Source organism: Paenarthrobacter sp. GQ52 (assembly GCF_059759005.1).
The window spans coordinates 1-55,745 of sequence record NZ_JCAXEJ010000007.1 but is presented as its reverse complement, the minus strand read 5'-3'; the positions used below and the strand labels follow the sequence as shown (position 1 = coordinate 55,745).

Annotated in this window: 55 protein-coding genes and 2 pseudogenes; 34 read left to right on the top strand and 23 right to left on the bottom strand. The window is 62.5% G+C overall.

Features of this window, described 5'->3' with window-relative positions; all coding sequences use genetic code 11:
* The first annotated feature begins 324 nt into the window (after positions 1-324).
* The 3 genes from AC6CH8_RS11480 to AC6CH8_RS11470 all read left to right on the top strand — a co-directional run bounded on the left by AC6CH8_RS11480 (position 325) and on the right by AC6CH8_RS11470 (position 3,855).
* Positions 325-1,683: an MFS transporter gene (locus AC6CH8_RS11480; protein ID WP_498190604.1), complete on the top strand. Its 1,359-nt coding sequence runs from the start codon at positions 325-327 to the stop codon at positions 1,681-1,683.
* A gap of 28 nt (positions 1,684-1,711) precedes the next feature.
* Positions 1,712-2,968, top strand: coding sequence for an aminopeptidase P family protein (locus AC6CH8_RS11475; protein WP_498190603.1), 1,257 nt, complete (start codon positions 1,712-1,714; stop codon positions 2,966-2,968).
* Between the two features lie 71 nt (positions 2,969-3,039).
* Positions 3,040-3,855, top strand: coding sequence for an IclR family transcriptional regulator (locus AC6CH8_RS11470; RefSeq protein WP_498190601.1), 816 nt, complete (start codon positions 3,040-3,042; stop codon positions 3,853-3,855).
* A gap of 164 nt (positions 3,856-4,019) precedes the next feature.
* Here the strand turns inward: AC6CH8_RS11470 and AC6CH8_RS11465 are convergent, their stop codons facing one another.
* Complete coding sequence (locus AC6CH8_RS11465) at positions 4,020-4,499, bottom strand: DUF4383 domain-containing protein (protein WP_091463589.1); 480 nt, start codon at positions 4,497-4,499, stop codon at positions 4,020-4,022.
* A 156-nt stretch (positions 4,500-4,655) separates the two neighbouring features.
* On the opposite strand from AC6CH8_RS11465, the gene AC6CH8_RS11460 reads away from it, so the two are divergent.
* The 3 genes from AC6CH8_RS11460 (at position 4,656) to AC6CH8_RS11450 (ending at position 6,584) form a co-directional block, all read left to right on the top strand.
* Positions 4,656-5,627 (top strand): hypothetical protein, encoded by a 972-nt coding sequence (locus tag AC6CH8_RS11460; RefSeq protein WP_498190599.1) that lies wholly within the window; start codon positions 4,656-4,658, stop codon positions 5,625-5,627.
* A gap of 106 nt (positions 5,628-5,733) precedes the next feature.
* On the top strand, positions 5,734-6,120 hold the full coding sequence (locus tag AC6CH8_RS11455) for an ArsR/SmtB family transcription factor (protein ID WP_498190597.1): 387 nt from the start codon (positions 5,734-5,736) through the stop codon (positions 6,118-6,120).
* A complete protein-coding gene (locus tag AC6CH8_RS11450) occupies positions 6,117-6,584 on the top strand; it encodes an SRPBCC family protein (RefSeq protein WP_498190596.1) in 468 nt (155 codons plus the stop codon). Before AC6CH8_RS11455 ends, AC6CH8_RS11450 begins: the two co-directional genes overlap by 4 nt.
* Positions 6,585-6,595: 11 nt before the next feature.
* Here the strand turns inward: AC6CH8_RS11450 and AC6CH8_RS11445 are convergent, their stop codons facing one another.
* The gene (locus AC6CH8_RS11445) at positions 6,596-7,252 is read right to left on the bottom strand and encodes a LysE family translocator (protein WP_420179266.1); all 657 of its coding nucleotides are present in this window, start codon (positions 7,250-7,252) and stop codon (positions 6,596-6,598) included.
* A 103-nt stretch (positions 7,253-7,355) separates the two neighbouring features.
* Between AC6CH8_RS11445 and AC6CH8_RS11440 the strand changes: the two genes are divergently transcribed.
* Complete coding sequence (locus AC6CH8_RS11440; RefSeq protein WP_091463568.1) at positions 7,356-7,811, top strand: Lrp/AsnC family transcriptional regulator; 456 nt, start codon at positions 7,356-7,358, stop codon at positions 7,809-7,811.
* Positions 7,812-7,817: 6 nt separating this feature from the next.
* Here the strand turns inward: AC6CH8_RS11440 and AC6CH8_RS11435 are convergent, their stop codons facing one another.
* Positions 7,818-8,276, bottom strand: a complete 459-nt coding sequence (locus AC6CH8_RS11435; RefSeq protein ID WP_024818488.1) for an Lrp/AsnC family transcriptional regulator — start codon at positions 8,274-8,276, stop codon at positions 7,818-7,820.
* A 360-nt stretch (positions 8,277-8,636) separates the two neighbouring features.
* Here AC6CH8_RS11435 and gluQRS point away from each other — a divergent pair, with 360 nt between their 5' ends.
* The gene (gene gluQRS / locus AC6CH8_RS11430) at positions 8,637-9,524 is read left to right on the top strand and encodes a tRNA glutamyl-Q(34) synthetase GluQRS (RefSeq protein WP_498190593.1); all 888 of its coding nucleotides are present in this window, start codon (positions 8,637-8,639) and stop codon (positions 9,522-9,524) included.
* 28 nt (positions 9,525-9,552) lie between these two features.
* On the opposite strand, the gene AC6CH8_RS11425 is transcribed toward gluQRS, so the two are convergent.
* Positions 9,553-10,164, bottom strand: coding sequence for a TetR/AcrR family transcriptional regulator (locus AC6CH8_RS11425; RefSeq protein WP_498190591.1), 612 nt, complete (start codon positions 10,162-10,164; stop codon positions 9,553-9,555).
* 103 nt (positions 10,165-10,267) lie between these two features.
* Here AC6CH8_RS11425 and AC6CH8_RS11420 point away from each other — a divergent pair, with 103 nt between their 5' ends.
* Positions 10,268-11,059, top strand: a complete 792-nt coding sequence (locus AC6CH8_RS11420; RefSeq protein WP_498190590.1) for an SDR family NAD(P)-dependent oxidoreductase — start codon at positions 10,268-10,270, stop codon at positions 11,057-11,059.
* Positions 11,060-11,187: 128 nt separating this feature from the next.
* Entirely contained in the window at positions 11,188-11,724 is a 537-nt protein-coding gene (locus tag AC6CH8_RS11415; RefSeq protein ID WP_498190589.1) for an HD domain-containing protein, read from the top strand.
* Between the two features lie 81 nt (positions 11,725-11,805).
* On the opposite strand, the gene AC6CH8_RS11410 is transcribed toward AC6CH8_RS11415, so the two are convergent.
* The 4 genes from AC6CH8_RS11410 to AC6CH8_RS11395 all read right to left on the bottom strand — a co-directional run bounded on the left by AC6CH8_RS11410 (position 11,806) and on the right by AC6CH8_RS11395 (position 16,284).
* Positions 11,806-13,050, bottom strand: a complete 1,245-nt coding sequence (locus AC6CH8_RS11410; RefSeq protein ID WP_498190587.1) for a low temperature requirement protein A — start codon at positions 13,048-13,050, stop codon at positions 11,806-11,808.
* Positions 13,051-13,167: 117 nt separating this feature from the next.
* Positions 13,168-14,466, bottom strand: a complete 1,299-nt coding sequence (locus AC6CH8_RS11405) for an ATP-binding protein (RefSeq protein WP_498190585.1) — start codon at positions 14,464-14,466, stop codon at positions 13,168-13,170.
* Positions 14,467-14,603: 137 nt separating this feature from the next.
* On the bottom strand, positions 14,604-15,365 hold the full coding sequence (locus AC6CH8_RS11400) for an SDR family NAD(P)-dependent oxidoreductase (protein ID WP_498190583.1): 762 nt from the start codon (positions 15,363-15,365) through the stop codon (positions 14,604-14,606).
* 4 nt (positions 15,366-15,369) lie between these two features.
* Positions 15,370-16,284 (bottom strand): fumarylacetoacetate hydrolase family protein, encoded by a 915-nt coding sequence (locus AC6CH8_RS11395; protein WP_498190581.1) that lies wholly within the window; start codon positions 16,282-16,284, stop codon positions 15,370-15,372.
* A 140-nt stretch (positions 16,285-16,424) separates the two neighbouring features.
* On the opposite strand from AC6CH8_RS11395, the gene AC6CH8_RS11390 reads away from it, so the two are divergent.
* The 4 genes from AC6CH8_RS11390 (at position 16,425) to AC6CH8_RS11375 (ending at position 20,922) form a co-directional block, all read left to right on the top strand.
* Complete coding sequence (locus tag AC6CH8_RS11390; protein WP_498190580.1) at positions 16,425-17,729, top strand: L-fuconate dehydratase; 1,305 nt, start codon at positions 16,425-16,427, stop codon at positions 17,727-17,729.
* Complete coding sequence (locus tag AC6CH8_RS11385; protein WP_498190579.1) at positions 17,726-19,018, top strand: alpha-L-fucosidase; 1,293 nt, start codon at positions 17,726-17,728, stop codon at positions 19,016-19,018. Before AC6CH8_RS11390 ends, AC6CH8_RS11385 begins: the two co-directional genes overlap by 4 nt.
* A gap of 103 nt (positions 19,019-19,121) precedes the next feature.
* A complete protein-coding gene (locus AC6CH8_RS11380; protein WP_498190577.1) occupies positions 19,122-20,060 on the top strand; it encodes an aldo/keto reductase in 939 nt (312 codons plus the stop codon).
* Positions 20,053-20,922, top strand: coding sequence for an amidohydrolase family protein (locus AC6CH8_RS11375; RefSeq protein WP_498190575.1), 870 nt, complete (start codon positions 20,053-20,055; stop codon positions 20,920-20,922). Before AC6CH8_RS11380 ends, AC6CH8_RS11375 begins: the two co-directional genes overlap by 8 nt.
* On the opposite strand, the gene AC6CH8_RS11370 is transcribed toward AC6CH8_RS11375, so the two are convergent.
* The 5 genes from AC6CH8_RS11370 to AC6CH8_RS11350 all read right to left on the bottom strand — a co-directional run bounded on the left by AC6CH8_RS11370 (position 20,919) and on the right by AC6CH8_RS11350 (position 26,613).
* A complete protein-coding gene (locus AC6CH8_RS11370) occupies positions 20,919-21,590 on the bottom strand; it encodes a FadR/GntR family transcriptional regulator (RefSeq protein ID WP_420179254.1) in 672 nt (223 codons plus the stop codon). The two genes, AC6CH8_RS11375 and AC6CH8_RS11370, sit on opposite strands and share 4 nt — an antisense overlap.
* Positions 21,591-21,796: 206 nt before the next feature.
* A complete protein-coding gene (locus AC6CH8_RS11365; RefSeq protein ID WP_091463511.1) occupies positions 21,797-23,305 on the bottom strand; it encodes an amino acid permease in 1,509 nt (502 codons plus the stop codon).
* A gap of 137 nt (positions 23,306-23,442) precedes the next feature.
* Positions 23,443-24,858 carry an aspartate ammonia-lyase gene (gene aspA / locus AC6CH8_RS11360; protein WP_498190573.1) on the bottom strand — a complete coding sequence of 472 codons (1,416 nt, stop codon included), beginning with the start codon at positions 24,856-24,858 and terminating at the stop codon, positions 23,443-23,445.
* 13 nt (positions 24,859-24,871) lie between these two features.
* Entirely contained in the window at positions 24,872-25,897 is a 1,026-nt protein-coding gene (locus AC6CH8_RS11355) for an asparaginase (RefSeq protein ID WP_498190572.1), read from the bottom strand.
* Positions 25,894-26,613 (bottom strand): FadR/GntR family transcriptional regulator, encoded by a 720-nt coding sequence (locus tag AC6CH8_RS11350; protein ID WP_014923019.1) that lies wholly within the window; start codon positions 26,611-26,613, stop codon positions 25,894-25,896. Before AC6CH8_RS11350 ends, AC6CH8_RS11355 begins: the two co-directional genes overlap by 4 nt.
* A gap of 102 nt (positions 26,614-26,715) precedes the next feature.
* On the opposite strand from AC6CH8_RS11350, the gene AC6CH8_RS11345 reads away from it, so the two are divergent.
* The 3 genes from AC6CH8_RS11345 (at position 26,716) to AC6CH8_RS11335 (ending at position 28,454) form a co-directional block, all read left to right on the top strand.
* Positions 26,716-27,222: a hypothetical protein gene (locus tag AC6CH8_RS11345; protein ID WP_498190570.1), complete on the top strand. Its 507-nt coding sequence runs from the start codon at positions 26,716-26,718 to the stop codon at positions 27,220-27,222.
* 78 nt (positions 27,223-27,300) lie between these two features.
* A complete protein-coding gene (locus AC6CH8_RS11340) occupies positions 27,301-27,909 on the top strand; it encodes a hypothetical protein (protein ID WP_498190568.1) in 609 nt (202 codons plus the stop codon).
* 83 nt (positions 27,910-27,992) lie between these two features.
* Positions 27,993-28,454, top strand: a complete 462-nt coding sequence (locus AC6CH8_RS11335; protein ID WP_454812077.1) for a DUF3817 domain-containing protein — start codon at positions 27,993-27,995, stop codon at positions 28,452-28,454.
* A gap of 189 nt (positions 28,455-28,643) precedes the next feature.
* Here AC6CH8_RS11335 and AC6CH8_RS11330 read toward each other — a convergent pair whose 3' ends face one another.
* The 5 genes and pseudogenes from AC6CH8_RS11330 to AC6CH8_RS11310 all read right to left on the bottom strand — a co-directional run bounded on the left by AC6CH8_RS11330 (position 28,644) and on the right by AC6CH8_RS11310 (position 33,279).
* Entirely contained in the window at positions 28,644-29,540 is an 897-nt protein-coding gene (locus AC6CH8_RS11330) for a PKD domain-containing protein (RefSeq protein ID WP_498190566.1), read from the bottom strand.
* 57 nt (positions 29,541-29,597) lie between these two features.
* Positions 29,598-30,266 carry a DUF6318 family protein gene (locus AC6CH8_RS11325; protein ID WP_498190565.1) on the bottom strand — a complete coding sequence of 223 codons (669 nt, stop codon included), beginning with the start codon at positions 30,264-30,266 and terminating at the stop codon, positions 29,598-29,600.
* A 120-nt stretch (positions 30,267-30,386) separates the two neighbouring features.
* Complete coding sequence (locus tag AC6CH8_RS11320) at positions 30,387-30,764, bottom strand: RNA-binding S4 domain-containing protein (RefSeq protein WP_018779945.1); 378 nt, start codon at positions 30,762-30,764, stop codon at positions 30,387-30,389.
* A gap of 213 nt (positions 30,765-30,977) precedes the next feature.
* Entirely contained in the window at positions 30,978-32,081 is a 1,104-nt protein-coding gene (locus AC6CH8_RS11315; protein ID WP_498190563.1) for a sulfite oxidase, read from the bottom strand.
* Positions 32,082-32,244: 163 nt separating this feature from the next.
* Positions 32,245-33,279 (bottom strand): annotated as a pseudogene (locus tag AC6CH8_RS11310) (aldo/keto reductase).
* A gap of 251 nt (positions 33,280-33,530) precedes the next feature.
* On the opposite strand from AC6CH8_RS11310, the gene AC6CH8_RS11305 reads away from it, so the two are divergent.
* Positions 33,531-34,022 (top strand): flavin reductase family protein, encoded by a 492-nt coding sequence (locus AC6CH8_RS11305; protein ID WP_091463493.1) that lies wholly within the window; start codon positions 33,531-33,533, stop codon positions 34,020-34,022.
* Between the two features lie 7 nt (positions 34,023-34,029).
* Here AC6CH8_RS11305 and AC6CH8_RS11300 read toward each other — a convergent pair whose 3' ends face one another.
* Positions 34,030-34,866 (bottom strand): hypothetical protein, encoded by an 837-nt coding sequence (locus AC6CH8_RS11300; protein ID WP_498190562.1) that lies wholly within the window; start codon positions 34,864-34,866, stop codon positions 34,030-34,032.
* A gap of 188 nt (positions 34,867-35,054) precedes the next feature.
* Between AC6CH8_RS11300 and AC6CH8_RS11295 the strand changes: the two genes are divergently transcribed.
* A complete protein-coding gene (locus tag AC6CH8_RS11295) occupies positions 35,055-35,459 on the top strand; it encodes a YchJ family protein (protein WP_243836606.1) in 405 nt (134 codons plus the stop codon).
* 4 nt (positions 35,460-35,463) lie between these two features.
* On the opposite strand, the gene AC6CH8_RS11290 is transcribed toward AC6CH8_RS11295, so the two are convergent.
* Both AC6CH8_RS11290 and AC6CH8_RS11285 read right to left on the bottom strand, forming a co-directional pair.
* The gene (locus AC6CH8_RS11290; protein WP_498190559.1) at positions 35,464-37,428 is read right to left on the bottom strand and encodes an acyl-CoA dehydrogenase family protein; all 1,965 of its coding nucleotides are present in this window, start codon (positions 37,426-37,428) and stop codon (positions 35,464-35,466) included.
* A 62-nt stretch (positions 37,429-37,490) separates the two neighbouring features.
* Positions 37,491-37,793, bottom strand: a complete 303-nt coding sequence (locus tag AC6CH8_RS11285) for a hypothetical protein (RefSeq protein WP_091463474.1) — start codon at positions 37,791-37,793, stop codon at positions 37,491-37,493.
* Between the two features lie 373 nt (positions 37,794-38,166).
* Between AC6CH8_RS11285 and AC6CH8_RS11280 the strand changes: the two genes are divergently transcribed.
* From AC6CH8_RS11280 to AC6CH8_RS11270, 3 genes and pseudogenes are all read left to right on the top strand, one after another.
* Positions 38,167-39,624, top strand: coding sequence for a DUF3375 family protein (locus AC6CH8_RS11280; protein WP_498190558.1), 1,458 nt, complete (start codon positions 38,167-38,169; stop codon positions 39,622-39,624).
* Positions 39,617-40,432, top strand: a pseudogene (locus AC6CH8_RS11275) (DUF4194 domain-containing protein); the annotation flags it as partial. The gene AC6CH8_RS11280 and the pseudogene AC6CH8_RS11275, both read left to right, overlap by 8 nt.
* A 314-nt stretch (positions 40,433-40,746) precedes the next feature.
* On the top strand, positions 40,747-44,223 hold the full coding sequence (locus tag AC6CH8_RS11270; RefSeq protein WP_498190556.1) for an ATP-binding protein: 3,477 nt from the start codon (positions 40,747-40,749) through the stop codon (positions 44,221-44,223).
* A gap of 100 nt (positions 44,224-44,323) precedes the next feature.
* On the opposite strand, the gene AC6CH8_RS11265 is transcribed toward AC6CH8_RS11270, so the two are convergent.
* Positions 44,324-44,818: an FBP domain-containing protein gene (locus AC6CH8_RS11265; RefSeq protein ID WP_091463466.1), complete on the bottom strand. Its 495-nt coding sequence runs from the start codon at positions 44,816-44,818 to the stop codon at positions 44,324-44,326.
* A gap of 489 nt (positions 44,819-45,307) precedes the next feature.
* Here AC6CH8_RS11265 and AC6CH8_RS11260 point away from each other — a divergent pair, with 489 nt between their 5' ends.
* From AC6CH8_RS11260 to AC6CH8_RS11230, 7 genes are all read left to right on the top strand, one after another.
* Positions 45,308-46,378 (top strand): iron-siderophore ABC transporter substrate-binding protein, encoded by a 1,071-nt coding sequence (locus AC6CH8_RS11260; RefSeq protein WP_420179239.1) that lies wholly within the window; start codon positions 45,308-45,310, stop codon positions 46,376-46,378.
* Between the two features lie 5 nt (positions 46,379-46,383).
* Positions 46,384-47,499 carry a FecCD family ABC transporter permease gene (locus AC6CH8_RS11255; protein ID WP_498190554.1) on the top strand — a complete coding sequence of 372 codons (1,116 nt, stop codon included), beginning with the start codon at positions 46,384-46,386 and terminating at the stop codon, positions 47,497-47,499.
* Entirely contained in the window at positions 47,496-48,605 is a 1,110-nt protein-coding gene (locus tag AC6CH8_RS11250; RefSeq protein ID WP_498190552.1) for a FecCD family ABC transporter permease, read from the top strand. Before AC6CH8_RS11255 ends, AC6CH8_RS11250 begins: the two co-directional genes overlap by 4 nt.
* 1 nt (position 48,606) lies before the next feature.
* Positions 48,607-49,431: an ABC transporter ATP-binding protein gene (locus tag AC6CH8_RS11245; RefSeq protein ID WP_091463454.1), complete on the top strand. Its 825-nt coding sequence runs from the start codon at positions 48,607-48,609 to the stop codon at positions 49,429-49,431.
* Positions 49,428-50,483 (top strand): siderophore-interacting protein, encoded by a 1,056-nt coding sequence (locus AC6CH8_RS11240; protein ID WP_091463451.1) that lies wholly within the window; start codon positions 49,428-49,430, stop codon positions 50,481-50,483. Before AC6CH8_RS11245 ends, AC6CH8_RS11240 begins: the two co-directional genes overlap by 4 nt.
* Before the next feature lie 298 nt (positions 50,484-50,781).
* Positions 50,782-51,618, top strand: coding sequence for an SGNH/GDSL hydrolase family protein (locus AC6CH8_RS11235; protein WP_498190550.1), 837 nt, complete (start codon positions 50,782-50,784; stop codon positions 51,616-51,618).
* On the top strand, positions 51,615-52,436 hold the full coding sequence (locus AC6CH8_RS11230; protein ID WP_498190548.1) for an SGNH/GDSL hydrolase family protein: 822 nt from the start codon (positions 51,615-51,617) through the stop codon (positions 52,434-52,436). The genes AC6CH8_RS11235 and AC6CH8_RS11230 overlap by 4 nt, the downstream gene beginning before the upstream one ends.
* On the opposite strand, the gene AC6CH8_RS11225 is transcribed toward AC6CH8_RS11230, so the two are convergent.
* A complete protein-coding gene (locus AC6CH8_RS11225) occupies positions 52,412-52,699 on the bottom strand; it encodes a YciI family protein (RefSeq protein WP_091463445.1) in 288 nt (95 codons plus the stop codon). The genes AC6CH8_RS11230 and AC6CH8_RS11225 overlap by 25 nt on opposite strands.
* A 68-nt stretch (positions 52,700-52,767) precedes the next feature.
* Between AC6CH8_RS11225 and AC6CH8_RS11220 the strand changes: the two genes are divergently transcribed.
* The 5 genes from AC6CH8_RS11220 (at position 52,768) to rpsN (ending at position 55,181) form a co-directional block, all read left to right on the top strand.
* Complete coding sequence (locus AC6CH8_RS11220; protein WP_091463442.1) at positions 52,768-53,247, top strand: MarR family winged helix-turn-helix transcriptional regulator; 480 nt, start codon at positions 52,768-52,770, stop codon at positions 53,245-53,247.
* Between the two features lie 53 nt (positions 53,248-53,300).
* Positions 53,301-54,065 carry an SGNH/GDSL hydrolase family protein gene (locus tag AC6CH8_RS11215; RefSeq protein WP_091463440.1) on the top strand — a complete coding sequence of 255 codons (765 nt, stop codon included), beginning with the start codon at positions 53,301-53,303 and terminating at the stop codon, positions 54,063-54,065.
* Positions 54,066-54,467: 402 nt separating this feature from the next.
* On the top strand, positions 54,468-54,704 hold the full coding sequence (rpmB, locus tag AC6CH8_RS11210; RefSeq protein ID WP_011776361.1) for a 50S ribosomal protein L28: 237 nt from the start codon (positions 54,468-54,470) through the stop codon (positions 54,702-54,704).
* A complete protein-coding gene (gene rpmG / locus AC6CH8_RS11205) occupies positions 54,704-54,871 on the top strand; it encodes a 50S ribosomal protein L33 (protein WP_003798558.1) in 168 nt (55 codons plus the stop codon). The genes rpmB and rpmG overlap by 1 nt, the downstream gene beginning before the upstream one ends.
* Positions 54,872-54,875: 4 nt before the next feature.
* Positions 54,876-55,181: a 30S ribosomal protein S14 gene (rpsN, locus tag AC6CH8_RS11200; protein WP_011776360.1), complete on the top strand. Its 306-nt coding sequence runs from the start codon at positions 54,876-54,878 to the stop codon at positions 55,179-55,181.
* The last annotated feature ends 564 nt before the right edge of the window (positions 55,182-55,745 follow it).

The window sequence follows — 55,745 nt, the reverse complement described above, 5'->3', positions numbered from 1 at the left end:
GGTGCTGCCGCAATCGCCCGCGGGCGCACTTGGGCTGTGGCGTCGATGCTGCTGTTGCCCACCGACGGCGAACTTTCTTCAAGAGAGTGAGAGGGCAATTGGTTGAAGGGGTAGGGATGTGAGAGAGCGTCGGGCAGGTTAATGATGCTTTGAGTGCAACTTCCGTGCGATGAGCGCAACAGCCGCATCGCGCATCAAAATGACCGGTCCCGCACTATCAACCTCAAAAATCTCTACAAACACCCCTTGACCGTGGCGTCGCTCACACATACTCTGGTGCAACAGCGTTGCGTTGAATGCAACCCCAATGATTTTGGTGGACACATGAGCAATGAATCCTCTGTGGCAGCCGAGCAAGGTGTTTCACCCGCCTCCGGCTCCAACCACGCCCTCAGCCCCAACAACACAGTCAGCAAAGACACTCGACGGCGAGTGGTCACCGCCAGCTTCATCGGCAACTTTGTTGAGTGGTTCGACTACGCCGTTTACGGCTACCTGGCCGGCATCATCTCAACAGTTTTCTTCCCGGAGTCAGACCGGCAGACAGCCCTCCTGGCAACTTTCGGCGTCTTCGCCATCAGCTTCTTCGTGCGGCCGCTTGGTGGTTTCATCTGGGGCCATATTGGCGATCGACTCGGCCGAAAGCAGGCGCTCTCGCTCTCGATCGTGTTGATGTCAGTGGCCACGTTCTGCATCGCACTGATCCCGGGCTACGCCACCATCGGTGTAATGGCGCCGATTCTGCTCCTGCTCGTAAGAGTTGTCCAAGGATTCTCCGCGGCCGGCGAGTACGCAGGGGCGTCCGCCTTCCTGGTGGAATATGCGCCGGCGAATCGCCGCGGACTGTATGCCGCCGTCGTGCCTGCCAGTACCGCAGCGGGACTGCTGCTCGGATCACTCCTGGCCGCCCTACTGACGTCAGTACTTAGCGCGGAGCAGCTCAACGAGTGGGGTTGGCGGTTGCCGTTCCTGCTCGCAGCGCCCATGGGGCTCATCGGCAGGTACATCCGGACCAAACTGGAGGACACTCCGGCGTTCCGTGAACTGGCCGAGAAGGACGACGGCGTCAAGGCTCCCGCGTTGGCCATGTTCAAGACGTACCGGAAGCAACTCGTTATCGCCACTGGCGCGGTGCTGCTCAACGCGGTGGGCTTCTACGTGATCCTCAGCTATATGCCCACGTATTTGTCGGAGGAGCTGGGCTTCGGCGCCACGGAGTCGTTCCTCGCCACCACCATTGCCCTGGCCAGCTACATCGGCTTCATCTTCCTCACTGGCATCGCCTCGGACAAGTTCGGCCGCAAGCGCATGCTGATCACCGCGTCGGTCCTGTTCATCCTGCTCACGGTGCCGGCGTTCATGCTCCTGGACACCCGCAACTTCCTGGTGATCGTCCTGGTTCAAATCCTTCTGGGCGGCATGCTCACCCTCAACGACGGCACCCTGCCCAGTTTCCTGGCCGAACTCTTCCCCACGAAGGTCCGGTACACGGGCTTCGCCGTCAGCTTTAACCTCTCCAACGCCTTGTTCGGTGGCACTGCGCCGTTCATGGCCACCCTCCTGATCGGCATGACGGCCAGCAAGCTGGCACCCGGCTGGTACCTCGTGGCCGCCGCCATAGTTTCCCTCACCGCAGTCCTGTTCGCCACGGAGACTTCCAAGAAGCCCCTGCTGCAGGACTAGTTCAACCCACCCATTGAAAGGAACCACCATGACCATCACCCAGAACGAGGCCGTCAACGATGTCGCCAAGCTTGAGCGCACCAAGGTCCTCAACAACGGAGAAAAGGTTTCGCTGACTTTCTCCGACGCGGAGTTTGAGCGCCGCCTCAGCGGCCTCCGCAGCATCATGGCCGAGAAGGACCTCGACGCCGTCATCCTCACCAGCTACCACTCCATCAAGTACTACTCGGACTTCCTCTTCACCTACTTCGGCCGCTCCTACGGCATGGTGGTCACCAAGGAAGACACCGTCACCATTACGGCGAATATCGACGCCGGGATGCCTTGGCGCCGCAGCTACGGCGACAACCTTGTGTACACGGACTGGCGCCGGGACAACTACATCCACGCCATCCAGGAAGTGCTGCGCACTCGCGGTATCAACCCGCGCCGCATCGGCGTCGAAGATGACTCGCTGCCGCTGGACAACCGCAACAAGATCCAGGCAGCCTTCTCAGGAGCCACGCTGGTGGACGTCGCGCAGGCTGCGATGCGTCAGCGCATGATCAAGTCTGACGAGGAGATTGCGGTCATCAAGCATGGTGCCCGCATTGGTGACCTCGGCGGCGAGGCCATCCGCAACGCCATCACAGCCGGGATCACCGAGTACGAGGTTGCCTTGATCGGCACTGAAGCCATGGTCCACGAGATCGCCCGAACGTTCCCGGACTCTGAAATCCGTGACACGTGGGTTTGGTTCCAGTCCGGCATCAACACCGACGGCGCCCACAACTGGGCCACCACGCGCAAGATTCAGGAACACGACATCCTGTCCCTGAATTGCTTCCCCATGACCAGTGGCTACTACACCGCCCTGGAGCGCACCCTGTTTTACGGCGAACCGGATGCCCGCTCCCTGGAGCTGTGGAACATCAATGTAAAGGTCCACAAGCGCGGCCTGGAACTCATCAAGCCCGGCGCGGTCTGCAAAGACATCGCCGCCGAGCTGAACGAGATCTACGTCAGCCACGGACTGCTGGCCAACCGCACCTTCGGCTACGGCCACTCGTTCGGCGTGCTGAGCCACTACTACGGACGCGAAGCGGGCCTGGAGCTGCGCGAGGACATCGACACCGTTCTGGAACCGGGCATGGTGGTATCCATGGAACCGATGATCACGGTCCTGGACGGCCAGCCGGGCGCCGGCGGCTACCGCGAGCACGACATCCTGGTGGTTGGAGATGACGGGGCAGAGAACATCACCAAGTTCCCGTTCGGCCCCGAGTACAACATCATCGGAGCCTAGTGACCCGGCCGGTGAGCACAGCGTGGTGTCCACCGGCCGGTGCGCCTGCCCAAGCGAAATATAGTGAACCCATGACTCCCTCGGAATCCAACGACGCTCCAGAAAACAGCAACGGCAGTGGCGATAGCAAAAGTACCTCCGTCATCGTCAACGCCATCGCCGTGTTGAGGAGCTTCAGCGCCGACGAGCCGCTCCTGGGAGTCACCGAAATCGCGGGTCGCGTTGGCCTGCACAAGAGCACGGTCTCCCGAATCCTCGCGACGCTGGAACAGGAAAACCTTGTAGAGCGCGACGTCGATTCGCGCAGGTTCCGCTTGGGGCTGGGAATGATCGCCATGGCGGGTCCACTCCTGGCGGAACTCGAAGAACGCCGCGTCGCCTACCCCGTGCTGCGCGAACTTACTGAGCGCACGGGGGAGACGAGTGCGCTCATGGTGTGGAACGGTAACGAATCCATGTGCGTGGAACAGATCCCCAGCCGGCATCAGGTCAAACACCTCACTCCGCTGGGGGCGCGATACAACGAGGCCCTCAGTTCCTCGGTGCAGGTGTTCCTTGGCACGGAGAACGAAGATCGGGTGCGTCAACTGTTGCGCAGCGGCTCGATTACCCTCCCTGGTCTGGACGAGGACGCAATTGAGGGGTACCTCGAGCGGATCGGGGAGTCCTTGAAGCGCGGCTGGGCAGTGAACTTCGGGGAGACCTCTATTGAAGAAGTGGGTGTGGCCTCGCCCGTTTATGACCATCGTGGCGACATTGTGGCGTCCGTCCTGATCCCCGCACCGAAATTCCGCGTTTCGCAGGACACCCTGGACAGCCTCGGTGAAGCCTGTGCCGCAGCCGCGGCCAAAGTAACCACGCGCCTGGGTGGCCGCGCCCCGCGGTAGCCGGGCAGCCCGTCGTCGAGCCCCGGAAGCCTCCGCCGAGATGGCAGTAGATGACGATCAAGAGCAAGAACATTGTCCTTAAATGGCATCTCGGCGGAAACAAAACGGCGGCCGTTCCCGCATGGGGACAGCCGCCGTCGTTGATTACAAGCCGTGCGGAAGGTCTACATCTTCCGTCGTGCTGTGGTTGTTTCGTCCATGGCATCCCTGCCCAGCCAGGCGCCCAGCCCGATCATGGCAATGCCGAGGATCAGGTGCAGCCAGTTGTCAGCCGTATTGAACGGGACGAAGTTGGCAGCTGTTTCCTGGTTGATGACCAGGCCGTAGATCCAAAGAACGATGTACACGGCGCCGCCGCCCAGGAGGAACAGGCGAGCCATGCGTGCGTTCCTTGCCATGGCCAAGCCGGCCACGCCAAACAGCAGGTGAACGATGTTGTGGAGTATGGATACTTGGAAGATTCCAAGCAGCATGGCGCCGGATTCATGTCCCGCAAAGGTCATGGCGCCGAAATTGGTGGTGATTCCCGGGATGAAGCCCAGGATGCCTACCAGCAGAAATACAATGCCAACGCCCATGGCGGTGTTGCGAAGCGTCAACCCCATCATGTGGTGGTGTTCGGCGGGGTGCGAAGCGGTGGTCATCAAGTCCTCCCTTTCACGCTGTTACCCGGCTCTTCTCATGGAGAGCCGACCTGCGGCAAGGGGTGTCGCAAAACCTTGCCGACGCCGCCATAATACTCCTGAAATGCCTCCGATAGCAGGGGATGAGCCCAGTTCAGCGGCGGTTAGCATGGATTTATGAGCCAAGCTCCAGACGGACGTGTGCATACGATCTTCCATGACACCCGCGATCTCACGCCTTTCCGCGAGGGCTACGTCCGCACGCCGGTCCGTGGCCTGGCCGACGGCGTCAATGACGTGCTTTCCGGGGTCCTCAGCGGTCGCGACCATGCGAGGTTGTCCGTGGTGGGGAATGTCCCGAGGCTCAGGATGCTGTCTTCCAAGACGGCGAAGGCCATGCATGAGGCCGTGTTCACTTCCACGGAGCCCGATCGGCTCCTTGCTTTCGGCCGCACATATCCGGGCTGGGCCGGCTTATGCCACGTGATGGCGGGGCTGCTCACGTACAAGCATGGCGGATTCCTGAGGGCGTCCGAGCTGTTGCAGCGCGGTTTAACAACAAGGATCGACGACGACGCCAGCCAGTTCTCGGCTACGTACCTTGGGCAGGTGGTCACCAAAGTCGAGGTAGCCGAACGCATCGAAGTTCCGGTCCTGTTCAGTGAGGAAGCCGTGTTTCTGACGTTGTCCCATTGTCTCCGGGAAATGGGGATGACCGAGGCGGCATTGGAAGCGGTGGTGACTTTGCCGCCGTCGTTGCCTTCTGCATTGGCGCGGTGCACGGCGGCGTATTCGCTGGAGCGCCACCGCGACGTGGTGCTGTGGACAGAAGGTTTGCTGAACACGGATGACCTGTCGGCCGCGCTGTTGTTGATGCGGGCGCGGTCGCAGCGGGCAAGGGGCGACTTCGAATCGGCCCAGGTTGCCTTGAAGGAAGTCCTCCGGCGTCGGAAAACCAACCTGGCCTTGAAGAATGATGCCTTGACCGACAGGGCGTTGCTCGCGCTCGACCAAGGCCGCCGCACCCTCACTCCGCGATCCAAGCGGCCAGCCCCGCCCGCCGAGCTTGAGACTTTGGAAGTCATCCGCAAGGACGCCGAGATGCGGCGTCTCTGGGAGAACGACTTCAGGCAGCTGGGCGGCGAATAAAACACCCTTGTGCCGTACTCAGGAGAGGCGTATTCTCTTAATCAACCAATCAGTTGATCAACGAGTAAGTTGATCAACGTTGGTTGAAGAAAGGGTTGAAGCGGAAATGGAACAAGATGCCCTGGGGTCGGAATCCCTGGATAAGGCCTTCATGGCGTTGGCTGATCCGGTGAGACGGGCCATGGTAGCCCGTCTGTCGCGGGGAGACGCCACTGTCAATGAGCTGGCCGAACCCTTCGCCATCACCAAACAGGCGGTTTCGAAACACATTCAAGTCTTGGAGCATGCCGGCTTGGTCACCCGTTCCCGCGACGCCCAGCGCCGGCCGGTTCATTTGGATGCGGCAGCCCTGGAGCGACTGACGGCTTGGATTGACCAGTACAGACTGATCGCCGAGTCACGCTTCCGCCAGTTGGACGAGTTGCTGGGTGTCGGCATCTCCCACCATGAACAAGAGAACACGACAGCAAAGAAGAAAGAGGAACTGAAATGAGCAATCCAACAACAATCACCGCTGATAGTGGCGTCCCGTTCGTTGATACAGTCCGCGAATTCGATGCCCCGGTCAGTGCAGTTTTCAAAGCCCACGTTGACCCGGACCTCTTGGCCAAATGGCTGGGCCCGCGCAGCACGGTCACGAAGATAACCGAATACAACGCCACCACCGGCGGAAGCTGGCGCTACGAAAGCGGCGACGATAGCGGGATGTACGGATTCCGCGGCGTGTTCCACACGGTCGAGGCCGACGCGTTGATCATCCAGACAACCGAGTTCGAAGGAGCGCCGAATCAGGTGGTCATCAGCACCACCACGTTCGAGGAAATCGACGGCAGGACCAGGATGTCGGCGCACGAGGTCTACCCCTCGGTTGAAGCACGCGACATGGCCCTGGCTACAGGGATGGATTACGGCGTGATCGAAGGATACGAGCGGCTGGACGAACTGCTCGCAGCCTAGCCGCTTATCGCTTAGCTGCTTGCAGCCTGGAACTGCGGCAGAAGCGACAGGAGTTGCTCTGACAGCAGCACTGTCCCAAGTCCGATCATGATGACTCCGCTGACCAGGGTCACTACCCGGGCGGCGCCGGGCCGGGAGGCCAGCAGCTTCCTGGAAGTCAATGCGACGGCGGTGTAAACCAACCCGGCGAGGATTACGAAGGTCAGGCCCAGCAAGCCCGATTGGACCGGAACAGGCAGTGCTGCCTCGGGGCTGACGAACTGCGGCACCAGCGCCACAAAGAAGAGCAGGCCCTTGGGGTTGATGCCGCTGGTGCCCATGCCCTGAAGGAAGGTGCGGAGCTGGTTTCCGGACTGCACGACGCCGCCTTCCGCACTAAAGCTGGCAGCTCGCCACGTGCGGAGGGTAGCAATGCCGAGCCAGAGCAGGTAGGCGGCCCCCGCGATGGTCAGCCATCCCAATAGTCCTGGAACTCCGGCCAAGAGGGCGGCCAGTCCTGCAGCCATCAGCAAAGTGTGGATGACGTAACCACTGCATAAGCCGGCGACGGCAGGGACGAAGCTGCGCTGACGGAGGCCCGCCGAAATCGAGTACGCCCAGTCGACGCCCGGTGTGCACGCCAAGCTGACGGCGACGAGCATGAAGGCGAGGAACAGCTGCGGATTCAAGTTTTCTCTCCCAGGCTAGGTGGTAGGAAAACTCTAGGGAAAGTCGGCCCGTAAGTGTTCCCGTTTTTAGCCCGGGCGGAGCCATTTTCGGTAAGATAATTGCGTGATCGACGGGATTGATAGAACTATTTTGCGCCACCTCAAAGAGGACGGCCGGATGACTGCCACAGCCCTTGCTTCCAAGGTGGGTTTGACCGTGGCTCCATGTCATCGGAGGCTCCGCGATTTGGAGTCCTCAGGGGTGATCCGCGGCTACCGTGCAGACATCGATCCTGCCGCGGTGGGCCTGGGCTTTGAAGCGATTGTTTTTGTCACGCTCAAGCAGGTGGAGCGCACCATCATGGCGGAGTTCGAAGAGCGTGTGACTGCCAGTCCCAACATTGTGGAGGCACAGCGGCTCTTCGGATCCCCTGATTACCTGCTCAAGGTCATTGCCGCGGACCTGCCCGCGTATCAGCGCTTCTACGACGACGAACTCGCGGCACTTCCCGCGGTGGAGCGCCTCACGTCAACCCTGGTGATGAAGAATCTGAAAACCAACATAGGACCGCCGGTCTGAGGAGACCTACTCCGCCAGTAGTCCAGTGGTCCGATAGGGAATCACTTCGCGGAGGAACATGCTGGTGGACGTGCGCACGATCCCCGGGCACAGCCGGATTTCCTCGGATACCCGATACAGGTCGTCCGGGCTTTTGGCTACCACCCTGATGATGAGGTCGGTATCGCCGGCGGGAGCATGGCATTCGAGAACTTCGGGGATCTCCCGCAGGGCAGCAATAGCTTCGTTGAGGTGGCTTTGGTCGAGCTCGGCACTGACGGCGGCAGCCACGCCACGTCCCAAGGCCGAGGGCAAGACGCGACTGCTGTTGGGGCGGAGGGCCCCGGACGCCGTCATTCGCTCGAGGCGCGACTGAACTGTGCCCCGGGCGAGGTGAAGTTTCTGGGCCAGCACCATGATGGGCACGCGCGGATCTTCGTCCAAGGCGGCGAGGATCCGACGGTCTGTAGCGTCGAGTTCCTGCAAAGTGACCACTTCCTGTCGAGCTTTTCACTTGAGACTGGTCAGATCGATCAATCAATATGATGTCCGTTGCACCAACTGTATGCCTTCTGCTGAAATGGTGACAACGAAGCAGGTCGCGGCTACCGCCAAACCCCGCAGGCATCAGGAACCCGGAACATCACCCGGAGCCCTGCACAGGTTTCCCGCAAGGAAGCAGCCGCTGATTGACTCTTGTTCACAGCATTGTCATTCTGCACCCGTCCCTTCACTGGGGCGCCACAGCAAGAGCCCCTGAGCTACCGGATCGTTGCGGTAGCTGAGGGGCTCTTGTGTTGCCTGACCCGGTCTTTGCCTCCCCTGTCCGGCGAATAGGCTTGGATCATGACTGCTGCTGGCCGCTTCGCCCCGAGCCCCTCTGGCGAACTGCACGTAGGCAACCTGAGGACCGCGGTTCTCGCCTGGCTCTTCGCGAAGTCCACTGGCCGCGATTTCCTGCTGAGAGTTGAGGACCTGGACCGCGCCCGCTCCGGCGCTGAGGCGGAGCAGCTCCGCGATCTGCGGGCCGTCGGCGTCAGTTGGGACGCCGCCGTCGTTCGCCAGACTGAACGCGCGGCGCTGTATGACGAAGCGATTGCGCGTCTGGCGGCAGATGGCCGGACCTATGAATGCTTCTGCACGCGACGGGAAATCCAGGAGGCCCCCTCCGCGCCGCATGCTCCGCAGGGCGCTTATCCGGGAACGTGCCGACGGCTTTCCCATGCCGAACGTGAGATCCGGCGCGCCACGCGTCCCGCCTCCATCCGCTTACGGGCGGAGGTTTCGGAGTGGGCTGTTGAGGACCAGTTGCTCGGTAAATATGCGGGCGTCGTGGACGACTTTGTGCTTCGCCGCAACGACGGCGTGACCGCCTACAATCTCGCGGTGGTGGTTGACGACGCCCACCAGGGAATTGACCAAGTTGTGCGCGGCGATGACCTCCTCCCATCCACGCCGAGGCAGGCCTATTTGGCGACGCTGCTCGGGTTGCCGATCCCTGAATACGCGCACGTTCCGTTGGTTGTTAACCACGACGGCGTGAGGCTGGCGAAGCGCGACGGGGCCGTCACGCTGGGCGACCTCGCCGCCGTCGGAATTCCTGCAGAACGTGTGCGTGACCTACTGCTGGAGTCTCTTGGACTGCCCTCGGGAACCCTGCAGGCGGCCCTGCCGCACTTCACTCCGCGTCACGTGCCAAAGACGCCTTGGGTGTGGAAAACTCCCCGGGCCTGAACTGTGCACCGCGCAGGGCAAGTGCAGCTTAGTTGAGCTGCGCTGCCGGGACTCCGGCCGCCATTCCCGCCCACAATGTGTCGGTTGTAGCGGTGACCACGTACTCCACTGAATTCCCGTCCAGCTGACCGCCGGCGGCGAGAAGGGCCGTGCCATGAAGGCTCACAAAGCACACCATGGCCAGGGTTTCGGGGTCACCGGCGGCCAGGACGCCGGCTTGCTGTGCCTCGGCAATCATTGCCCGGGCAACGTGGATGCCTTGCACGCCGGTGCTTCGCAGCTCTTCGCTGGAATCGGGATGGTGCTTGGTGGAGTACATCACCGTCAGCAGGGCGGGGTGCTCAACCGCGAAGTCCACGTAGGCCTTCCCAACATTGACGAAACGCTCCCGGAGGTCTTCGCCTGAATGGGCGGCGTCAAGGATGCGGCGGTTCATCGACTCAAAGCCGGCCAGTGCCACGGCGTCGATCAGGGCTTGCTTGTCGCGGAAGTGCTTGGCCGGCGCGCCGTGGCTGACATTCACATCACGGGCCAGTTGCCGCAAGGAGAGCCCGTCCACGCCAGCTTCTTCGATGGTTTCCATGGCGCGGCCCAAGAGTGCTTCCCGGAGTTTGCCATGGTGGTAGGGCTGGTCAGTCATGACTACATTCTATGCCAATGTAGTCATTGACAACAAAGTAGACACTGCCTACCATGTAGACAGCGACTACATTAGTCTCCGACTCAATTGATTGGATTCCGCCATGACCATGACATACACAGGCACCACTGCACTCATCACGGGCGCCAGCTCCGGCCTGGGCGCTGAGTTCGCCGGACAATTTGCTGCCCTGGGCTCCAACCTTGTCCTTGTGGCCAGGCGTGCAGACCGCCTGGAGGAGTTGGCTCAGGACCTGCGCGCACGCCACCGCGTCACAGTGACCGTCCTCCCCATGGACCTCGGCCGCGCAGGAGTGGGACGCGAGCTCCTCGACGAACTGGCCGGCCGCGGAATCACCGTCGACACCTTGATCAACAACGCCGGTTTCGGCACCCACGGTCCTTTGGTCAAGGAAGACCCGGACACCATCGCATCCGAGATTTCCTTGAACGTTGCCGCCCTCGTGGACATTACGCGTGCCTTCCTGCCGGACCTGCTAGCCTCCGGGAAGGGTGCCTTGGTGAACGTCGCCAGCACTGCCGCGTTCCAACCCATCCCCGGCATGGCCGTCTACGGCGCCACCAAGGCCTTCGTCCTGAGCTTCACCGAAGCAGTTGCCCACGAAACCAAAAACACCGGACTCAACGTCCTGGCCCTCTGCCCCGGTGCGACGCGTACAGAGTTCTTTGACGTCCTCGGCGGTGAGTCCGCAGCGGTAGGCAAGATGCAGACCTCTGCACAGGTTGTGGGGACTGCCCTCAAGGCGCTCGATCGCAAGGACACTCCCGGCAGCGTCGTCTCGGGTTGGGCCAACCGTGTTGCAGCCGGGTTCGCCCAGCGTTTGCCACGGGCCATTACCGTCGCCATCGCGGCGCGCGCTGTTCAGGACTCGTAGGACCGGCAGGACTGGTAGGACCGGCAGGGCTTTGCGATTGGAGGGGCGGTGCTGCGGGTCCGGGAACAGCGGATAGCCTGAAGGTGAGGACCGATCCCCGTCGGTCCCTCTTCAAGCCGGAGGCCAGCATGACCGAACCACGCTTTACCGTAGAGACAGCCCAGGTTTTGGCCGAGGTGGCTCACAACCGGCAGAAGGACAAGCTCAAACGTCCTTATCGGGAGCACGTTCTGGCTGTGGGCGACGCGCTCGCCGACTTTGACGAGGATATCCAGATCGCAGGGTACCTTCATGACATCGCCGAGGATACGCCCATCACTCGCCAGGCCCTGCTTGAAATGGGAGTGTCCGAGCGGGCGGTAGACATCATCGAACGCGTCACCCGCCGCTTCCACGACGACCCGGATGATTACGACGCCGGCATCCGTTTCGTTGCGGAGGACCACGACGCAACGTTGGTGAAGATCGCGGACAACGCGCACAATTCACTGCCGGAGAGGGTCAAGGCACTAGCTGAAAAGTGGCCGGACAAGCAGCCGGTAACCCGATACGCCGATGCCCGACCCGTGCTCTACACGGCGGTTCCCCGCGAAGAGGTCCGGATGATCCTGGAGCGGATCAACCCGTACCTGCTTCGGGAACTGGACGAGATCGTTCCGGAGTAGCCCACTCGTTGTGAGGCCCGCTCTGCGCACAATGGGACGGACTTGGGGTGCAAAGCGGGCCCCGCAACGCAGGGGGATGCCTTAGCCCGCGGCGGTTTCCAGCCGCCGGAGGGCTGCTGCCCGGCCCTTGTGCCCGCGTCGTTCGTCGTAAGCAATGGACAGGCCCAGGACCACCATCATTGTCAACATGCAGATGGGCACGGAGGCGCCGGCGGCGGCCAGGGCAATGCTTGCAGCCAAGCCAAGGACCACCAGCGCGGAACTCAGGAAGTGTTCGCGGTCCAGGCCGAGCATGATGCCGTACAGCGTGCTGAGTGAGACCTTGAAAACAATGATGGGAATGGCGATGGAGGCCACCGCGGCGGCCGCAGGAATGTGGGCTTCGTGGTCAATGTAGTACGCGGCAACATGCAGTCCAGCCCCGGTGGCGGCAATGGCAGCGAAGATCGGCATATGCCCATAGCCGAACACCCAGGAACGGTGCCGCTGGACGTGAAGTGCCGGACCCGAGGGCAGGATGAAGTAGATCCACCACATGGCGAAGGCCAGCCCGGTGCCACTCAATCCAACCAAGGCCGCATCCATGGACCATTGGTGGGTGGCCACAATGGCACGCAGCGTTTCAATGGCACCAATCAAGCATTCACCCAGGGCGATGATGGCCAAAAGGCCGTACCTCTCCGCGATGTGGTGCGCGTGCCACGGGGTACGGATGTTGCGTTCTGCGAAGTACGGTGCCGCCATCTCCATGATGAACAGCGGAGCTGCCATGAGGAAGGTGGTGAGGACGCTCGCATCGACCAAGAGAACCACCACCCATCCGATTTGGACGATCGCCACGTACTTCGCGTAGCGCAAACAGGTTTCCCGGCGTTCGGGATCCTGGCGGGCTGCGCGCAGCCACTGGAAAATCAGGGCCACCCGCATGACGATGTAGCCGAGCACCATGGTGAAGTTATCCACGTGCTTGCCCTCGATGATGGAGTGGAACACCGGCTCGACGCCCATGGCCAGGATGAGGACACCCACCATCTGCACCATCGTGACTACGCGGAACACCCAGTCGTCGGTGTCGTAGGCGCTGGCGAACCATGTGAAGTTGATCCATGCCCAGATCACCGCGAACATGGCGAAGGAGAAGGCGAGGAGACCTGGCCAGAAATGCGCTTCCGCCACTGCATGGGCGAACTGGCTGCCGGCAACACCGAAAGCGATGACAAAGGTCAGGTCGAAGAAGAGCTCCAGCGGTGTTGCTGTGCGGTGCTTTTCATGGGGATCGCGGCCGCCCATGCGGGACAACGCATGGCGAAGGGGATTCGAGGACATGGCACAAAGATTACCGTTGCCCTTGCCTCCACGCCGAGATCGCCGGAATGCGTCGAGTCCCCCTTGAATGTTCCAGCGAGTCCGCAGCGTTCCGGCGAACTCGAGGAAAATGCAGCCCTACACGCGCCCCAACACGTCGATGTCTTCCAGGAAGTCCTGGTGAACTTCGGCGCTGACGGTGGTCCGGGTATCACCGATCGCGTCGAGGTAGTCCTGGGTGACCGGCCCTTTACGTCCGTTGGAAGCAAGACCGGAGTCGCCGTCGTCGTACACTGCTTTTTCCAGGGCCCGCTGGGAGGCGCTGCGGGCAGCGAACTCGATGTCCGCGGGGGAGAACCCCTCGGTGCGCTCAACCAGCTGGGCGATATCGACCGAATCCACCACGGTGGCGGGGATGAATCGCTGCCACATGGCTTCACGGGCGTGAACGTCGGGGAGCCCGATGGGGATGACGTAGTCGAACCGGCCGTGGCGCAGGAAGGCGGTGTCCAGGGCACGGATGAAGTTGGTGGCACAGACCAGCAGTCGGCCGGGTTGTTCGCGGAAAGCCGGGATGATCTTGAGGAGTTCGTTGGTGACTCCCTGCAGCGGCGACGGCGGATCACCGGCGCGCTGCGACGCGATTTCCTCCACTTCGTCGATGAATACCACGGCGTGTTCCAGCTCGGCGATTTCCAGGAACGTCTCGCGTAGTGCGCCGGCCAGGCCCTTGGGGTCCGCGGCCAGACGGGACGGGAAGACTTCCACGAACGGCCACTCAAGCCGGGATGCTATGGCTTTGGCGAAGGTGGTTTTGCCGGTGCCCGGAGGGCCGAAAAGAACTACTGCCCGGGGCGGGACAACGCCGTATTCGTCGGCGAGGTCGGCCTCAGCCAAGGGCAAAACCAGCCGCCGCTCCAGCAACTCCTTCTCGCGGCGCATGCCGGCCACGTTCTCCCACAGGTCCCGGGCAAGGATCCGCCCGCCCAGCAGCCCCAATGCGCCCAGCTCCTGCCGCTGCACGGGTATGGTCCGCTCGAAGTAGCGCAGGTTTTTCTTGACCACGAACCCGCGTCCCAGGAATGCCTCGACACGTGTTTCGGTCTCCGGCATGAGCGCGGAGAGTTTGTTGAGGCCGTGCGGGGCCATGCGGTTCTCGACGGCGGATAGCAGCGAGGTGCCGATGCCGCGGCCGCGGAACTCCGTCAGGGTGGCCAGGAAAACGATCCAGCCTTGGTCATGGGCGGCGCGTCCGACGGCGGCGCCCACCACCTGGTCACCTTGGACGGCCACCACGGCGTGGTCCTTCTCGCAGGATGCCAGTACCTCGGACAACGCGTACACGGGCTCCACGCCATCGGCTTTGAGTGACTCCCAGAGGTGCAGGATGCCGTCCAAATCGGACGAATGGAAGTCCCTGATGCGCCAGTTGCTCATGGCTGTATCTCCTGAGTCTGCTAAGTGAGTCGCCGTTGATCTCTTGGAGTTGAGCATAGGCGAAGCACCGCTACAGGAGGTTGCGGGTCCGTTGCGTTACGAAACCCTACGTCTGGTCCGCCCTACTGAAGTACCCCCTAGTCGACCGGACGCAGCCGCAATCCCTGCATGCCGCCGTCGACCGCCAGCGAAGTCCCCGACGTCGACCCCGATAGCGGGCTCGCCAGGTAAGCGACGGCGCCGGCTACCTCAGCTGGGTCGACCATCCGCCCGTGCGGTTGGCGGGCGTTCAGGGCGTCGCGCTCAGCGGCAGGGTCAGCAGCTGAATCGAGCAACCGGCCAACCCAGGGAGTGTCCACGGTGCCGGGGTTCACGCAGTTCACACGGATCCCCTCGCGGACGTGGTCTGCCGCCATGGCGAGCGTCAAGGACAAGACCGCGCCCTTCGACGCCGAGTACAGGGCACGCTTAGGAAGCCCGGCAGTCGCGGCAATGGAACAGGTGTTAACGATCGCGGCCGCCGGAGACTCACGCAGGTATGGCAAGGCTGCCCGGCTGACACGGGCGATTCCCACCACATTGACGTTGAGGACACGCAACCACTCGTCGTCGTCGTTCGCGGAAATGTCGCCCTGTGCGCCGATGCCGGCGTTGTTGATGACGATGTCCAGGCGGCCGAACTGCTGCACAACGTGCTCGACGGCGGCGCGCACGGAGGCGTCATCGGCCACATTGCACTGCACGCCGAAGTGCGGGCTGGTTTCCGGGGCGAGGTCCAGGACCGCCACCTCCGCACCGCCGGCGGCGAGACGGTCGGCGATCGCTGCCCCGATTCCGGAGGCGCCGCCGGTGACGAGTGCCGTGAGGCCTTCGAAATCGTTCCCCACTCGGGTTGCCATGGCCCTAGGCGTTGATGTGGGCGGGAGCGGGTGAGCCGTGGTGAGCGCCGGCCTGCGCGGGGAAGTACTCCTGCCGTTGGCGGCCCAGTCCCTCAATCTCCAACTCCACCACGTCCCCAGGCTGGATGAACGGGAATCTGCCGGAAAGTGCCACGCCCTCGGGAGTGCCCGTGATGATCACGTCGCCCGGCTCCAGGACCATGTACTGGCTGAGGTGGTGGACGATCGTGGCGGGGCCGAAGATCATGTCCGAGGTATTGGAGTCTTGCCGGCCTTCGCCATTGACCAAAGTCTGTAGGCGAAGGTTGCCGGCATCGATGTCCGAGGCCGGAACCAGCCACGGACCCAGGGGAGTTGAGCCGGGGAGGGACTTGCCCTTGGTCCACTGTCCCGCAGCGCCGGGGATCTGGTACTCGCGCTCGGAGAGATCGTTGGCCACGGCATAACCGGCGATGCATGCTTCGGCTTCAGAAGTGGAGGAAAGGTATGACGCTTCCTTGCCGATCACGATTGCCAGTTCCACTTCCCAGTCGTACTTTTCCGACGACGGCGGGATGGGGGCTGCGTCGAACGGCCCGGCGATAGTGTTGGTCGGCTTGAGGAACACCACGGGAACCTCGGGCGGCGTAGCACCGGATTCGGCGGCGTGCGCGGTGTAGTTGAGTCCGATGGCCACCACGGCGCCGGGGCGGGCAACGGGTGCGCCGATGCGCAGGCCTTCCGGTGAGATTTCGGGGAGCTTCCCTTTGTCCAGGGCTTCCCGGGTGCGATCAATGCCGTCCGAGGCGAGGAAACCGCCGTCGATGTCGTTGGTCAGGGCCGTAAGGCTGAAGTACTTCTCGGTGCCGTCGGCGTCCTGGGCGATGACGGCCGGTTGTTCGTTTCCGGCCGTACCCAGCCTGGCGAATTTCAAGGTCATGGCTTCCTCCGTGCGTTCGGGACTAACATCCGAGCTCTAGTGTGGTGTTTTCACCCATAATACGGAAATGTGACCCATTGACAAGGCAGACATCGGATGTTTAGTCTCGGTGGAGAATCGTGACGCACTTCAGGAGCCGCATGAGCACCATCACCGCAATGGATACGTTCGATATCCGCTTTCCAACATCCCTTGAACTGGACGGCTCGGATGCCATGAATCCGGACCCGGACTATTCGGCCGCGTACCTGATCATCCGCACGGATGCCGGGGACGGGCATGAGGGTCACGGCTTTGTGTTCACCATCGGGCGGGGGAACGAGGTGGAGACGGCGGCGATCGAGGCCCTCCGTGGGCACGTTCTTGGCCGCACGGTTGAGGACCTGCTGGCTGACATGGGGGCCACGTGGAAACTGCTGGCCCATGACTCGCAGCTCCGGTGGCTGGGTCCCGAGAAAGGCGTCATGCACATGGCTATCGGCGCCGTCGTCAATGCACTTTGGGATTTGAAGGCCAAACGCGCAGGGCTGCCCCTCTGGGAATTGCTCGCCGGCATGACGCCCGATGAGCTCGTAGCACTCGTCGACTTCCGCTACCTCACGGATGCGCTCACCCCGGACGAAGCCCTGGAAATCCTCCGTGCCGCCGAGCCTGGTCGGGAAGCGCGCAAAGAGGCACTCCGCGCCGAGGGCTACCCCGCGTACACCACGACGCCGGGCTGGCTGGGTTACAGCGACGAGAAACTGACGCGGCTGGCCAAGGAAGCCGTGGCGGACGGATTTGCCCAGATCAAGCTCAAGGTGGGGGCGTCCCTGGAGGACGACATCCGCCGCGTGCGGGCCGCCCGTGCTGCCGTTGGTCCCGACGTCAGGATCGCGGTGGATGCCAACCAACGCTGGGATGTGCAGGAAGCCATCGACTGGATGGCCCACCTTGCCCCCTACGACATCGCCTGGATTGAGGAACCCACCAGCCCGGACGACATCCTGGGCCATGCTGCCATCGCCCGTGGAGTGGCGCCCATCCCTGTGGCCACCGGCGAACACGTCCAGAACCGGGTGGTGTTCAAGCAGATGCTCCAGGCCGGCTCGCTTCAGGTCCTGCAGATTGACGCGGCCCGGGTAGCGGGAGTGAATGAGAACATCGCCATCCTCCTTCTCGCTGCCAAGTTCGGTGTGAGGGTTTGTCCGCATGCCGGTGGTGTGGGTCTGTGTGAAGCCGTGCAGCACCTGTCCATGTTCGACTTCGTTGCGGTGTCCGGGACCAAGGAGAACAGGACCATCGAGTTCGTGGACCACCTCCATGAACACTTCATCACATCCGTGGACGTCCACGACGGCGCGTATTGGCCGCCGTCGGATCCTGGTGCAGGAAACGAAATGCTCAGTGAAACACTGGCCGCGTACAGCTTTCCGAACGGCCCCGTATGGAAGGAATCCCGTTGATCCAGCACGCACCTTGGTTTGAAGAGGCACGTTTTGGGATGTTCGTTCACTGGGGCATCTACGCCCTGCCTGCCCGGCACGAGTGGGTGATGAACCAGGAAGAAATCACTGTGGAGGAGTACTCCAAGTACTTCCGCCGCTTTGACCCGGACCTCTACGATCCCCTTGAATGGGCACGCGCCGCAAAGGGCGCCGGGATGAAGTACGTGGTCCTCACCACCAAGCACCATGACGGCTTCTGCCTGTGGGACTCGGCGCTGACGGATTACAAAGCCACCAACACGCCCGCCGGCCGCGACCTGATAGCGCCTTATGTGGAAGCACTTCGGGCCGAGGGGCTGAAGGTCGGCTTCTATCACTCGCTCATCGACTGGCACCACCCCGACTTCACCGTGGACGGCGTACACCCGCAACGTAACGCAGCCGACGTCGAGAGTTTGAACGCCGGACGCGACATGACACGCTACCGCGAGTACCTGCACGGCCAGGTGCGTGAACTCCTGAGCAACTACGGCACCATCGATTACCTGTTCTTCGACTTCTCCTACACAGGTGGGCACGAAGAAGACTTCTGGGGCGGCAAGGGCCGGAAAGACTGGGATTCGGAGGCGTTGCTCGCCATGGTGCGGGAACTGCAGCCCGGCATTGTGGTGAATGACCGGTTGGAGATCCCCGGCGACTTTGTCACTCCGGAGCAGTACCAGCCCGCCGGCCCCATGATGGTCGACGGCGAACCCGTCACCTGGGAGGCCTGCCAGACCCTCAACGGTAGTTGGGGTTATGACAGGGACAACCTGAACTACAAATCCGTGGACCTACTCATTCGGATGCTCGTGGACGGGGTGTCCAAGGGCGGCAACCTGCTGCTCAACGTTGGCCCCACGGGTAGGGGAAACCTCGATCCGCGGGCGGTGACGTCCTTGAAGGGCATCGGCGAGTGGATGAAGCTGCACTCCCGCGCCATCTACGGGACGGGGGCTTCCCGGTTCACGGCACCGGCGGACGCCCGGTACACGCAGCGTGGAGACAGGCTCTATGTTCACTTGTTCGCCTGGCCGTTCGAGTACGTGCACCTCCCGGACCTCGCCGGGAAGGTCGAATACGCGCAGTTGCTGAACGACGCGTCCGAGGTGTTCGCCAAAGAGGTAGACCCCGGGCAACAGGCCATGAATATGACCCAGGCAGGCCAACCGCCCGGCACCTTGACCATCAAGCTGCCTGTCCAGCGGCCGAACGTTGCCGTCCCGGTGCTGGAACTGTTCCTGACGCCCGAGGCCGTGAATGGTTGAAACCATCGCCCTGCATGCGAAGCTCAGGAATGGTTGAACTTTTGGAGGTCCAGGACGATTACTCGGGGGAGGATGCGGGTATCCAGAAGGTATGGGAGCTGCCATGAACTCACTTGAACTGGGCAAACTGGGCTTCGGTGGAGCGGGCATCGGGAACCTTTACCGGGCGATCCCGGACGGGGAGGCGCTCGCCACCGTGCTGGCTGCATGGGACGCGGGCATCCGCTACTTCGACACCGCACCCCATTACGGCCTTGGCCTCTCCGAGCAGAGATTGGGCGCCGTCCTCCGTGATAAACCCCGGGACGAATTCGTCATCTCCACCAAGGTGGGCAGGCTACTCCAACCCAATCCCAGTGGCGGCCAGGACCCGGAAGGCTTCGACGTCCCCGCGACGTCACGGCGCGTGTGGGATTTCTCCGAAACAGGCATCCGGCACAGCATCGAGGATTCCTTGGAGCGGCTCGGCTTGGGCCATGTGGATATCGCATACCTGCACGATGCCGACGTCCACGATCTTCAGGCCGGAATCTCCCAAGGCCTCCCTGCACTCGAGAAGCTGCGCTCCGAGGGAGTGGTCCGGGCAATCGGTGTGGGCATCAACTCAGCCGAGGCAGCCTTGGAATGTATTGAAGCCGCCGATCTCGATCTTGTGATGCTCGCCGGCCGCTACACCCTGCTTGAGCAGCCCAGCGTCCCGCTGCTTGACCGCTGTGTGGAGCGAAGCACCGGCGTCGTAAGCGTGGGCGCCTACAACTCGGGCCTCCTGGCCCGACCCGACGTTCCGGAAAACGCGCACTACAACTACCATCAAGCACCGCCGGATGTGTTGGAGCGTGCGCGTGCGCTCGCGGCCCTCTGCCGGGACTTCGACGTTGAACTTCCGACGGCGGCGCTCCAGTTTCCTTTGCGGCACCCGGCCGTCGTGAACGTGACAGCAGGGGCGACTTCCCCTGAACAGGTGACCGTGAACGCTGCCCGAATGGAGGCAACCGTGCCGGAAGAACTCTGGAACGCGTTGGAGGCGGCCAGGCATGATTGATTCGCACCTGCACCTGTGGACCCTGGATACCTTCGTCACCGGCGGTGTGCGCCACTATCCGTGGCTTGGACCGCAACACGGTGCGCTCTTCCGCAGCTTTAGCGAGGACGAGGCGCGTGAGACGTTGGACGCTGCCGGGGTGAGGGGAGCCGTCCTGGTGCAGGCTGACGACACCGTTGACGACACCGGGAGCATGTTGGCCGTCGCCGCGCGAAATTCCTGGGTGCTCGGAGTAGTGGGCTGGATTAGCTTGGACGCGCCCGCGGAAGCTGAGGAACAGTTGCATCGCTTCACAGCGCATCCCGCCTTCAAAGGAGTGCGGCACTTGGTGCATGACGATCCCAGGGGTGACTTTTTGGATCTTCCCGCTGTTAGGGAGTCACTGGCGTTGGTGGCTCGGCGCGGGCTCACCTTCGACATCCCGGACGCATTCCCCCGGCATCTGGGGTCCGCGGTTCGGTTGGCCCGCGAGATGCCGGAACTGACGGTTGTGTTGGACCACCTGGGTAAGCCGCCGCTGGCTGATCCTGAGCTCATGGATTCGTGGAGCGCCGATTTCCGGGCGCTCGGGCGGGAGCCGAACTCGGTGGCGAAGCTGTCCGGACTGCATTTGCCTGGCGTTGAATACACCCCGGACGCGTTGCGACCTCTGTTCGAGTCAGCGTTGGAGGCTTTCGGGCCGGAGCGTTTGATGATCGGCTGCGACTGGCCAGTGAGTACCTTGGGCACCCCCTATGGCCGCACGCTCGATGTCCTGCTGGAACTCGTGTCTACATTGAGTCCCTCGGAGCAGGACCTGGTGCTTGAGGAGACGGCCATTCGGACCTACGGCCTGGCGGTCACCCCTATCGCCGAAGGTTAGAGCGCCTGCCGCAGCCAGTTCTCGACGCCGCTGATATGCACGGTGACAAGGGCCCGCACCAGTTCTGCGTCGCCCCGCTCCAAGGCATCGGCGATGGCTTGGTGCTCGGCCAGGGTGTGCGCCACAGCTTTTTCCTGCGTCAGGCCACGCCAGATCCGGGCTCGCACCGTGCTGCTGGACAGGGCTTCCAGGAGGCTCCCCAGGTAATCATTTCCGGCAGCCTCGGTGATGATGCTGTGGAACTCCAGGTCATGGGCCACGAGCTCCTCGACGTCAGTGTTCTCGTCTATGCCCTCCATTGTGTTTCTCAGGGCAAGGAGTTCGTCCGGCGTGATTTTGCCCGCCGCCAAGTGTGCCGTGGCCGGCTCCAGGATTCGTCGGACCTCAAAGAGTTCCAGGATGGACCGGTCCTGGTGCAGGTCCACCACAAAGGCCACGGCTTCGTTGAGCAGCTTCGCATCGAGGCTGGTCACGTAGGTGCCATCACCACGGCGTACATCCAGCACGCGGATCAACTCGAGGGCTTTCACGGCCTCGCGCAACGAACTCCGGGAAAGACCGAGCCGTTCGCTCAGTTCCTTTTCCGGCGGGAGTCGATCGCCGGCCTTGAGTTCGCCGCGGATCAGCATGTCTTTGATCTTGCTGATCGCCTCGTCTGTGACAGCCATGGACCAATAGTAGCCACGAATGATCGGATGTCTGTCTCCGCCGCGTCCTCACCCAACTGAGTCGCAGTTAAGCGCGTTTTGAGCCTTGTAAACGCGCTTAACTGCGACCTACTTGGGGGCATTAACCGACGACGGCGGCACCTGGGTTCCGATTGTTACGGAACCCGGGTGCCGCCGTCGTGATTTAGCGGTTTGTTACTTGATGCCTACTTGTCGCCGCCGGGCAGCGGGCGGTTGGCAATCACCGGAGCGCTGCCGGTGTAACCGTCGCGGGTGGCGGCAAGCTCATGAATTTGCTTGCGGCACAGGAACCAGCCCCAGACCATTAGTCCGCAGGCAATCGCGGTGACCAGCATGGTCAACGGGGACTCGATGAACACCATGATCAGCACGGCCGCCAGGAAGATCAAGGACAACCAACCTGTGTAGGGGGCGCCAAACATCCGGAAGGACGGGCGCTTCAGCCATCCCTTGTCGGCCCAGCGTTTGAGTTGCATCTGGCACAGGACGATGGTGGCCCAGGTGACGATGATGCCCACGGAAGCGACGTTCAGGACGATCTCGAAAGCGTCGGCCGGAACGAGGTAGTTGAGCGGAACTCCCAGGAGGGAAACGCCGGCGGTGATGGCGATGCCACCGTAGGGGACGCCTGCCTTGTTCATGCGCTGGGCGAACTTCGGGGCCGAGCCGGCCACCGACATGGAACGGAGGATGCGGCCGGTGGAGTAGAGCCCGGCGTTCAGGGAAGACAGTGCTGCAGTGAGCACCACGAGGTTCATGATGACGTCCACACCCTCCACACCGATGGAACCGAAGAACGTCACGAACGGGCTGACGCCCTTCTCGTAAGAGGTGTACGGCAAGAGGAGAGCCAGCAGAATCACGGAGCCAACGTAGAAGAGGGCGATGCGGATGACAACGGAGTTGATGGCCTTGGGCATGATCTTCTCAGGGTTGGCAGTTTCGCCGGCTGCGGTGCCGATGAGTTCAATCGATGCGTAAGCGAAGAGCACACCCTGCATGAGGATGATCATGGGGAGGACACCGTTGGGGAAGACCCCGCCGTTGTCTGCGATGAGGCTGAAGCCGACTTCCTGGCCCTCCACCGGGGTACCGAAGATGACGAAGTATGTGCCCACCAGGAGGAAGGCCACCAGTGCTGCCACCTTGATCAGCGCGAACCAGAACTCCATTTCACCGAAGACCTTCACGGAGACCAGGTTGAGGCACAGCACTACAACCAGCGCAATGAGCGCCCACGCCCACTGCGGAACGGCACCTATCCAGGCGACGTATTTGCCGAAGAACTCCATATAGAGCGCCGCTGCGGTGATGTCCACGATGGTGGTGGTGGCCCAGTTGATCCAGTAGAACCAGCCCGAAACGAAGGCTGCCTTTTCGCCGTAGAACTCACGGGCGTAGGAAACGAAGGATCCCGACGACGGGCGGTGCAGAACCAGTTCACCGAGTGCGCGGAGGATCAAGAAAGCGAAGAAGCCACAGATTGCGTAGGCGATAACGAGGGAGGGGCCGGCTGCGTTGAGTCGACCGCCGGCGCCCAGAAACAGTCCGGTGCCGATTGCGCCGCCGATCGCGATCATCTGGATCTGGCGGGGCTTGAGGTCCTTGTGGTAGCCGGAGTCCTCCTTGTGGAGGGCTTTCTCGCTGGCGTGCGCTTGGGCCGGGACCGTGTGGTCCGTGATGGGATTGGTCATTGGAATCCTTAGGGGTGTCCTGTTGGGGGTGTCCTGGGCGCGTCCGGTCGGGGATCCGGGCACGCAGAACAAAGCCTCGTGTGGGTGTGCCTCATGGGCGGGACGACTGGGTGGCGCGTTTTCAGGCCAGTTGCGGCCTATTTGCTGAGATTTGCCAGACGTTCGGGGCTAAGCAGTTCCTCAAGCTGGGCGGCGGTCAGGAGACCGTGCTCCAACACGAGTTCCGCTACGCCCTTGCCCGTTGCCAGCGCTTCCTGGGCGATGGCGGTGGCGGAGGCGTAACCGATATGGGGGTTCAATGCCGTGACGAGACCGATCGACTGCTCCACGGTAAGCCGTAGCCGTTCGGTGTTTGCAGTGATGCCCCGGACGCAGCGCGCCGTAAGGGTGCGGCACGCTGCTTCCAGGTGGGAGATGCTCTTGTGCAGGCTGTGCACAATGATCGGTTCGAAGGCGTTCAGCTGAAGCTGGCCGGCCTCCGCGGCCATGGTGACGGTGACATCATTGCCGATGACTTCGTAAGCCACCTGGCTGACCACTTCCGGGATCACCGGATTGATCTTGCCGGGCATGATCGACGAACCGGACTGCACGGCCGGAAGGTTGATCTCGCCCAAACCCGCACGCGGTCCGGAGGACAGCAGGCGGAGGTCGTTACAAATCTTGGAGAGTTTCACTGCCACGCGCTTCAGCACCCCGGACAGGTGAACAAACGCGCCCACATCCTGCGTTGCCTCGATGAGGTCAGCGGCAGTGAGGAGGGGAAGTCCGGTGATTTCGGCCAGGTGGCGGCAGACAGCTTCGGCGTAGCCGGCGGGGGCGTTCAAGCCGGTGCCAATAGCCGTGGCACCAAGGTTGATCTCGTGGATCAGCATGTGGGACTCGTCCAGGCGGGCCCGGTCCTCGCCGATGGTCACGGCGTAACCGCCAAACTCCTGGCCGAGGGTCATGGGAACAGCGTCCTGCAGCTGCGTGCGTCCCATCTTCACCACGGTCCGGAACTCCCGGCCCTTCTCAGCGAAGGCCAGCTCAAGTTCTTCGAGCGCTTCCAGGAGTTCTTTCACGGAGAAGATCGTGGCGAGGTTCACCGCCGTCGGGTAGACGTCGTTGGTGGACTGGCTCAGGTTCACGTGGTCATTCGGGTGCAGCTTGGAGTAGTGGCCCTTGGGGTGGCCCAGGATCTCAAGCGCACGGTTGGCGATGACCTCGTTGGCGTTCATGTTGGAACTGGTGCCGGCGCCGCCCTGGATCACGTCCACCATGAACTGCTCGTGGAGCATGCCGTCCATGATGTCCTGGCAAGCCTGCACAATGGCATCCGCCTTCTCGGCATCCAGCAGGCCAAGCTCGTGGTTGGTGCGGGCCGCAGCCTGCTTCACAGCGGCCAGACCCCTGACGAGGTGCTTGTTGGTGGAGAGCGGCTGCCCGGTGATGGGGAAGTTCTCCATGGCGCGGAGGGTGTGGACGCCCCAGTAGGCATCCGCGGGTACATCGCGGTCGCCCAAAAGGTCGTGTTCGGAACGGAGGGGGATCGCCTGATCGACGGTGGTCATAGCTGTCCTTGGTTTAGTTGCTGAAAATTTGGGCTGCGCGGAGCTCGCCGACCGGAAGGCCGCCGCCCAGCACGGGTGGGCTCTGAAGCGTGTCCAAGCTGCCGCCGTCGACGCCCAACTTGCGGAGGACCTCAACGGTGACGGGCATGCGGGCGCGATCGCCGCCGTCGGAAATCTTCACTGCCACGCCGGTGCCGTTCGGGAGGCCGACAAGCTGGAGTCCCTCAAAGCCGTCCTTCGCGAGGAGTCCCGGGACCGCCCGCATGAGCGCGGTGACGTCGCGGCCTTCGCCGGCCACCATCTGCGGGTAGCGGCGCATGGCGTGGGCAACCTTGCCCTCGTCGGTGCTTTCGTCGGCAGCGGCGATGCGGCCATAAGCGCGCGCCATACCGTGAAGCGAGTGGGCGAACAGCGGAGTGCCGCAGCCGTCAGTGCTGACTGCGGCAGCTTCCTCGCCGGTCAGTTCCGTGATGGTGTCGCGGACCAGGACCTGAAGCGGGTGCTCGGGATGCAAGTACCCCTCCACAGGCCAGCCGTTGATGACGCAAACTGCGGTCATGGAAGCGTGCTTGCCGGAGCAGTTCTGCGCAATTTGGGTGGGGCTGTTGCCTTGGCGTAGCCACTCTTCACGTTCAGCGACGCCGTAAGGGAGGTCCGTGCTGTTACCCAGGGCCGCTTCGGTGAGGCCGTGCAGCTTCAGGATCTCGGCGGCACCATCGCGGTGCATCTGCGCGCCGGAGTGGCTGGCAGCGGTCAGCGCCAGGAGGTCCTGGGGGATGTCCAAACCGGCCTTGAGCAGAGCAACAGCCTGCAGCGGCTTCAGGCTGGAGCGCGGGTACATGGGGGCATCCGGTTCGCCGGCTTGGATTGCGGTGCTGCCATCTGCGCTGAGGGCGATCAGCGAGCCGTAGTGGATGCTTTCGACCAGGCCGTCGCGGGTTACCTCTACGAGCGGGACGTGGTTCGGCGCTTTTTTCGCGTGGGCCTGGGCCGGTGCTTCGGGGGCGGGCATGGTGGCAGTGTCCTTTGGGTGTGTCATTTGCTGAGGATCGTGTCCAGCGCCACGCTGACGGCCTGCAGGTGGGCGGCCATCGCTTTGCTTGCGGCTTCGGAGTCGCCGGCTTCGATTGCGTTGAGCACGGCGACGTGTTCCTCGTCAGAGCGGTGTTGCCGGTCTGCCACGAGGTTCAAGGTTTCGGACTGGTGGGCCAGGGCTTCACGTATATCCGAGACGACGCTGGCAAACACCCGGTTTCCGCTGGCACGGGCCACGGCTGAGTGGAAGCTGGCGTCCAGGTTCACCCAGGCTTCGGGATCGTTCTCCGTGAGCATCTCCTGGACGATGTCCTTGAGGTGCTCCAGCTCTTCCTCTGTCCTTCTTTGGGCCGCGAGGCCGGCAGCCGGGATCTCGATGTGCGGGCGGGCTTCGTTAAGATCACGCGCACTGTACTGACCCAAGGTAAGGTCATTAGCAACCTTGTTGGCCACAATGAATGTGCCTTTGCCGGTCTTGGTTACGGTAAGGCCCAAGGTGTTGCAGGACCTCAACGCTTCCCTGATGACTGAACGGCTTACGCCATACTGGCCTGCCAGCGTCGCTTCGGAGCTCAGCTTGGTGCCGATATCGAACTGGCCGCCCTCGATGGCGCGTCGCAGTGCCGCAAAGACCGCTTCAGCTGCGGAAATGCGTGAGATAGGCGTATGCCCACCCTGGGGTCCTTGCTGTCCGGCTGTCCGGCTGTCTGACAGGTTCACGTTTCGAATATGGCACGGGTCACAAGTGCCTGTCAACGCTGAAAGGTTTGCTTCAGGCTTTGGCGTCTTTGGGCCTATCAGGGGCGGCCCGCACAATGGAGCATGCTCTTCACCAAAAAGTCACTCACTGAGGACGGGTTCACCGGATTCCGGCCGCTCGACGAACTTGATCCCATGAGGATTCCCCAAGGACCGGGGATCTTCGCAATCCTCCGTCCCGCGGATTTCGAGCCCTCATTCCTCAGCAAGAGCACTGCCGGCACGTTCAAGAAGAAGGACCCCAACCTCAAACGTGAAGACCTGGAGTCCGAATGGATTCCCGATGCTTCTGTGCTGTACATCGGCAAAGCCAGCGCAGGGAGCCAAGGCAATAGGGGGCTCCGCAAGCAGCTCCAAGAGTTCATGGATTACGGCCGTGGACGACCCACCGTCGTCTGGGACGCCCGGCTCATCTGGCAACTCCGCGACGCCCTTGACCTGATCGTTGCATGGAAGGAACTCCCCGCCTCCGAAGTAAACGCCGCCGAGGCCGCCTACCACGCTGACTTTGTTGCCGCCTTTGGTCGTCTTCCGTTCGCCAACCTGGTTCAGGCCCGCTCCAAGAAGTAGTGCATAACGTACGACGGCGGTACTCAGCTTGCGCCGTCGGCCTGCCGCTGGCCTGGATTCCGGCGCATAATGGCACCCATGACAGACCTTGTCTCCCTTGGAAGCAAACCTCATGGATCCCGCATCACTGTGGAGGTGCCCGTCGTACGCGTCGGTTCCGGATCCTCGGACTATGAGGGTCTCAACCGCTTTGTCGACTCCCTTCGCAAGCCGCAAGGGCTGCACATGACATTGCTGCATATTGGGATTCTCGACGAGCTGGGACGGGACATCGTTGCTTGGACCAAGGGGTTGTCGCCTCCTGAGAAAGTGCTCCCCGAGATCTCCAGTTGGTTGACGGAGTTGCCGGTACTGCAGGGCTTTTTGGGGAAGTCGGACAAACTGATCCCCTTGGGCGGCGGACGCCTCATGGGGCTCGAAGTGGACGTGCCACAGGAGGTTCACGACTACCAGTCACTCTTGGTGCAAGGGCTGCACGTACTTCTTGACGACCTCGGCCTCGACAACATCGACGACTTCATCCTGAGCTCGCCCGCACTTGGTTACAAGTCACCCCGATGGTTGCCGCACATCGCAGTCGGCAAAGCCCGGACCAGGCACGAGCCTGCGATGGAGATCGCACCTGTGGCCTTGGAATTCGGCGACTCTCGGATCCGCAACCGGGAGGCGCTCCCTTCTCCAGGGTGACTGCGGTTGCACTGATTGACGCGCGAGAAGTTCTACAGCCGGTAAAATATGATGTGTCTCCCGTTTTCTACCTGAGGACTTCCATGCAGCCCCGCACTTTGTTCCGTACCGTTGCTTTTGCCGAGGCCGTGACATGGACGATGCTATTGATCGGACTGTTCCTTAAGTACGTCACGCGAACCACAGACGTTGGTGTGAGCATCGCCGGAGGCATCCACGGGTTCGTGTTCCTTTGCTACGCCGCGACGGCCGCGTTCACGTGGATCAACCAGAAGTGGACAACCCGCACCGGCCTGCTTGCCATCGCTTCAGCAGTGATCCCCTATGCCACCATCCCCATGGAGAAGTCGCTGGACCGCCGCGGCCTCCTCGCCGGTGATTGGCGCTTGGCCGCTGGGGGAGATTCGCCCCAAGGCGGCTTCGAGAAGGCCCAGGCTTGGGTCCTGCGTAACCCGATTCTTGCTGTTGTGGTGACTTTGGTTGCCGTGGGCGCAGTGTTTAGCTTCCTGCTGTTCATGGGTCCTCCAGGTACCTGGTTCTCCTAGGCTTCAGCAGGCGAAAAGCATCAGTTCTTAGAAACTGATGCTTTTCTTCACTTAAGGCCAAGGATCCCTGACTCCATGGGCCGCAACCACCCACTTTGAATCGTGGGTGGTCTCGAGGCACCGTCTTTTTGGTGTGTCGCCAGGATGCGGCGATCAAAGTGGGTGGTGGCGGTACGTGGCGCCGTCCGTCTATCTGCTCTCCGCGCCGGGGCAGCCCCAGGAGTTGGGGTTTTCCTGGCAGGTGTCGGCGACTAGTGCTTTTTCTGTTTTCCAGACTTGGATGGTTTTTGCGGGTGTGGTGATGTCCAGGGTTCCGTTGATGGGTAGTGGTGGTCCGTTGTTGACGGAGTAGGTGCCGGTGAAGCTGGTTGTGAGGGTGGCTTGGTAGTTGCCGGTGTCTGTGTAGGTGTGGCTGGTGCGGGTCTCGTTGGTGAGCCATTCGGCTTCGGCGATGGAGTATCCGGCGGCGGGTGTTGGTCCGAGGGCGGTGCCGTCGCCGAAGGTGTAGGTGTAGTTGGCGGGTGTGGCGGTCAGGTGGACTGTTTGGCCGAGGATGGTGACGTCGAAGCCTTGTTCTCCCGTGGTGGCGTAGAAGTTGGTGGGTCCGCCTTTGAGGGTGTGGGGGAAGGGCTGGGCTTCGAGGCTTCCAGGGTTGACGGGAAGTTGTCGGAAGTCGGTCAGGATCCTGGCCGCGATGTTGGCCAGGACGTTTTCGGGCTCGGGGTCGTAGAGGCAGGTGGGGCCGCTGACGGCTGGGTAGTCGGTCCATGTGGGATTGGTGATGGACTTTGGTGCCTGTCGCCAGATGGCAGGTGTGCCTTCTTCGCCTCCCGGTGTCTTGGCCGGGCATTCCATCGTGAGGCAACCCCTATCGGGAGTGTCCGTTCCACCTGATCGGCAGTGCACGTCAGCCATGTACTGATTTGGATCCTCCGAACCTGCAGTGCTGCCTTCAACAAACGGTGTAAAACTGCCGGTGGCAGGGTCCCTGATCCACTGGGTTCCCGTCAGTTTCAGCCCGTTATCGACGTATCCGATGTCTATCTTTGGGTCCTTGGCAACGGCTATACCGCAATGGATGGACATCAAAATGAAGGTGGAGGCTAACAGAGCGGCAGCGATACGCTTGGGATTCTGCACCGGCTAGCGGAGAAGACCAAGGTCGATCAGTAACCAACGCTGATCCTCGAACGTCAGCGCTGCCCTACTTGCCGAGTTCGTTGCGGCTGTCGGCTCTTGATAAAGCGATCCATCTGGCGTCCGAATTTCGATCGGTTCCTGGATGACCTGCACTGCGGCGACTTGGGTGGACACTGTCGGATCAAAGTCAGCCTCAACGCTCGTCGATCTGATTGTGGCCCCGGCGATCCATCGCCCCTCTTGCCAACCGCTCTCGACTCCTCTACGCAGGGACGTGCATAAGGCGCACGTCGACCTACTAAGTGGCGTCAGTTGCTCAGTCTGCCCGGTCTCGTAGCTGTAGCTCAACTGGGCGTACCAGTACCCAATAAACGCCTCCAGCCCCGCCTCCGAGTTCTCCTTCGCCAGCTCCGGCATCACCGGAACGGGCACGTTCTCCGCCTTCCCCTTCGCGTCGGCAGGCTTGTAGACAGGAGGCGCTGACGGAGTAGCCGAAGCCGAGGGAACCGAAACGCTCGCGGTGGGCGACGCCGTCGTCGAACTTGTTTCTGAAGGTGGGCCGCCAGGCGCCGAGCCGCCCTGACAACTGCTCAGAAGCAGCGCAGCGGTCAGAGCCAAAACCGCCGTTCGGACGTGAAGAGACGGAAAATAGGCAAACGAATGGCGTGACATGACAGGCTCCCCAGCAGCTGTTTGGCGGTGTGCCGGTCAGTCTAGGCGGGGGACGGGTAACCATTCATGTCAGAAAATGCGGCCTGTGGATAAGTGCCTATGGCGGCTCATCCAAAACCACTACCCCCGAAGCTTCTCCATATCCCGGCGGTCCTTCTTGGTGGGCCGACCCGCGCCGCGGTCACGCTGGGGGAGACCGAGCTTTGGAGCAACGGGACGCGGGGGAGTGTGGTCGGTGAAGCAGTGGGAAGCGGCTTCGGCACCCACGCGCTTGGCGATGAGTCGCCGGACTTCGAGGATCCGTTCCCAGCCGGACTCGCGGACCCGGATGGTGTCGCCGATGATCACGCTCTGCGACGCCTTGACAGGGTTTCCGTTGATGCGGATGTGCCCGGCACGGCAGGCAGCGGTGGCGGCCGAGCGGGTCTTGTAGGCGCGGATCGCCCAAAGCCAGGCGTCGACGCGGACATTTGCCGGGGATGATGACGGGATACTCATGGTTGGGAAGAGTCTAACCGGGCCTCGCAAGAGCCGCGAGGCCGCCGGAAACGTGCGCGTACACGGGGAAGCCACCGAACACGCCGGAACGCTCCGGCGATCACGCAGCGTTCCGGCGATCTCGGCGAGGCGGGGCCAGCGTTCCAGCGATCTCGGCGGGCCGGGCCGGGCCGTGCCGGGCCGGGCGTCGCCGGAGGCCGGAACCGAAAGAACCTACCGCACCGTCACCTCGACTACCTGCGCCATGTTGTTCCCGATGCCCTGGTAGTTCCACACCTGCTCGGTGGGCTGCAGCGCACCCGACGAATCCATCGCACGGCACCTCAGCACGTGCTCGCCGGGGCTCGCGACCCACACCATGGACCACGAACGCCAAGCAAAGTCGCCCAGCGCCGGTTCCAGGTGCGCCGGCATCCATTCGCCGTCGATTCCTACCTCAACGCGCTCCACCTCGCCGTGCCCGGACCATGCGCGCCCGTGCAGCATCACGGGACCGGCGTCCACCACGCGCCGCCGGGTGTAGAAGTCCGGGATTCCCGGCGGAATCATGAGGGAGCGGACGCGAATATGGCTCACGGGTATGCCTGGGCCGTCAGGACCTTGAAGGTAGTGGTAAGCGACGGCCTGCTGGAACCCCATGAACCGCGACTTCACGGCCTCGATCGACGTCAACCACTTCACACTCGCCATGCCGTACCATCCCGGAACCAGCAGCCTGAGCGGGAACCCGTGCTGGATGGGCAAAGGGTTGCCGTTCATGGCGTAGACAAGCATGACTTCGGGATGCATCGCTTCTGCCACTGAAAGGCTGCGTGCATAAGGCTCTTCGACGCCACCTTGGATGCCGTTGTCGGCGCCGGTAAAAACAAGTTCGACGGCGTCACTCGCCAAACCTGCTTCCTCCAGCAAGGGCGCCAACGGGGTGCCGGTCCACTCGGCTGTGCCCACGGCACCCAGAACCCACGGTTGGCTGACGGGACGAGGTTGCAGAAGGGATCGGCCGTTGCCTGCGCATTCAAGGGTGACAGGCATGGTGACGGCGGGCCGGGCTTTGATGTCCTCAAGACTCAACTCGAGACTCCGATTAACGGCGCCACCCAGGCGTAGTCGCCATGTCTCCGCGGAAACGTGCGGGATATCGAAGTGGATCAGCAGGTAGTGAAGGCCGGCCGGCGTGATGTCGTCGTGCAGGGCCTCAAGTGGCATGGAGTGATTTCGCCCGGAGAGCTGCAGTTCTTCGTGGGTCAGCGGACCTTGGGTCGGCTGACCAGGGTTGGCGGCTTTCGTTGCTCTTTGCTTGACATGGTGTTTGGACATAGGACGGCGGCGTTCTACTGGAATCTAAACGCTGCGGAGTGCCGCAGCACCTAGGTCAAGGATCACGCCGCGGGCGAACCCCGTCAATAGCTCGTTGTGAGGCCTGCTCTGCGCCCAAAAGCGAGCACATAGCGCGCAAAGCGGGCCTCACAACGCAAGGGGGCTACCGGCGTCGCAATTCCGGGTACTCAAGGTGTGGCGCGACCGTGCCGGCATCGCGCTCCAGGAAGTTCACGGCCGGGGCAACGATGTCGTCGATTTCGTCGAGGATCGCCTCGCTGAGCACCACATCTGCGGCCTTCAAATAGTCGGTGAGGTGGTCCTCGGTTCGCGGCCCGATGACCACGCTGGTGACTGCCGGGTGGTTGAGGGCGAAGCCCACGGCAAGCTGGATAAGGGTCAACCCGTGGCGGGCTGCAAGCTGCGCGAGGGCATCCGCCGCGTGAAGTTTGCTTTGGTTAAAGGGTGCATGGACATCGAAGCGGCCCGGGACCGCGGCCGATCGTGAACTTTCCGGCTGGCCGCCGCCGACGCGATAACCGCCAGCAAGCCACCCGCCGTCGAGCGGTCCATAACTCAAAACGCCGACGCCGTACTGCTGGGTGATGGGGAAAACGTCCCGTTCGTTGGCTCGCACCAGGAGCGAATACGGAACCTGGTCCACCACGGGCGGCGTCAGGTGGTTGGTGTTGGCGATCCACTATGCCTCCACAAGCTGGGCGGGGCTGAACACGGACGTGCCGTAGTACAAGATCTTGCCCTGCCGGATGAGGTCGTTGAGGGCTGTGATGGTTTCCAACAGGTCGGTGTTGTAGTCCGGGCGGTGCGCTTGGTAAAGGTCGATCCTGTCCGTGTTCAGCCGCCGCAAGCTGTCCTCCACAGCTCGGACAATCCAACGGCGCGAGTTTCCCGCGTGCGCAGGGTTGGAGCCCATCTGGCCATGGAACTTGGTGGCGAGGAAAACGTCGTCGCGGCGGCTGTGGATGGCCTGGCCAACCACAGTCTCGGCCTCGCCCTGCGAGTAGATGTCAGCGGTGTCAACGCTGGTGATACCGGCGTCAAGGGCGGCCTTAATGATGCGGATGCTCTCCGCTGGACCCGTGGGTGCGGCACCGGTGCCGAAGTTCAAGGTGCCCAGAGTGAGGGGGCTGATCAGGGCGCCAGTGCGTCCAAGCGTTCGTAGCTCGTTGAGGCTCATGTCGGCTTCCTGTGGTGGGACGGTGCTGGTGGGATGTTCAATCGAGGCTACACACGGCCGCCGGAGGCATAAACGCAAATGGTAGAAGTTCTTCGTTTTTCGTCTTGGGAGGTAATGGAAGCGGCCTTACTTCGCGACATTTCTTGACATGCGGCAACACAAATGTCTTTCGAATCAACAAATATTGCCGTTGCCCCCAGCAGGTGAATTATGGAAAGGAACTCAGGCTACGCACGATAGGGGACAGCGGAATGACACAGACCACAGTGGAAGAAACGGCGGCCATCAAGGCAGCATTTGCGCAGTTTCCGTCCGGAGTTGCCGCGTTCAGCGCGATGGTGGATTTCACGCCGGAAGCCCTGGTGGCGTCGTCCTTCACGGTTGGTGTTTCGCTGGAACCGCCGTTGGTGATGTTCGCAGTGCAAAACTCCTCCACCACCTGGCCGAAGCTCCGCCAGGCCCAGCGCCTGGGAGTTTCGGTTCTCGCCGAAGGTCAGGAAGCGGCGGCCCTCCAACTGGCGTCCAAGACGCGCGACCGTTTCGCCGGACTGGACACCAGCGTGAGCGACTCAGGTGCAGTGCTGATCGACGGCGCAGTGCTGGGTTTCGAATGCGAAGTCATCTCCGAGACGCCGGCCGGTGATCACGCGATTGTGGTTCTCGAGGTAAAAGCGACCACCATCAACCTCGAGTCCAAGCCCTTGATCTACCACGGTGCGACGTTCCGGCAGCTGGCAGCGTAGGCGTCAGCTAGGAGTTGCGGCTGGCGCCGCTGAGCGAACCTTTTCGAATCGGGCTCGGCGACTTTCCACTCTTGGAAGTGTTCGGGCCTGGTTTCTTGGCTCCGTTGCTTGATCCGGGGCCTTTGGTATCACCGGGCTGCGCGGAGCCGTTGTCCGGCCTCTTGAGCGGGAAGTCCGGACGCTTGGGAGCCGGACTTTTGCCATTGGGCGACGGCGTGGGGTCGTCAAGGTCGCGGACAGTCACCTTGATGGCGGGCGGCTGTTGGGCTTTGGCTCGCGCCGCAGCGCGTTCGTCTGCTTCGGCCACAGCATCCGCCCAGTCCTTTGCGAGCACAGGCGGTTCCTTGGCGGCTGCAACGACTATGGGATGGTGGGCGGCCTGGCGTTCCACCACCGATTTCACCTCGGCCGGTTTCGGCAGGTTGCGGGGGTCGACTTTTGCCTTCCACGCGCCTTCCTTGAGCGCGGAAGACGCGCCCGATAGCCGCCGTCGAACGTCTCCCATGAGGTCGCGCTTGGGCGCGGCAGCTGAGGCGGGCACGGAAACTGCAGCAGGTGCAGATGTGGGCACCAAAGCAGGCTCCGGTGCGGAAGGCGCGGAATCGTCGGCAGCCACGGGATCAGGCACATGCGCCGGATGCTGGGGAAGGTGAACGATGGGAGTGTGGTCCTTCTTGGGGAAAATCCCCACCATCGCCAAGAGGATGATCGACAGGAGCCGTCCAATTCCGGCGACCACCAGAGTGATGATGATGATCAACCCGAGCCCCAGGAACATCAGGACCGCGAGTCCCAGTGTGCCCAAGTACGTCAGATTGATGGCGAGTGTTGTCGGATCCTCCACGTTAGCCTCCCCTGGCCGTCGTTTTGTGATGCGCCCATTGCCCACCCAGCTTGCATATACAAGCCTAAGGTCCAGCACCGACGGAATCACGCCCCGCCCCACACTCCGGCGGGGTTGTTTCAAAGCTGTTATACGGCGTGGGAAAATATGTTGCCCAGCTCTCATTTTCAGCCTCAGATTGGGACCTCGTGACCCCTGATTCAGCCCGACTCCGCAATGGCGCTTGCCCGTGTCTCTCCGGTGAGCAGTACGTCGATTGCTGCGGACGTTTCCACCGCGGAGAGGCCGACGCGCCCACGGCCGGGCAACTCATGCGCTCCAGGTATGCGGCCTTCGTCGTCCTTGATGCCGGCTACCTCCTGCGCACCTGGCATGCCTCCACCCGTCCAGCGTCCATGGACCTCGATCCAGACATGGAGTGGCGCAGGCTGGACATCGTTTCCGCAACGAATGGTGGCCCCTTGGATACGTCGGGCACCGTGGAGTTCGCTGCCCATTACAGGCTCGACGGCGAACGCGGCGTCCAGCGCGAAATCAGCCGCTTCGTGCGGGAAGGGAAGCGCTGGTTCTACGTGGACGGGGACGTTCGCTAATGGCTCACCGGTAGCTGCGGTGCAGGTTCTCCTTGGTTGAGGCACCCGGCGAGGCATCGCCGATCCAAGGGCCGGTTCCCTCGGACTGGTCCAGGACGCCGGCCTCCAACCAGGCGTAGTCGCCGGCGAGGACCTTGCGCGAAAGGTCGTGATCGCCGTCGTCAGTATTCCTCCACAGCTGATCGAAGTATTCGTCCACCCGCACGCGTGCCTGCTCGCAGAATGCCTCGGCCAGCTCGTACGCGGCAGCGCCCTGTTCGGGGTGGGTCCGGAGCAGCATTTCGGCGCGTGAACAGCATGCGGCCATGGCGAACAGCTCAGCGCCGATGTCCACGATCCTGCCCAGGAACGCCTGCTTGTGCTCAAGCTTGGCCTGCCACCTGCCCATGCCATAAAAGGTTTGCCGGGCAAGCCGACGCGAGGACCTTTCAACGAAGCGCAGTTGCTTGCCCAAACGCCCGAACTCCGCATAGGACCGCGGATCCATCCCGGCGCCGGCTACGAGTTTCGGGAGCCATTTCGCGTAGAAGCCGGAGGCTCCGACGGCGGCCCTCGCCTTGTCCTGCAGGCTCGCATCCGCAGAGGCAAGGTCGCCCGCGGCGGCAAGGTGGGCATCCACGGCTTCGCGGGCAATCAGGAGCTTCATGATTTCGCTGGAGCCTTCGAAGATCCGGTTGATGCGGAGGTCCCGGAGGAGTTGCTCGGCCGGTACTGCCCGTTCGCCGCGGGCCTCCAGGGACTCGGCTGTTTCAAAGCCCCGGCCGCCGCGGATCTGCACGAGTTCGTCAGCGATCCGGCAGCTCAGTTCCGTGGACCACAGCTTGGCCAGCGCGGCTTCGATACGAACGTCCTTTTGGCCGGCGTCAGCCATTTCGGCGGAAAGTTCAAACACTGCCTCCAACGCGAAAGTGGTGGCGGCGATGAAGGCGATCTTTTTGCCTACGGCCTCGTGTTTGCCCACCGGTCGCCCCCACTGGGTCCGTGCGTTGGACCATTCGCGGGAGATTTTCAGGCTCCACTTTCCGGCGGCGACGCACAGGCCAGGGATGGAGAGCCGTCCGGTATTAAGCGTAGTGAGGGCGATCTTGAGACCCTGCCCTTCGCGGCCGAGCCTGTTGGCCGCAGGGACGCGAACCTGGTGGAAGCGCGTCACCCCATTCTCGATTCCGCGCAGGCCCATGAAGGCGTTGCGGTTCTCCACGGTGATGCCGGGGGAGTCCATTTCCACCACGAAAGCGGAGATACCGCCCTTATGCTCGGTGCCGTCAGCATCGGTGTGTGAAGGCACCCTGGCCATGACCACCACGAGTTCGGCGATCACGCCGTTAGTGGTCCACAGTTTCACGCCGTCCAAAAGGTAAGACTCGCCGTCGTCGGATAGCACTGCAGTGGCGCCCATGCGCGCGGGGTCGCTGCCGACGTCGGGCTCTGTCAGGAGGAACGCGGTAATGGCGCCGGCGGCGCAGCGCGGCAGGTATTCCTGCTTCTGCTCAGAGGTGCCAAATTCTTTTACGGGTTCCGGAACACCAATGGATTGGTGGGCGGAAATGAGGGCGCCGAGGCTCGGATGTACCGACCCCAGCAGGGCAAGGGCGCGGCCGTAATAGACCAGGGACAAGCCCAATCCGCCATATGCGCGTGGAATCTTCATGCCGAATACACCCAGGTCCGCGAGCCCTTTCAGGTATTCGTCGGGAATTTTGGCGTCGTGCTCGATGACGCGGCCGGACATGGTTTTGGCGAATGTCACCAAGCGGGCCATGAACTCCTCGCCCCGCTGGACATCGTCAGGTCTGGCTTGCGGCCATGGGTGTATCAGGCTGAGGTCGAAGCTGCCTAGGTACAGGCCCTTGGCGAAACTGGGCCGGTTCCATTCTGTTTCCCGGGCAGCCTCGGCAACGGCGCGGGCTTCTTCTGCGGTGGCATTGACGCTTGCAGCGGCGAGACTGTTGTCAGTGGCGGACGTCATGGGGTAACTCCTCTAGCCGGTGGTGCCGGATGGAGCCAGGGTCCGCCTTGGGTGCGAACCCTTCAGCTGTCCCTCAATGCTACCCGCGAGTAGCTACCGGTGCTAGGGGAAACCTGCGGCTGGAATTCGGCAGGAATTTCCACTTGTCCGGCGTGGTGAACCACGCGGTCCCACGCAAAGTTAATGCCGTGGACAAGGCCGCCCAGCACCGCCTTGATGGCGTACCAAGCAATGCCCGCTGCTCCGATAAGAATAATTGTTGCCATTGCTGCTGCGGCGATAAAGGCCACGAGAATTGCAGCGAAAACCAGCGTTCCAATGAATACGTAAGTGGCTGTATCAAGCGCAGTGAAGTCGAAATTCATGGTTCCCCCCGGGGCGACGGTGCATGGGTTGACGCGGCGTGGCTGCGTCGATGCTCTGACACTAGGGGCGGGACTACTTTCCGGCCAGAGCAGAAACGCGTCGTGGCGGCGTTGATATGGGATCGAAACCATACCGGGCGGTAGGTTACGGAATGGTTGCGGCAGGCAAGCTTCCACCAGGTACGGGACGGGTTCGACGGCGGCACGGGAGGCGCGCTTTTCGGTGGTTCTTCGGCGGCTCATCCGCCGCCGGCCGACCCCCCCCAGTCGGCCAGCGACGGGCCCGTCGGTGGCCCCCGCGACGCTCTGCGTTAACCTTGTACGGGGCAGTTTTCGCTGCCAGCCAGGTTTCGCAGCAGCTGAAGGAGAGTAATTGTCCCGTTCAGCCATGTCCTCCGCCGACGCCATTAGCGCGAGGCTCCGTGACCTCGAACAGTTGACCAAGGGCCCCGCATGGGCTCTGACGCGGTCCGCGCCGTGGGTGATCGCGGTGCTGCAAGCATCCTTTACCCGCACCCGGCCGCAGCTTCCACTCGAAGAGTTCCACGCCGACGTCGACGCTTTCCTTGAGCAGCTCCGCCGGCAGGACCCGGCGTTGGGCGGCCAGCAGAACGGCAAGCTTTTCGGCGACGAATGGACCCGCAAACAATTCCTGACGCGTCGCAACCAATCAGGTCAGATCGTCTACGAAGTTACCGAGCCCGCTGCCCGTGTGCTCGCGTTCCTGGACAGTCTCTCCAGCGAACGTTCCACACTGAACGGTTCGCGGCTTGGCACGCTCCTGGGCGACGTGGAGAAGCTCGCCAACGAGACCAACCCGGATCAGAGCGCGCGATTGGAAGCCCTGGAAGAGGAAATCCAGGAACGCCAACAGCTGGTGGAAGACATCAGCTCAGGCGAGTTTGACGGCCTCCTGGATGATGAGGAAGCCGTTGAAGCGGCCGGCAACATCCTGGATCTCGCGGCCAGCCTGCCTGCCGACTACAAGAAGATGCGTGACCGCATCGAAGAGTTGGTAGGCGAGCTCCGCAACCAGATCATCGAGGAATCCCTGAGCAAGGGCGCCACTATGGCCCAGGTTCTGGAGGCCGACAAGCGCCTGCGGCAAAGCCCCGAGGGCCGCACCTTCCGCTCGTTCACTGCTTTTCTGGAGGATCCGCAGCAGCAATTGCGGTTCCGCTCGGCGATCGGCGAGGTGCTGAGCCGGCAGTTCGCGGACGACCTCTCCCATGAGGACCGTGAAACGCTGAAAAACCTGGTGGCCGAGCTGCGCGCGCAGCACAGCCAGATCCAGCGGATCTACGGCAAGCTCTCCGAAAGCCTGAACACTTACATCCAGAGCGACGACGTCAGGCAGTCCGTCAGCCTGCGAAAGGTGCTGGCCGAGGCCGAACAAGCCATCCGATCCATGCCCTACGAACGCGACCGACCCGGCCTGGTCCGCGGACCCGCGCTCTTCAATGCCGGGTTCGAGTCGCTGGCCATGGTCAAACTCTTCGACCCCGACGAATTCGCAACACCACCACGCCTGGCCGATCCCATCGCTTTCAGCGACTCGGACCGGGTGCGGTCAGCGCGAACCGGCAAAGCGCGGCCTGAGGTTGTCCGGGCAGCCATGGCAGGCGCAGCCACGCTGGGCGACGCGTGGGACAATCTGCCCGCCGAAGAGCGGCACATCAACACAGTGCGCACCCTGCTGTCCATGGCACTGCAGACCGGCGCGGCCTTCGACCGGGCCGCCTGGGAACACATCGACTTCGAACAAATCGACGGCAGTATCCGCACCGCGTACCTGCCTGTCGTCTCGCTGAATAAGGATTCTGATGACTGAAGAAATCACGACGACGGACATCACCGAAGCCGACGAGGTCACCGAAGAGGCGACTGACGCCGACGTTGAGGCGGCCGAGCCCGCTCCTGAAGTCAGCCATGCGGACCCATTCCGGGTCACGCCGAGGGATACGTTCGTGGACGGCGCCGCGCTGTTCCCCGGCGACACGGGAGTGTTGCCCATGAAGGTGCGGCATGCGCTGGTGAAACTGCTCAAGGGCCCGTACATCGACGGTGGCCGCGACGAGAAACTGTGGACCACGCTGCTGGACAACCAGTTGATCCTCCGCAGCCGCCTGTCCGAGCTCTTCCTCAGCCTCCAGCTCGACCACGACCGCAAAATCGCAGTCCTCCGACCCGTTGACCCGGAAGTCGTCGGTGCCAGTTCCCGCTCGAGCATCCTGCGCCAGCAGCGAGCCCTGAGCAGGGTGGAAACCATCGTCCTGCTGCGCCTTCGCCTGCTGCTGGACCGCCACGTCACAGCCCAGACCGACCCGACCATCACCCGCGAGGAAATCGCCGACCTCGTCGCCAACTACACGCCCGCAGGCCAACAGGATGCCCTCCGCGACTCCGACGTTGTCACCCGCACCATCACAAAGCTCCTGGCCCGCCAGCTCATCCTCCCCACCCCGCTGGATGACACGTACACCATCAGCAACGCCCTCCCGCTGGCACTCCCCTTCGAAAACATCGGCGACATCCCGGCCCAAATCGAGGCCCTAATAGCAGTAGCAGCCGACGAATCCGGCACAGAGCCCTTCCTGGACCTCGACTCCGACTCATCCGCTGAAGACGACGACGCCGATGCCGCCCCCGCCCCTTCGCCGGACAGCACTCGTCCTGCGGACGATGCTGCCGGCTCCGACAGGCCCGATGCCACTCCCGGGGCGGCATCGGCGTCGTCTACCTCGAGCGCGCACGTCACCCACCAGATAGACCTCAATTCAAGCAATCACTCCATAGCGGACAACGTGCTTGACAGTGAAGGTGACGAGTCCGCTGAGGCGAGCGGCGATGCCGGGGACATGCGGCAGCATGCGTCTAAGCGAGGCACGAGCGAGCATGCAGAGCATGTGTCCGGTACCGCCGCGGACGCGACCAACGCTGAAGGGACCCAGAAGTGACGATCGCAAGCATGCTCCCGCTCGGCGAGCTCACGAACCCGGGCCAGATGCGTTTGGCGCTCGTTCAGGTGGTCAACTGGGGCACCTTCCATGGGGCTCACACCATGCACGTGGACCGCAAGGGCACCCTCCTTACGGGTAACTCGGGCGTCGGTAAGTCGACTCTCTTTGATGCGATGCTCCGCGTGTTTGATGCCCGTCCGCGCTCGAACGAGGCTGCGGCCCAGCGATCCGGCGGGGCTGTGGAGGACAAGAGGACCACGTTCACCTACATGCGCGGCAAGGTGGGTGATAAGGCGGTGGGGGATAGCTCGGCGAGTGCCTTCCAGCGCCCCGGTGCAACCTGGTCCGCCGTCGCACTGACGTTTGATAATGCGGCTGGCACGAAGGTGACGGTGTCGGCTCTGTTCGACTTGCCAAAGAATGGCACGGAGTCGAGTGTCGGGCGTTTTTATGTGATTGACAGCAAGCCGTTGGACCTTGAGGCGATCGAGGGCATTGCGCAGAAGCGCTTTACCAAGGGCGCGTTGGAGTCGATCTTCCCCGAGGGCCAGGTCTTCGACGTGCACAAGGCGTTCGCCGAAAGGTTCCGCAGGCTTCTGGGCATCAACTCGGATCAGGCGCTTCCGCTGCTTCGCGTCATCCAGGCCGGTAAGGGCTTGGGCGGCAGCGTGAACACGTTCTTCCGCGACCAGGTACTCGATGCTCCGGCCACGTTGGCTGCCGCCGATGATGTGGTGGAGGAATTCAGCAACCTGATGTCCATCCGGCAGCGGTTGGAGGACGTACGGCAGCAGCGGGACCAGTTGGCACCGGTTCCGGAGCTGAACAAGGAGTACGCGCAGGCGTTGCTGGACGCGAACCGTCTCAGGGAGTTGGCCGGCGAGGAGTTCGAGGCCTACAAGCAGCAGCTTGCGGTCACGGTGCACGCCAAGACGCTGGCCCGTTTCAAGGAGTTGGCTCAGTCCAAGGCTCAGGAACTGGCTGCTGAACGCACTGTGCGGGATGCTTTGGCCAAGGAGCTCCGTGACCTTGAGCTGGATTACAACAACCGCGGCGGCAACGCGATTTCGGCGATTGAGCAGTCGTTGGAAAACGCCCGGGTTGGCCTCAAGCTGCGTCAGCAAGTTGAAGATTCCGCCAAGAAGGCGTTGGCCGATGCCGGGCTGAACCTGGAGTGGACCGCCGAGGGCTGGGATCAGGCGCACGAGCAGGCAGCAGCTCGCTCGGCGGAGTTGAAAGACGATTCCGAGGCGCTCAAGGAGCTTCGTTTTGAAGCCTTTGACGGTCACGCGACCAAGAAGCGTGAGCTCGCCGCGGCCCAGCAGGAGCTGCTTTCGTTGCGGTCGCGCAAGTCGTTGCTGCCGCCGTCGAGCATTGAGAACCGGGCTGCTATCGCAGCAGCAACCGGGGTTCCGGAAGAACGGATGCCGTTTGGTGGTGAGCTGATCGATCTGGCAGAGGGCCAGGATCAGTGGCGTCCGGCCGCCGAACGAGCGCTGCGTAACCTCGCCACCACTTTGCTGGTTCCGGGTGAGCATTTCGCCGCTGTGACGCGGTACCTGAACGACAACACCGTCCGGGGCGCGCTTCGCGCTGTCGATGTTTCCAAGCCGCTCGCCGGTGGTGCGCTGGCTGTGGAGGACGTGTCCGACGGCGACCTCTTGACTAAGCTGAGCATTCTCACCTCGGGCGCCAACGCCGACGCCGGGGCGTGGATCCGCGAGCGGATTGCCTTGGACTTCGCGTACCCGTGCGTTGAGGACCCTGACGAGCTTGCTTCGATGGACAAGGGCCTGAGCCTGGGTGGTGTGGTTAAACGCAACCGGCACACCGTGGAGAAGGACGACCGTTTCACGAGCCGGCAGGATTACATCCTCGGTTTCGATAACGCCTCCAAGCTTGAGCTTGTGGCAGCGCGCGTGGGGGAGCTGGAAAACGAGCTCGTGAAGGCCTCGGAACTTGCCCAGAGCCGCGAGGATTCGCATCAGGGTATGGCACGTCAGCTCGAAGCGCTGCGCAGGGTCGCTGAAGATGAGCGGCCATGGGAGCAGGTCTCCGCAGCCGTAGCCGCGGATGAACTTGCCAGGATCGAACAGCGCCTAACAGACGCTCTGGCCGCGCAGGCAGACTTGGAGCCGCTGCGTGCCAACATCGAGAGTGTCCGGGAAAAGCACCAGTCCTCCACAGGTACGGCCGCCGTCCTGCAGAGCGAATACAAGGCGCTGGACCACAAGATGACCACGGCGGACGGCCTGCTCGATGCGGCGAGGTTGAAGCTGGAGCAAGCACCGCCGTCGGCGTCTACCGTCACCGCGCTGGAGCCGTACTTCGACGGCATCGCCGAAGTCTCCGAACTTTACGAGCTCGACAACCTCGCTAACAGCGTCCGGAATAAGTTGCTCGACGAACTGCATGCTGCGGAATCCCGCGGTCAAGCGACGGCCGAGCGGCTGACCCGCATGTTCGAGGCATTCGTGCGCGACTGGGGAAGTGCCATCAGCGCCGATCACGGCACCTCGATTGGAGCTGCAGGGGACTTCGAATCCCGGTACCACGCGATCGTGAGCGATGGCCTGCCCGCGCAGGAGGCCGAATTCCGGCTGTTCTTCAACCAACGCACGCACGAGTCCTTCAGCACGCTGTTACATCTGCTGGATGAGGAAAGGCGAAGCATCACCAGCCGGATCCTGCCCCTCAACGGCATCCTGTCGCAGGTCAATTTCCATGAGGGCAGCTTCCTGGAACTGGACATCAAGCAGACACTGCCGGCCACGGCCAAACAGTTCAAGGATGCGATCCAAAACGCACTGAAGGCCAAGCACAACCGCCCGTCGCGCGGCACGGCTGCTTCAGCAACGGAAGTGGACGACGACGCCGAGCTCACTGCGCGCTACAAGTCGTTGGAGACCCTGGTGAAGCGGCTTGGCTCGCAGACGCCGGAGGATCGGCGCTGGCGGGCTGAGGTGCTGGACGTCCGCGGGCACCTGTTTATTCAGTGCAAGGAACACCGCGAGGTTGCTTCGAAGTCAGGCAAAACCGGCACCACTGGAAAGTCCGGCAAGAAGAAGACCGAAGTCTTCATGCATGCCGACACGGGGTCCATGTCCGGCGGTGAGCGCCAGCGATTCACGGCGTTCATCATGGCCGCGGCACTGAGCTACCAGCTGGGAATCGCCGAGCAGGGCTTCACCACGTATGGCACCGTGATGATGGACGAAGCCTTCGTGCTGGCGTCCGAGGAATTCGCTGGTGCGGGTATCAAGGCGCTTCACGAATTCGGGTTCCAGTTGCTCCTGGCCGCACCGGAAAACGTGATTGACCTGTCCAGGCACCTTGGCTCCGTCACGGAAATCCTCCGGGACAAGCGCACTAACCGCTCGGGTGTGCTCACGGCTCCGGTCATCGCCGGGCCTGGAGAACCAGGAGCATGGCGTTCCGAAGCCAACCCGGTGGACATCGTCCTGCGCTGACGTCACCTCTCGTCCGGCGGGCCCAAGTAGGTAGCAGATGATGTCGTTTTGAAGGTTCTAAACGGCACCTGCTGCTACCTACTTGGGCTTGTTCCTGGACTTACTTCGCGCGGACGCGGTCAAGGAACTGTTCAGTCCTGGACTCCAGTCCTGCAATCTGTCGAACAACGACGGCGGCAGGGTCCGGGTTGATCTCGTTGGCGGGCGGTTCCTTGCGCACGTTGGCGCTGCAGCCGAATTCGGCGCAAATCAGCGTCCCCACAGTGTTCCCGTCCTTACCGGATTGTCCGGCTTTCTTGGCGACCCACAAGTAAACGTCGTCCTTCGAAAACACGTCGCGGCAGAGTTCGCAGAGGACTACGCGCCTCTTCCCGGAGCCACCTTCAGGTGCGCGGAGCATGATCCCGGTGAGTTCGCCCCGGTGCGGAACCACGAGGTATCCGCGCTGGGGCATTTTTTCGTCCCGCCAACCCAGGAATTCCAGATTGTCCCAGTCGATGGTTTCGAAGTTGCGGGGGAGGTTGGCTTTGGCTGCCTCGGAGCGGCTGGCGTTGATGAAGGACGAACGGATCTGTTGGGCAGTGATTTTCTGCATGGCAAGCTTCTCTCGGAAATGGTCGACGTCCGCGCTCTGAAGATGTGCGCGGAAATGGCGGGATGCGTCGGCCATCGAGGGAAGGAAGGGCACAGCTGTCTAGCCCCTATCAAGGGGACGTGCCTTGAAACCTAGGAAGATGCCGACGTGCGGGGGAGTGCCAAGCAGGCCGAAGCGGCCACCTCGCCAACTATGGCTGCAGCAACTGAAACAGTGCGCACGCTCATCCCTTCGTCGTGATCCTTGGAAGCGGTAGTCCGCTGCCGCTAATACTTTCAAAACTCCGGGGCAGATGTCCACTGCGAGAGCGATCGGGTGAAGGGGGCGGGATGTGCGAGAGCGATCGGTTGAAGGGCGCGGGATGTGAGAGAGCGTGTGACCTGCATCCCATTTCGGCAATGAGTTGGATTAGGTGACGCAAACGTTTCTTAATTCTCGGCAGGCTAGGCTAGCCTTACTTAGGTTCGCATCACTTACTTAAGGAGTCCCGTGGCTTCCCTTCTCCCACGCCGCGCCCTGCTGAAAACAGCAGGAACCGCGACGGCCGCTTTGGCCGCCGTCGCTCTTACCCTCACCGGCTGCTCAACTGGCCCCGCAACCTCGGCTCCGGCAACTGAGCAGGCAGCAACGGCAACTTTCCCGGTGACCATCAAGAACGTCTTTGGCGAGACCACCATCAAGGAACAGCCCAAGCGCGTAGTTACCGTCTCGTGGGTCAACGACGACATCGCGATCGCCCTGGGTGTTGTTCCGGTTGGCGTTCCCAAGAACGAGTGGGGCAACAACGACAAGGGCTCTACCCCTTGGAAGGATGCAGCGCTGGAGAAGCTCGGCGCCGGCTTTGGCACCGACAAGGCTCCGGTCCAGTTCTCCGAGGCTGACGGCATCAACTTCACCGAGATCGCCAAGCTCAGCCCGGACGTTATCTTGGCCGCTTACTCCGGCCTGGAAGAGGCTGACTACAAGAAGCTCTCCGAAATCGCCCCCGTTGTGGCGCAGCCTGAGCTCGCTTATGGCACCCCTTGGCAGGAGAGCACCACCCTGATCGGCAAGGCACTGGGCAAGGAAGCCGAAGCCAAGAAGCTGATCGAGGACACCGAAACCACCGTCAAGGACAAGGTTTCCAAGTTCCCGCAGATCAAGGACAAGACCTTCATCTACGGCAACCTCGAACCCGCCAAGGGTGACGGCGCCAACGTTTACACCGCAATCGACAACCGTCCCCGCTTCCTCTCCGAAATCGGCATGAAGCTGGCTCCGGTAGTCACCGAGAACACCAAAACCTCCACGGACTTCTTCATCCCGTGGTCCGCCGAGAAGGCCAACGAGCTCGAGTCCGACATCTTCGTGACCTGGGTTCCGGACGCCACCACGGCCGAAGCCATCAAGGCTGATCCGCTCCTCGGCCAAATCCCGGCCGTCAAGAAGGGCGCTTTGGTTGCCGATTCGGACAACACCCTGACACTGTCCATCTCCGCTTCTTCGCCGCTGAGCCTGCCGTGGGCGCTGGACACGTTCCTGCCGCAGCTGGGTAAAGCAGCAGACGCAGCGGGCAAGTAACTGCAATGAAACTGAGTACGACGGCGGCAGTCCAGGGGCGGGGCAACGGCACTTTGGTGTCGGCTGGCTCGGGAGGCATCACCCCTGAAACTGCGGGAACCGGAGGGGGAACCTTCTCCCGCAGCACCGCAGGCAAGCGTGCCGCTTGGCTGCTGGCGGCCGTCGTCGTACTCACCGCAGTGTGCGCTGCATCCTTGGCGATCGGGGCACGCGGCCTTCCCCTTAACACCGTGTGGGAAGCACTCACCAACTTCAATCCGGAGGACGGTAACCACGCTGTGGTGATCGCCCGAATTCCCCGCACCGTGCTGGGACTCCTTGCCGGGGCCGCACTTGGTTTGGCCGGTGCGGCCATGCAAGGCGTTGCCCGCAACCCCTTGGCCGACCCCGGCATCCTGGGACTCAATGCCGGAGCTGCCCTTGCAGTCGTCGTGGGGATCTACGTTTTCGGTATCGGCTCGCTGTCCGGCTACATCTGGTTCGCCTTCATCGGCGCCGCGGCGGCCGCCGTCGTGGTTTACGCCGTTGCTTCCCTGGGCCGTGACGGTGCAACACCCGTCAAACTAGCCCTCGCGGGTGCGGCCCTGAGCGCCGGCCTGTTCTCCCTGATGAACGTCATCCTGGTTTCGAGCCAGGACACTTTCGACCGTTTCCGTTTCTGGCAGGTAGGCACCATTGGTGGACGTGACTGGTCCGTCCTCCTTCCCGCGCTGCCGTTCCTCGCAGTCGGGGCCGTGATTGTCCTGGCCGGCGGTCGCATTCTGAACAGCCTTGCCCTGGGCGATGACATTGCCCGAGGCCTCGGCCAAAACGTCACGCTGGCCCGCAGCATCACAGGGCTGGGCATTGTGTTGCTGTGCGGATCCGCCACTGCCGTAGCCGGGCCGATCGCGTTCCTTGGCCTGGTCATTCCTCACGCCGTCCGCTCGTTGACCGGTCCGGACTACCGGTGGATCCTGCCGTTTTCCGCAGTTGTGGCCCCGATCCTGCTGATCAGCGCCGACATTGTTGGCCGCGTGGTCCTTCTCCCCGGTGAAGTCCCTGCGGGCATCATGACCGCCATCATTGGCGCTCCCGTCTTCGTCTGGCTCATCCGCCGCGGAAAGGGGGCCGGACTGTGACCACCGTTCACAAACTCCCGACCGAGTTGGCACTTAACACCAATGATTCCCACAAACATGGGCATCAACTGTCACTTCGGCGCGTGCTCAGCCCCACATTCTTCCTAGGCCTTGCAATCATCGTCATGTTCGCGGTGTACGTGCTCCTGGGCAGCTACACGGTGACCATCCCGGACTTCTTCACCATCGTCATCAACCACCTGACCGGCGGCGAGAAAATCCCCGGAGCCAGCTTCATCGTGATGGAGCATAAACTGCCCCGCGCCGTCGTTGGAACCATGATCGGCATCGCCTTCGGCCTGGCCGGCGCACTGTTCCAGACCATGCTGCGCAACCCGCTGGCCAGCCCGGACATCATTGGCATCAGTTACGGCGCCAGTGCGGCGGCCGTGACGGCAATCGTCATCTTCGGCGCTTCCGGAGCCGTGGTTTCCGGTGCTGCCCTTGCCGGAGCGCTCGGCGTCGCGGCCATCATCTACGCAATCTCCCGTGGCGGTTCCGGCGCCGGTGGAGGAAGCCGCGGCAACGCTGCAGGCAACCGGCTCATCCTGGCCGGTGTGGGTATCGCCGCTGCACTTCACGCAGTGGTCAACTTCCTCATGACCCGCGCGGACATCCGCACCGCGGCCGACGCCCTCATCTGGCTCAACGGATCCCTGAACTCCGCCACCTGGGACCGGGCAGGCGTCCTCGCAGTGTCATTGGTGATCCTGGTCCCCGCCGTCATTGCCCTTGCCGGCCCCTTGCGCATCCTCGAACTCGGCGACGACGCTGCTGCGGGGCTCGGGATCAGAGTCAACGCCGCCCGGCTGGCCCTGGTGCTGACCGCCGTCGGACTTGCCGCCGTCGCCACCGCTGCTGCCGGTCCTGTAGCGTTCGTCGCTTTCCTTGCCGGACCGATCGCCCGCCGCATCGTCCGTAAACCCAGCCTCCCGGCGGCGGCCCTTACCGGCGCCCTGATCGTGTTGCTCGCAGATTTCTTCGCCTCCAACATCGCTCCCGTCATCCTCGACGGAACCGTCCTTCCGGTCGGCGTCATCACCGGCGCCCTCGGTGCCCCCTTCCTGCTGTGGCTGCTGGTCACGTCGAACCGAAAGGAGGCCTGACATGGCCATCCTTAATGCCAAGGACCTCACGCTCCAGTACGAGGCACGCAAAGTGGTGGAGGGACTCACCACCGAGATTCCCGAAGGCAAAGTGACCATGATCGTTGGCGCCAACGCCTGCGGCAAGTCCACCCTCCTGCGCGGACTGTCCCGCCTCCTCAAGCCAGCCCGCGGTGCCGTGACGCTGGACGGCAAGGACATCCACACCCGCCCCGCCCGCGAACTCGCCCGCACCCTTGGCCTGCTCCCGCAGCACCCCACCGCTCCCGACGGCATCACCGTCCGGGACCTCGTGGGCCGCGGGCGATACCCGCACCAAGGCTTCTTCCGCAGCTGGAGCGCAGCCGACGACGCCGCGGTGCAGCGCGCGCTGAACGCCACCTCAACGCTGGAACTCGCCGAGCGAAGCATCGACGAGTTGTCCGGAGGACAACGCCAGCGCGTCTGGATCGCCATGGCCCTCGCGCAGGAAACCGAAGTCCTGCTGCTCGACGAGCCCACCACGTACTTGGACCTGGCACACCAAGTGGAAGTCCTGGACCTGATCACGGACCTCAACCGCAGCCGCGGAACCACCGTGGCGATCGTGCTCCACGACCTCAACCTTGCTGCACGCTACGCCGACCATGTGATCGCCATGAAAGGCGGGTGCATCGTGGCCGAAGGACCTGCGCCCGTCGTGGTGACAGAAGAACTGGTCTTGAACGTTTTCGGTTTGGAATCCCGAGTGGTTCCGGACCCCATCTCAGGCACACCGCTGATCGTCCCCATTGGACGCCACCACGCACGCCCCGCTTCAACCAACGAACTGGAGATCGCCTCATGAGTGCACAACCGACACAGGCAAAAGCAAGCGCCGCCGTGGAGCCCATGACCCTCGCCTTCGACGTCACCGTGACGGCCGTGCAGGAGCTCAGCCCCAACTTCCGTCGCATCACCTTCGGCGGCTACTCGCTGCGTGACTTCGGCGTTGCAGGGGACACTTTGGACCTCCGCGTGAAGTTGATGATCCCGTCCTTCGACGCCGCCGGACAGCAGATCCCGCTCCCTCCCTTCAAAATGGAAGAAGCCGGCTGGTACCAGGAATGGTTGGCCATGGACCCGTCCGTCCGCGGTGACATGCGCACTTACACGGTCCGGTCTGAACGCCTCGACGCCGTGTACCCCGAGATCGACATTGACTTCGTCATGCACTTCGACGATGCCGGACACGGCGGACCCGCTGCCAACTGGGCACTTGCGGCGAAACCAGGGGACGCCATCACCATCATCGGCCCCAACAACCGAGCAGCCCAGTGCACCACGGCCGGCGCCTACGGCGGCATCGAATGGCGTCCGGGCCTGGCCCAGCGCGTACTCCTGGCCGGCGACGAAACCGCTGTCCCTGCCATCAGCGCCATCCTGGAAAGCCTGCCAGCCGACATGACCGGCCACGCCTTCCTCGAGGTACCCGAAGCCGGCGACTTCCAAGACATCTCCACCGAGGCCGATATCGAAATCACCTGGCTCGCACGTGGCGCAGCCATCGGACGCTCACGACCCCACGGCGAACTCCTCAAGGAAGCCGTCGCCAAGGCCGTTCCCGTGCCGGGCTGGGTAGGCATCAAGGGCGCAGGCACCGCCGCCGGACCCGAGCCCGAAGACGTCAACGTGGACCAGGACATCCTCTGGGAAACTCCGCAACGCATGGACACCGCAGCCATCGAAGCCACCAAAAACCCCACCCTTCCCGCAGGCGCCCTCCCGTTCTACGCATGGATTGCCGGTGAAGCGTTCGTGATCAAGGAAATGCGGCGGTACCTGGTACGGGACGTTGGTATCGACCGCAAGCAAGTTGCCTTCATGGGTTACTGGCGACGCGGCAAGGCGGAGGGCTAAGCCTTCTCTGCTAGTCCGCCGCAGCGGCGGTTTTGCCGTCGCTTAGACACAACCCATAGGTGGCACTCCGGTCGCCGGGCGACCTCCGCGCCACGATGGGCCGCGATGCGCTCCTACACAAAACTGCCGCTGGGCACTTGCGCGGGCGTCACCTTCCCACGCTCGCTCACGTCCCTCGGGTTTGGGGGTGACGCTCGCTCACGTCCCTCGGGTTTGGGGGTGACGCTCGCTCACTTCCCGTTGGCTTGTTCACTTTGGGTTGGCTCCGGCGTAACCGGGGGCGGGTAGCGTCGGCTGCGTGCGGGAGGAATTCGGGGACGGGAAAAAGGTTCGACGGCGGTATGTCGCCATCGGAGATTCCTTCACCGAAGGCGTGGGGGACACGAGCAAGATCCTGCCCAACGGGGTCCGCGGATGGGCCGACCGGGTTGCCGAGAAGTTAGCCAAGGCCCAGCCGGGGTGGGAGTACGCCAATTTGGCAGTGCGCAGCAAGCGGCTTCGGCACATCATCGATGAACAACTCGAGCCCGCCCTCGCCATGGAGCCAACGCTCGTCACGCTCTACGCAGGCGGAAACGACATCCTCGACTTCGGCACCGATATGGATGCGCTCCTTAATGACTACGAGTTGCTCGTCGCGCGCCTCAGTGAAACCGGTGCCACTTTGGTCCTGTTTACCGGCTTCGAAGTGAAAGTGTCTGCCGTCCTGGAACCCTTCAAGAAACGCAACACCCACTACAACCAGAGAGTCCGCGACATCGCAGCCAAATATGGCGCAGTCCTGGTGGACTACTGGGGCTTCGACGCGTACAAGGACTCGCGGATGTGGGCCCCGGACCGGCTCCACATGTCCAAGGCGGGCCACAAGTATTTGGCTGCCCAGGTTCTGGACCATCTCAACGTTCCGCACAAAATCTCACCGAAAGAATGGGACCCGCCCAGCCGCATGTCCATGCGCGAATGGGAGCGCCGGCAACGCCGCTGGGTCAATGACTGGGTGGTCCCGCTGTTCGGACGCAAATTACGCGGTGTCACTCTTGGGGACTCCATCAGCCCGCGCTGGCCGGAGCCCGTGAAGGTTCCACGCAAGGGCGGCTTGAAAAAGCTCATGGAAGACCGGGAGAAAGCGCAATGAAAGACCAGGCCCGGTTTGTGGCCCTCGGCGACTCCTTCACTGAGGGTGTCGGCGACAACGATCTCAGGCTCCCCAACAACTGCAGGGGCTGGGCGGACCGGGTGGCCGAAGAACTGGCAAGACACGACGAAACCGTGCGGTACGCCAACCTGGCTGTTCGTGGACGGCGCCTCCATCGGATCATCGACGAACAAATCGAGCCCGCCCTCGCCATGAATCCCACGATGGTCAGCTTCTATGCCGGCGGGAACGATCTCCTAATGGCAAGGCTCAACATGGCCAGGCTCATCCGGGACTACGAAGATGCCGTCAAAAGGATCAAAGCCAGCGGAGCCATGGTCCTGCTCTTCACGGGGTACAACGTTCCTTTGTCGCCCCTGCTTGAGCCGCTCAAATTGCGCACTGCTATCTACAACCGTCACATCCGGCGTATCGCCGCAAAGTACGGAACGCTCTTGGTGGACTACTGGTGCTTCGAGAAGTTTCAGGACCCGCGAATGTGGGCTCCGGATCGCCTGCACATGTCCACCCCGGGCCACAGCTACATGGCCAAGAAAGTCCTCGAAGTCCTCGGGGCCCCCCACTCGCTGACCTCACCAACGCTTGCCGCTCCCCGTCCGCGGACCTTCACCGAAAACATTGCCGACGACGCCGCCTGGCTGAGGCGCGACGTCGGGCCTTGGCTTAAGCGGCGGGTCCGCGGCGTATCGAGCGGTGACCATCTGGGAGCGCGGTGGCCGGAACTTATGCCGGTGGTGTTGCCGGAACGGCTGGGAACCGCTCGGGCAAAACCTCAGCTGTCAAGCAGGTTTTCGTAACCTTCAGCCACGCTGGTGGCAGTGAATTCGATGATCTCGAACTCGGCAACGCCATTGCTGTAGAACGGGTCCTTCGCCAGAGAAGCATCCAGCGTCGCCCTGTCCACTTTCGAGAGCAGAACGCCGCCGGTGGCTGGGACGCGGCGTCCGGACGCTAGGAAGGTCCCGGCGTCGAACGCGTCCTTAAGCCAGGCCATATGGCCCGGGCGGTGGAAATCGACAATTTCGTCGGGAACTTTGTAGGTCAATGAGACGACAAACATGCCGCCAGCCTATCGCCTGAGCCCGGGCCGGGACCTAAGGAAGTAGGGAATTCTCATAAGATGGAGGCATGACTCAACCCCGCTGGCTGAATGCCGACGAACGCCGTGCTTGGCTGGCTCTGCTGAGCATCAACACTTTGCTTCCCTCGGCGTTGGACACCCAGCTTCAGTCGGCCGGCAAACTGTCCCTGTTCGACTACAACGTACTTGCGATGCTCTCCGAAACCGAGGGCCGGTACCTTCCCATGAGTGAGCTCGCCGCACGGACAAGTGCCTCGCTGTCGCGACTCTCCCACGTGGTTACCAAGCTGCAGAAACGCGGATGGGTGGAACGGCAAGCGCACCCCGGAGACGCCCGTGTCACCGTAGCGCACCTGACCGACGCCGGCATGTCCACCATCGTGTCCCTGGCCCCGGGACACGTGGAGTCAGTGCGCACGTTGATGCTCGATTCCCTTAGTCCCGAGGACGTCTCGGACCTTGCACGCATCGGCGAGAAAATCGTTGCCCGCTTGGACAACAACCACTGGATCCTGCGCGATTCCTAGCCCTCCTGCTGCAGGCTTTGTGGCCTCAAGCGTTGAAGTGGCAGACTGACGGCATGGATTTTTCTGCCCGTTATGTTGCCCTGGGGGACTCGTTCACCGAGGGTGTTGGAGACGACGATCCCGCCCGCCCCAACGGCGTTCGCGGCTGGGCCGACGTCGTTGCCGGGCAGCTCGCCTACAGCAACCCGGACTTCGGCTACGCCAACTTGGCTATCCGCGGCCGGAAGCTCCGGCAGATCATGGCGGAGCAGGTTGATGCTGCCGTCGCGATGAAACCAACTTTGGTGACGTTGTATGCGGGGGCGAACGACATCCTGCGGCCCAAGATCGATATCGACTCGCTTTTGGAGGAGTACGACGCCGGCATCGCCAAGTTGAGCGCGTCGGGAGCCACAGTGGTCCTCTTCACGGGCTTTGATGCGAAGGGCTCGAAGGTTTTCAGCGCCATGCGCGGCCGCACTGCGATCTACAACGAACTGGTGCGCGAAATCGCCGAAAACCACGGAGCCCTCCTCGTGGACTATTGGCGGTTCGACGAGTACGACGACTGGCGCCTCTGGGGTGAGGATCGCATGCACATGTCCACCGCAGGCCACGTCAACATGGCAAAGCGCGTCCTGGATGTCCTCGAGCACGAGCACGTCATCGAGGTTCCCGAACTGGCGCCGGTCCGACTGATGAACCGCGTTGAGGCATTGAAAGCAAACGCACGATGGTTCCGTGAATCCGCGGCGCCATGGGTTGCCCGCCGCGTGCGTGGAGTGTCCTCCGGCGACGGTTTGAGCCCGAAATACCCGGAGTTGATCCGGCCGCTGTAATCCGGGCTGCCGGGCGACCCGCCAAGGTTGAGTCGGTGTTCCGGCAGCGGACGCCAAGGGCTTATGATGCCGGATTGGTCTTAATTTGGCCTGACCCGTAGAATAGTTAGGCGCTAGGTAGTGCGGATCGTGTGCAATTGCTCCGGTTGGTGGTGACTGTCGGTTTTACTGACGTCCCGGTGGCCGGTAGTTAGGGGCTCAAGTTGCGTGCATTCCTGTATTCGCCCGGTATCCCAGGATCTGTTCAAGTGATTATCACTGCCCGGTCCTGAGGCCAACCTTCTTCGCCGCACTTGCTGCGGAAACTACCGAAATGGTTTGGACCCGGATGCGGACGCTGCCTGTCGCACGGCAACGCAGGAACATCTGCACGCCGTTACATTCAATCTTTGGAGGAGAGTCATGGCAGCACACTGCCAAGTGACCGGAGCCGAGCCGGGCTTTGGACACAGCATTTCGCACTCGCACCGTCGCAACAAGCGTCGGTTCGACCCGAACATTCAGAAGAAGCGCTACTGGGTTCCGTCCCTGCGCCGTAACGTCACGCTGACCCTGTCAGCCCGTGGCATCAAGACAATCGACGTACGCGGCATCGACTCAGTCGTCGCCGACATCCTGGCACGAGGAGTAAAGCTCTAATGGCAAAGGACAAGGACGTACGTCCGATCATCAAGCTGAAGTCCACCGCGGGCACCGGTTACACCTACGTAACCCGCAAGAACCGTCGTAACGATCCTGACCGCCTGGTCTTGAAGAAGTACGACCCCAAGATCCGCCAGCACGTCGAATTCCGAGAGGAGCGCTAAACACATGGCAAAGAAGTCAAAGATTGCTCGCAACGAGCAGCGCAAGGTCATTGTTGAGCGTTACGCTGCCAAGCGTCTCGAACTGAAGAAGACCCTGGTTGACCCCAACGCGACTGACGAAGCACGCGAAGCTGCACGCCTCGGCCTGCAGAAGCTGCCCCGCAACGCCTCCCCGATCCGTCTGCGTAACCGCGACCAGATCGACGGCCGTCCCCGCGGCACGCTCCAGAAGTTCGGTATCTCCCGTGTTCGCTTCCGCGACATGGCTCACCGCGGTGAGCTCCCGGGCATCACCAAGTCTTCCTGGTAATCACGAAGCTCTAAAAGGGCCGGCAACCGTTATGGTTGCCGGCCCTTTTTGCGTTAAGGGTCTTTGCTCGGCCCCGTTCCGACGCTCTCTCACTTCCCCCGGGCTTGAGCCCGTCGCTAGCTCACTTGCCTCGGGTTTGCCCGACGCTCGCTCATTTCCCTCGGGTTTGAGTTGAACGTTCGACGGCGGTGGTGAGCCTAGGCGCGCTGCGTTGGGTTGGTGGTTGGCCGGGTCTTGTGACGGGCTTCACGTGGGCTGGTTCTGGCTGGTTTTGGTTGGTCTGGGGTCGCAATAGTGGTGTTTGGCCTGTGTTTGGCCTGTGTTTGCGGGGGTTTCGGGTGGTGTTGGGGTGGATTTGTGCCCGAGCTTATGGACGTGTAATGTCTTCTGAGTCGCCGCGAGTGAGACAGCCTGGAGCTGAGAACCGCGGAGGCCGACCCCCTTGATAACAGCCTGGAAAATGGCGCGCTTCTAAGTGCGCCTTGTGCCGGGTGGGGCCGGGACTTGGATCGAAAATCGCGGAAACGCTGATTTGCGAAGATCCGGTTGATCGGGTAAGTTTGA

Bases quoted from the DNA above. Each gene is read 5' to 3' on its own strand.
- AC6CH8_RS11345 (WP_498190570.1), top strand. From the start codon at position 26,716: ATGCTCTTCACCAAAAAGTCACTCACTGAGGACGGGTTCACCGGATTC.
- AC6CH8_RS11380 (WP_498190577.1), top strand. From the start codon at position 19,122: ATGAACTCACTTGAACTGGGCAAACTGGGCTTCGGTGGAGCGGGCATC.
- AC6CH8_RS11330 (WP_498190566.1), bottom strand. From the start codon at position 29,540: ATGTCCATCCATTGCGGTATAGCCGTTGCCAAGGACCCAAAGATAGAC.
- AC6CH8_RS11230 (WP_498190548.1), top strand. From the start codon at position 51,615: ATGAAAGACCAGGCCCGGTTTGTGGCCCTCGGCGACTCCTTCACTGAG.
- rpmG (WP_003798558.1), top strand. From the start codon at position 54,704: ATGGCAAAGGACAAGGACGTACGTCCGATCATCAAGCTGAAGTCCACC.
- AC6CH8_RS11340 (WP_498190568.1), top strand. From the start codon at position 27,301: ATGACAGACCTTGTCTCCCTTGGAAGCAAACCTCATGGATCCCGCATC.
- AC6CH8_RS11245 (WP_091463454.1), top strand. From the start codon at position 48,607: ATGGCCATCCTTAATGCCAAGGACCTCACGCTCCAGTACGAGGCACGC.
- AC6CH8_RS11225 (WP_091463445.1), bottom strand. From the start codon at position 52,699: ATGTTTGTCGTCTCATTGACCTACAAAGTTCCCGACGAAATTGTCGAT.
- AC6CH8_RS11460 (WP_498190599.1), top strand. From the start codon at position 4,656: ATGAGCCAAGCTCCAGACGGACGTGTGCATACGATCTTCCATGACACC.
- AC6CH8_RS11355 (WP_498190572.1), bottom strand. From the start codon at position 25,897: ATGACACACCCAAAGGACACTGCCACCATGCCCGCCCCCGAAGCACCG.
- aspA (WP_498190573.1), bottom strand. From the start codon at position 24,858: ATGACCACCGTCGATCAGGCGATCCCCCTCCGTTCCGAACACGACCTT.
- AC6CH8_RS11475 (WP_498190603.1), top strand. From the start codon at position 1,712: ATGACCATCACCCAGAACGAGGCCGTCAACGATGTCGCCAAGCTTGAG.
- gluQRS (WP_498190593.1), top strand. From the start codon at position 8,637: ATGACTGCTGCTGGCCGCTTCGCCCCGAGCCCCTCTGGCGAACTGCAC.
- AC6CH8_RS11405 (WP_498190585.1), bottom strand. From the start codon at position 14,466: ATGAGCAACTGGCGCATCAGGGACTTCCATTCGTCCGATTTGGACGGC.
- AC6CH8_RS11220 (WP_091463442.1), top strand. From the start codon at position 52,768: ATGACTCAACCCCGCTGGCTGAATGCCGACGAACGCCGTGCTTGGCTG.
- AC6CH8_RS11320 (WP_018779945.1), bottom strand. From the start codon at position 30,764: ATGAGTATCCCGTCATCATCCCCGGCAAATGTCCGCGTCGACGCCTGG.
- AC6CH8_RS11305 (WP_091463493.1), top strand. From the start codon at position 33,531: ATGACACAGACCACAGTGGAAGAAACGGCGGCCATCAAGGCAGCATTT.
- AC6CH8_RS11420 (WP_498190590.1), top strand. From the start codon at position 10,268: ATGACCATGACATACACAGGCACCACTGCACTCATCACGGGCGCCAGC.
- AC6CH8_RS11255 (WP_498190554.1), top strand. From the start codon at position 46,384: ATGAAACTGAGTACGACGGCGGCAGTCCAGGGGCGGGGCAACGGCACT.
- AC6CH8_RS11370 (WP_420179254.1), bottom strand. From the start codon at position 21,590: ATGGCTGTCACAGACGAGGCGATCAGCAAGATCAAAGACATGCTGATC.
- AC6CH8_RS11455 (WP_498190597.1), top strand. From the start codon at position 5,734: ATGGAACAAGATGCCCTGGGGTCGGAATCCCTGGATAAGGCCTTCATG.
- rpmB (WP_011776361.1), top strand. From the start codon at position 54,468: ATGGCAGCACACTGCCAAGTGACCGGAGCCGAGCCGGGCTTTGGACAC.
- AC6CH8_RS11395 (WP_498190581.1), bottom strand. From the start codon at position 16,284: ATGACCTTGAAATTCGCCAGGCTGGGTACGGCCGGAAACGAACAACCG.
- AC6CH8_RS11425 (WP_498190591.1), bottom strand. From the start codon at position 10,164: ATGACTGACCAGCCCTACCACCATGGCAAACTCCGGGAAGCACTCTTG.
- AC6CH8_RS11480 (WP_498190604.1), top strand. From the start codon at position 325: ATGAGCAATGAATCCTCTGTGGCAGCCGAGCAAGGTGTTTCACCCGCC.
- AC6CH8_RS11400 (WP_498190583.1), bottom strand. From the start codon at position 15,365: ATGGCAACCCGAGTGGGGAACGATTTCGAAGGCCTCACGGCACTCGTC.
- AC6CH8_RS11315 (WP_498190563.1), bottom strand. From the start codon at position 32,081: ATGTCCAAACACCATGTCAAGCAAAGAGCAACGAAAGCCGCCAACCCT.
- AC6CH8_RS11335 (WP_454812077.1), top strand. From the start codon at position 27,993: ATGCAGCCCCGCACTTTGTTCCGTACCGTTGCTTTTGCCGAGGCCGTG.
- AC6CH8_RS11470 (WP_498190601.1), top strand. From the start codon at position 3,040: ATGACTCCCTCGGAATCCAACGACGCTCCAGAAAACAGCAACGGCAGT.
- AC6CH8_RS11265 (WP_091463466.1), bottom strand. From the start codon at position 44,818: ATGCAGAAAATCACTGCCCAACAGATCCGTTCGTCCTTCATCAACGCC.
- AC6CH8_RS11415 (WP_498190589.1), top strand. From the start codon at position 11,188: ATGACCGAACCACGCTTTACCGTAGAGACAGCCCAGGTTTTGGCCGAG.
- AC6CH8_RS11240 (WP_091463451.1), top strand. From the start codon at position 49,428: ATGAGTGCACAACCGACACAGGCAAAAGCAAGCGCCGCCGTGGAGCCC.
- AC6CH8_RS11465 (WP_091463589.1), bottom strand. From the start codon at position 4,499: ATGACCACCGCTTCGCACCCCGCCGAACACCACCACATGATGGGGTTG.
- AC6CH8_RS11215 (WP_091463440.1), top strand. From the start codon at position 53,301: ATGGATTTTTCTGCCCGTTATGTTGCCCTGGGGGACTCGTTCACCGAG.
- AC6CH8_RS11450 (WP_498190596.1), top strand. From the start codon at position 6,117: ATGAGCAATCCAACAACAATCACCGCTGATAGTGGCGTCCCGTTCGTT.
- AC6CH8_RS11390 (WP_498190580.1), top strand. From the start codon at position 16,425: ATGAGCACCATCACCGCAATGGATACGTTCGATATCCGCTTTCCAACA.
- rpsN (WP_011776360.1), top strand. From the start codon at position 54,876: ATGGCAAAGAAGTCAAAGATTGCTCGCAACGAGCAGCGCAAGGTCATT.
- AC6CH8_RS11410 (WP_498190587.1), bottom strand. From the start codon at position 13,050: ATGTCCTCGAATCCCCTTCGCCATGCGTTGTCCCGCATGGGCGGCCGC.
- AC6CH8_RS11285 (WP_091463474.1), bottom strand. From the start codon at position 37,793: ATGAATTTCGACTTCACTGCGCTTGATACAGCCACTTACGTATTCATT.
- AC6CH8_RS11325 (WP_498190565.1), bottom strand. From the start codon at position 30,266: ATGTCACGCCATTCGTTTGCCTATTTTCCGTCTCTTCACGTCCGAACG.
- AC6CH8_RS11290 (WP_498190559.1), bottom strand. From the start codon at position 37,428: ATGACGTCCGCCACTGACAACAGTCTCGCCGCTGCAAGCGTCAATGCC.
- AC6CH8_RS11365 (WP_091463511.1), bottom strand. From the start codon at position 23,305: ATGACCAATCCCATCACGGACCACACGGTCCCGGCCCAAGCGCACGCC.
- AC6CH8_RS11375 (WP_498190575.1), top strand. From the start codon at position 20,053: ATGATTGATTCGCACCTGCACCTGTGGACCCTGGATACCTTCGTCACC.